Below are 41,591 nucleotides of genomic sequence, written 5' to 3'. Positions count from 1 at the left end.
CAGACGGCGTGGGAGCGCTCCCACGCCGTCTGCCCGAGACACTATGGGAGCGCTCCCACGGTGTCAAGGGCACCGGGCCGGCGTCACGCCGGGTCGAGGCCCTTCTCGCGGCGACGACGCGCGAGCTCGGCGCGCAGCGCCGCCTCGCGCTCCTCGCACTCGAGGTCCGCGAGCTGCTGCTCGGTCGAGCGGGGCTCGCCCGGCAGGACGGGCGTGGCCATGTGCTCGGGGAAGCGCGTGGAGGTGACGCGGGGTGAAGCCGGCTCGCGCCCGAGCGCCCACCACAGCACGCTGCCGATCAGCGGGATGAGGATCACGACGAACACCCACGCCACCTTCGGCAGCAGGCGCACGCCCGTCTCGTCCCGCCGCAGCACGTCGATGAGCGTCACGACGAAAAGCGCCAACACGGCCAGGCCCACGACGGCGTACATGAAGCGCATGGTATCGGCACCCGTAGAATCGTGGGGTACCCCGCCCTCGACCCCTAAGGCTCGAACATGCCCACCATCGTCGTCGACGTCATGCCCAAGGCCGAGCTGCTGGATCCGCAGGGCAAGGCGGTCACCGGATCGCTCGCCCGCCTCGGGCACGGCGCGTTCCAGAACGTCCGCATCGGCAAGCGCATCGAGCTGACCGTGGAGGGCGAGGTCACCGACGAGGTGCTCGCCGAGGCGCGTCAGGTCGCCGACGAGATCCTGTCGAACGCGGTCATCGAGGACGTCGTGAGCGTGAAGGTCGCCGAATGACCGCGCGGATCGGCGTCATCACCTTCCCCGGCTCGCTCGACGACGGCGACGCCCGGCGCGCAGTGCGCGTCGCCGGCGCCGAGCCCGTCGCGCTCTGGCACGGATCGCACGACCTCGACGGCGTCGACGCCGTGATCCTGCCGGGCGGCTTCTCGTACGGCGACTACCTGCGCGCCGGCGCCATCGCGGCCCACGCGCCGATCATGGCCGAGGTCAAGGACGCCGCCGCGAAGGGCATGCCCGTGCTCGGCATCTGCAACGGCTTCCAGATGCTCGTCGAGGCGCACCTGCTGCCCGGCGGCCTCATCCGCAACGCCCACCAGCAGTTCATCCGCCGCGACCAGCGCCTGCGGGTGGAGAACGCCGACACGGCGTGGACGAGCGCGTTCCAGGCCGGCCAGGAGATCGTCATCCCGCTCAAGAACGCCGACGGCGGCTACATCGCCGACGCCGAGACGCTGAAGCGGATCGAGGGCGAGGGCCGCGTGGCCTTCCGCTACCTGGGCGTGAACCCCAACGGATCGCTCAACGACATCGCGGGCGTGACGAACGAGGCCGGGAACGTCGTGGGCCTCATGCCGCACCCCGAGCACGCGGTCGAGCCGGGCTTCGGCCCCGGCACCCCCGCCGCCATGCGCTCGGGCGTCGACGGCCTGGGGTTCTTCGCCAGCGCCGTCGCCGCGACGGTCGCCGCCGCGGCCTGACGCCGGTCGGCCGCGGTAGCGTGGATCGGGTGACCGCTCTCACCGTCTCCGTGCCGACCGAACGCCTCGCCGACGACGTGCGGGCGCTGCTGGATCCGTCCCTCGAGATCGAGGTCGTCGTCTGGAAGGACGACGCGTCGGTCCCCGACGGGCCCGTCGACATCGTCGTGCCGCCGTACATGCGCCAGGGCGCCACCCTGCGCGCGCTGAGCGAGCTGCGGCCGCGCCTCGTGCAGGGGCAGGCGATCGGGTACGACGGCGTGGCCGACGTGCTGCCCGAGGGGCTCGTCTACGCCAACGCCTCTGGCGTGCACGAGACCGCGACCGCGGAGCTCACCCTCGGCCTCATCCTCATGGCCCAGCGCGGCCTGGCCGACTACGTGCGCGCGCAGGACCGCGGCGAGTGGGCGCCCTCGACGACCATCGGCCTCGCCGACCGCCGCGTGCTGCTGCTCGGCTACGGCGGCGTCGGCAAGGCCATCGCGGCGCGCATCGCGGCCTTCGAGGCCGAGGTGGTGCCCGTCGCGTCGCGCGCCCGCGACGAGGACGGCGTGCACGTGCACGGCATCGACGAGCTGCCCGAGCTCGCCGGCACGGCCGACATCCTCGTGAACGCCCTGCCCGGCGGCCCGCAGACGCACCGCCTCATCGGCGACGAGGTACTCTCCGCCCTCCCCCACGGCGCGCTCGTCGTGAACATCGGCCGCGGCCCGACCGTCGACACCGACGCGCTCGTGGCGCACCTGCGCCGCGGCCGGCTGCGCATGGCCAGCGACGTGTTCGACCCCGAGCCGCTGCCCGCCGACCACCCGCTGTGGTCGCTGCCCGGCGCGATCATCGCGCCCCACGTGGGCGGCCGCTCCGCCGCCATGGATCCGCGGATCGCGCGGCTCGTCGCGACGCAGGCCGAGCGCCTGGCGCGCGGCGAGGAGCCGATCAACGTCGTCATCCGCTCCTGAGAACGCCGAGGCCCCCGCCCCTGAACGGGAGCGAGGGCCTCGAGAGCGCGGGATCAGACGGCCGTGTAGCCGCCGTCGATCAGGTAGTACGCGCCCGTGACGAACGAGGCGTCGTCCGAGAGCAGGAAGCGCACGACCTTGGCGATCTCGTCGGCGCGGCCGAGGCGCCCGAGCGGGTGCTTCGCCACGAGGCCCTCCTTGACCTCGGCCGGGGCGCCGGCCAGCAGCGGCGTGTCGATGTAGCCGGGGCCCACCGCGTTGATGCGCAGGCCCGCGGGGCCGTACTCCGCGGCGGCGTTCTTGGTGAGGCCCACGACGGCGTGCTTCGTGGCGGTGTAGGCCGAGTTGCCGAGCGCCGCGACGGTGCCGTGGATCGACGCCATGTTCACGATGGCGCCCTCGCCCGCGCCCGCCTCGAGGATCGCCGGGATCTGGTAGCGCAGTCCGTAGGCGACGCCGCTCAGGTTGATGCCCACCACGGTGTCCCAGCCGTCGAGGTCGAGCTCGCCGGTCGGGGCCGAGGGCCCGCCGATGCCGGCGTTGTTGAACGCGTAGTTGAGCTTGCCGTAGGTCTCCACGGCGAACTCGACGGCCTTGCGGCTGTCGTCGGCCTTCGCCGTGTCGCCCTGGATCGCCGCGGCCTCGCCGCCGGCCTGGGCGATCTCGTCGACCACGCGCTGGGCGGCCTCGAGCTTGATGTCGGTGACGACGACCTTCACGCCGAGGCCCGCGAGCTCCTTCGCGGTCGCCTCTCCGATACCCGAACCGCCGCCCGTGACGATCGCGACCTTGCCTTCGAATCCCATTCGATACTCCTCTGCGTCGGTCCATCGGGCCGCCGGCGCTTCGGATCGCGCTGCTGTATTCACCCGAATGGATCGGATGCCTCCAGCCTACGCCCGTCCGCGCCTCTGCGGGCCGGGGTGGACACCGCGGGCGTGAAAGGATATCGCTCATGGCGAACGACACTTCGACGGCGACGCGCGCGGGGGCCCCGCGGAGCGCGCTCGACCGCTTCTTCAAGATCACCGAGCGCGGCTCCACCATCGGCACCGAGGTGCGCGGCGGCCTCGTGACCTTCTTCGCGATGTGCTACATCGTGTTCCTGAACCCGCTCATCCTCGGCACCGTCCCCGACGGCACCGGCCAGATGCTCGGCGGCGGCGACGCCCCGAACATCGGCATGATCGCGTCCACGACCGCGCTCGTGGCGGGCGTCATGACGATCCTCATGGGCGTCGTCGCCAACTACCCCATGGCGCTCGCCGCCGGCCTCGGCCTGAACGCCGTCGTCGCGTTCTCGATCGCCGGCCTGCCGAACGTGACCTGGGCCGACGCGATGGGCCTCGTGGTGATCGAGGGCGTGATCATCCTCGTCCTCGTGCTCACGGGCTTCCGAGAGGCCGTCTTCAACGCCGTGCCGCGCGAGCTGAAGGTCGCCATCGGCGTGGGCATCGGCCTGTTCATCACGCTCATCGGCCTCACGAACGCCGGCTTCGTCGAGACCGGTGCGACGATCGTGCAGCTCGGCAACCTCGGCACCTGGCCGATCCTCGTCTTCGTCGTCGGCCTCGTCCTGGCGATCGTGCTGTGGGTCCGCAAGGTGCGCGGCGCGCTGCTCATCTCGATCCTCGTCGCGACCGTGCTCGCGGTGATCCTCGAGAACACTCTGAACATCGGCGCGGCCGACCCCGCCGAGAACCCGGGCGGCTGGAACCACGCGCCCACCTTCACCGGCGTCGCGAGCGTGCCCGACTTCTCGCTGCTCGGGCAGTTCGACATCCTCGGGTCGTGGGAGCGGATCGGCATCGTCACCGCCGTCCTGCTCATCTTCACGCTGCTGCTGGCCGACTTCTTCGACACCATGGGCACCATGGTCGCCGTCGGCGCCGAGGCGAAGCTGCTCGACGCCAAGGGCAACCCGCCCCACACCCGCCGCATCCTCATCGTCGACTCGATCGCCGCGATGGCCGGAGGCATGGGATCCGTCTCGTCGAACACCTCGTACGTCGAGTCGACCTCCGGTGTCGCGGAGGGCGCGCGCACGGGTCTGGCGTCGGTCGTCACGGGCATCGCGTTCCTGCTGGCGACGTTCCTGTCGCCGCTCGTGGAGCTCGTGCCCTACGAGGCCGCCGCGCCCGCGCTCGTGATCGTCGGCTTCCTGATGATGACGCAGATCTCCGGCATCGACTGGACGAGGATGGAGATCGCGATCCCCGCGTTCCTCACCATCGCCATCATGCCGTTCACCTACTCGATCGCCGACGGCATCGGAGCGGGCTTCATCGCCTACGTCATCGTGAAGCTCGCGCAGGGCAAGGTGCGCGATATCCACTGGCTCATGTGGGTGTCGTCGCTGCTGTTCGTCGTGTACTTCACGATCGATCCGATCCGCGCCGCGCTCGGCGTCTGACCGCCGCCACGCAGAACGGGCCGGCTCCCGCGAGGGAGGCCGGCCCGTTCCGCGTGCGATGCCGCGTCAGGCGGTGAAGACGGTGTGCACCTCGCCGGCGTGCGCGCGCCCGTTCAGGCCCTCGAGCTCCAGGATCACGGCCGACCCGGCGACGACGGCGCCGAGATCGCGCACGAGCTCCTGCGCCGCGGTGAGCGTGCCGCCCGTGGCGAGCACGTCGTCGAGCAGCAGCACGCGGGCGCCGGGGGCGAGCACGTCGGGGCCCTCGATCGTGGCGGTGCCGTACTCGAGCGCGTACGAGACGGCGGCCGCCGGACGGGGCAGCTTGCCCGCCTTGCGGATCGGCAGCATCCCGACGCCCGTGAGGGCCGACACGTACCCGGCGAGCAGGAACCCGCGGGCCTCGATGCCGCCGACGATGTCGAACGTGCCGGCGAACGGCCGGATCAGCTCGTCCGCCACGGCGCGCATCGCCGCGCCGTCGGCGAGCAGCGGGGAGATGTCGCGGAACATCACGCCGGGCTCGGGGTAGTCGGGGGTCACGGCGATCAGGGACTCGGCGCGCGCCAGTTCGGGGTTGGTCACCGCTCAAGCGTATCGGCGCCCCCTGCGCGCTCACCGCGATCGAGAATCCAACCCCGCGCCGAGAATGCATGCGCACCAGGATTGTCGGCGCGGGCGTGGATTCTCGCGGATCCGCCACGGGGGCCCGCCCCACGGCGCCCGCGGAGGCGGCGACCGTAGGCTGAGGGCATGCGTCTCACCGCGACAGCCGACGACCGCCTCTGGGTCCCCGTCACGGGCAGCATGGGCCTGCGCGGGCGCCGCCATCGCAAGGCCGCGATCCGTATGCTCGTCGACACCTCGCGCCGCCAGCTCGGCCTCGAGACCCCCTCCGGCCGGGTCGGCCCCTGGCTGATGAGCCAGTTCGTGCCCGTGATCATGCGCCGCATGGAGGGCCGGATGCTCGCATGGGTGTGGCGCGAGGACCCCGAGCTGCTCGTCGCGACGGCGCAGCTGCAGGAGCTGACGCCCCAGGTGCGCGCGGCCAGGGCCATGATGCCCATGGAGTACGACGACGGCGAGCCGTTCCACAGCCCGCACCTGGGCGCGGGCGAGCGACTCGTGCTCGACCTGCCGCAGAGCGAGAACGCGCCGCCGACCGTCACCTACACGTGGGACACCGGCACGCACCTCGTCACGCTCACGGCGATGAGCCCCGACCGCTCGCGCTTCGGCATCGTGCTCGGCGCCGTCGACGATCTCGCCCGCTCGCTGCGGCTGGTCGACGACGTGCAGCTGGGCGAGTCGAACGTGCTGCGCCTCGACCCGGCCTGAGTCGCCCGCGCCGAGCCCGCCCTGGCCCGCGCGCCCTGCGCGCCCGCGAAATGGCGAAGCCTCACAGCGTTTGTCAAGCCTCTCGTGGCGTTCCGCGCGCACCCCTAGCGTGAAGGCATCGGGCAACCCTGCCCGCACGAAAGGAGCTGACACATGAGCTTCATCGCTTTCATCATCCTCGGTCTCATCGCCGGTGCCATCGCGAAGGCGATCCTGCCCGGCGAGCAGGGCGGCGGATGGATCATGACGCTGATCCTCGGTGTCGTCGGCGCGCTCGTCGGCGGCTGGATCGGCACCGCCATCTTCGGCGTCGGACTCGAGGAGTTCTGGAGCCTGGAGAGCTGGCTGCTCGCGATCGGCGGTTCCATCGTGGTCCTGCTGATCTGGGGCCTCATCACCGGGAACCGGAGCAGGTCGCGCTCCTGACCCCCACGCGCGAGAGCGGGCCGTCGCACATCCTCGGATGGCGGCGGCCCTTTCTCGTGCGCCGGTTCGATGCGGGCGCACACCCGACGCGGATCAGCCCGCTCAGCCGGCGAACCGGAACCACACGGTCCCGAGCGGCGGCAGCGCCAGCTCGGTCTCGCCCCCCTCCGGCGCCTCGATGCGCCCGAGGTTGCCGACGCCCGATCCGCCGTAGACCCCGGCGTCGGTGTTGAGCACCTCGTCCCACGCGCCCGCCTCGGGCAGGCGCAGGCGGTAGCGCTCGTGCGGCGCGGCCGAGAAGTTGCTCGCGCACACGAGGAGCGATCCGTCGCCGTCCCGGCGGGCGAAGGCGAGCACGTTGGCCGCCGCGTCGTCGGCGACGAGCCACTCGAAGCCCGCGGGATCCGCGTCGCGCGCCCACAGCGCCGGCGTCTCGCGGTAGCGGGCGTTGAGGTCGCGCACCGTCTGCCGCACGCCGGCGTGGTCGGGCAGGTCGAGCAGCCACCAGTCGAGTTCGCGCGACTCGGCCCACTCCGACTCCTGCCCGAACTCGCCGCCCATGAACAGCAGCTGCTTGCCGGGGTGGGCCCACATGAAGGCCAGGTACGCGCGCAGCGTGGCCAGTTCGCGCCACCGGTCCCCCGGCGCCTTGCGCAGCAGCGATCCCTTGCCGTGCACGACCTCGTCGTGCGAGAGCGGCAGCACGTAGTTCTCGCTCCACGCGTAGGCGAGCGAGAACGTGATGTCGTGATGGTGGTGCACGCGGTGCACGGGATCGCGCCCGATGTAGGCGAGCGTGTCGTGCATCCATCCCATGTTCCACTTGAAGCCGAAGCCCAGCCCGCCCGTCGAGGTCGGCTTCGTCACCCCCGGCCACGCGGTGGACTCCTCGGCGATGGTCACGACGCCGGGCACGCGGCGGTAGACCGTGGCGTTCATCTCCTGCAGGAACTGCACGGCCTCGAGGTTCTCGCGACCGCCGTGCACGTTGGGCGTCCACTGCCCCGGCTCGCGCGCGTAGTCGAGGTAGAGCATCGACGCGACGCCGTCCACGCGCAGGCCGTCGGCGTGGAACTCCTCCAGCCAGTACACGGCGTTGGCGTAGAGGAAGTTGCGCACGGGCGGGTTGCCGAAGTCGAAGATGTGCGAGCCCCACTGCTGGTGCCAGCCGCGCTGCGGATTCGGATCCTCGTACAGCGGCGCGCCGTCGAAGCGCGCGAGGGCCCACTCGTCGGTCGCGAAGTGGCCGGGAACCCAGTCCAGGATGACCCCCACGCCGGCCTGGTGCAGGCGGTCGATCAGCAGGCGCAGCCCGTCCGGATCGCCCAGGCGGCTGTCGGGCGCGTAGTAGCCGGTCACGTGATAGCCCCACGATCCGCCGAACGGATGCTGCATCACGGGCATGAGCTCCACGTGGGTGAAGGCGAGATCGGTGACGTAGGCGACGAGCTCGTCGGCGAGCTGCGCGTAGGTGCGCTCGCGCCGCCACGACGCGAGGTGCACCTCGTAGATCGACATCGGGCGGTCGGTGTGGCCGCGGCCCGCCTCGGCCGCGCGGCGCGCGATCCAGTCGGCATCGCCCCATTCGTACGACGAGTCGAAGACGACCGACGCCGTCAGCGGCGGCACCTCGGCGAACGACGCCATGGGATCGGCCTTCTCGTGCCAGCGGCCGTCGGCGCCGAGGATCTCGTACTTGTAGCGGGTGCCGGCGCCCACACCCGGCACGAACAGCTCCCAGATGCCGCTGGAGCCGAGCCGGCGCATCGGGTGCGCGCGGCCGTCCCAGTCGTTGAAGTCGGCCTTCACCCGCACGGCGCCGGCCCGCGGCGCCCACACGGCAAAAGCGGTGCCGGTCACATCGGGCGCCGCGCCCAGGCCGTCGAACGTGCGCACGTGCGCGCCGAGCACATCCCACAGCCGCTCGTGGCGCCCCTCGCCGATGAGGTGGATGTCGACCTCGCCGAGCGTGGGCAGGAAGCGGTACGGATCGTCCCGCTCGTGCACGGCGGCATCCGGCCCCTCGCCGTAGGTGGCGACGACCGTGTACGGCGGCACGTCGCCCTCGGCCACCCCCGGCTCGCCCGGGATGACGCCCACCCACACCCCGCCCCACTCGTGCTGCAGCTCGATCTCGTGGCGGCCGTCGGGGAACCGGCGTGTGGGCAGGGCGCGGTAGCGCACGGTGACGGCGGAGGCGAGCGGCCGCAGCACGCGCACCGTCACGCCGCCCTCATGGGGGTGCGGCCCGAGCACGGCGTGCGGGTCGGGGTGCTCGCCGGCGGCGACGGCCGCGAGCACGTCCGTGTCGACCGGCAGGATCTCGGGCTCGGTCACGGCGCGGGCCTCACCGTGAGGATGTGCGCGACGTCGCCCGCGGGGTCGAGGCGCACGTAGGCGTCCGCTCCCCATACCCACTCCGATCCGGTCAGCTCGTCGTGCACGACGAAGCGCTCGGGCAGGCCGGCCGCGGCCAGGTCGAGGTGCACGGTCGTCTCGCGCGCGCCGTGCGGGTCGAGGTTGAGCACGACGATCACCGTGTCGTCCCCGTGCGTCTTCGAGAAGCACAGGACGTGGTCGTCGTCCGTGGCATGCACGACGAGGTTGCGCAGCAGCTGCAGCGCGGGGTGCGCGCGGCGCAGCTCGTTCAGCCGCGCGATGTACGGCGCGAGCGTGCGGCCCGAGGCCTCGGCGCCCGCCCAGTCGCGGATGCGGATCTGGTACTTCTCGCTGTCGAGGTACTCCTCGCTGCCGGGCCGCACGGCCACGTGCTCGAACAGCTCGTACCCGGCGTACATGCCCCACGACGGCGTCGCCATGGCGGCGAGCGTCGCGCGGATGGCGAACATCGCCGGCCCGCCGTACTGCAGCGTCTCGTGCAGGATGTCGGGGGTGTTCACCCAGAAGCTCGGGCGCATGAGGTGGTCGGTCTCGCGCGAGACCTCGCGCAGGTAGTCCTCGATCTCGTCCTTCGCGACGCGCCACGTGAAGTACGTGTACGACTGGTGGAAGCCGACGGCGCCGAGCGTGCGCATCATGGCGGGGCGCGTGAACGCCTCGCTGAGGAAGATCACGTCCGGATCCGTCTCGCGGATGCGTCCCAGCAGCCGCTCCCAGAACACGACGGGCTTGGTGTGGGGGTTGTCGACGCGGAAGATCCGCACCCCGTGATCCATCCAGACCCGCAGCACTCGCTCCACCTCGGCGAGCACGCCCTCGAAATCGTCGTCGAAGTACAGCGGGTAGATGTCCTGGTACTTCTTCGGCGGGTTCTCGGCGTACGCGATCGAGCCGTCGGCGCGGTGCCGGAAGAACTGCGGATGCGTCGTCACCCACGGGTGGTCGGGCGCGGCCTGCAGCGCGAGGTCGAGGGCGACCTCGATCCCCAGCCGCTTCGCGCGCCTCACGAAGTGGTCGAAGTCGGCGAAGGTGCCGAGGTCCGGGTGGATCGCGTCGTGCCCGCCGTGGCGCGACCCGATCGCCCACGGCGAGCCCGGGTCGTCCGGGCCGGGCGTGAGGGTGTTGTTCGGCCCCTTGCGGTTGACCTCGCCGATCAGGTGGATCGGCGGGAGGTAGAGCACGTCGAACCCCATGGCCGCGACCCGGTCGAGGCTCTTGGCGGCCGTGCGGAACGTGCCGCTGACGACCTTCTTCGTCTTCCGGTCGACACGGGCGCCCTCGGAGCGCGGGAAGAACTCGTACCACGCGCCCGTGAGCGCCCGGCGCCGATCGGCGTAGAGCGGGTACGGGCCCTCGACCGTGACGAGGTCGCGCAGCGGGTGGTCCTCGAACAGCGCCCGCGTCTCGGGCCCGGTCAGCACCGCGAGCCGCGCCTCGGCCGGCCGGTCGGCGTCGGTCGCGGCGGCGAGCGCGGCCTTCAGCGCGGCGCGATCGGCCGGCGAGAGCCGCCCCTCGGCGCGGATGCGCTCGAGCAGCAGCCGCGCCTCGAGGAACATGAGGTCGACGTCGACGCCGGCGGGGATCTTCAGCGCCGCGTCGTGCGTCCAGGTGGCCAGCGGATCGGAGAACGCCCGCACCTCGAAGGACCACTCGCCCTGCTCGTCCGGGGTCAGCCAGGCCTCGTAGCGGTCGGTGCCCGTCGCGATCTCGCGCATGCGCACGGGCGCCCGCCGCGCGCCGTCCGGCCCGATGAGCAGCGCCTCGGCGCCGAGCTGGTCGTGCCCCTCGCGGAACACGGTGGCGCGCACGGGGAGCGGCTCCCCCACCGCCGCCTTCGCGGGCCGCGCGCCCCCGTGGACGACCGGATGGACCTCGATCACGGGGATGCGTCCGACCATGGCACCAACTTCCCACATCGGTTCCGCGGCGGCCACCCTCCCCTCCCGCGCGTCCCCTTCCGCGCGTCCCCGACCGCCGAGAATCCATCCGCGCGCCGACAATCCAGTCATCCGTGGATTCTCAGCGCACCGTTGGATTCTCGCCGTTCACCACGGGGCAACCCACCGGCATCGCCGCGGGGCTACGGTGGGCGCATGCGCGCGATCCGCCGATTCACCGTCCGGCCCGTCCTGCCCGAGCCGCTTGCCGCGCTGGGCGAGCTGGCGGGCAACCTGCGCTGGTGCTGGCACGTCGAGACGCAGGACGTGTTCGCGCACGTCGACGCCGAGCTGTGGGGCCGCACGCAGGATCCGGTGGAGGTGCTCGGGGGCGTCGATCCCGCCCGGCTGGAGCAGCTGGCGCATGACGACGGGTTCCTGGAGCGGCTCGCCCGCGTGCGGGACGACCTGCGCGCCTACCTGGCGGACGACCACTGGTATCAGCGAGACCTCGGCGACGGCCCGCGCGCGATCGCGTACTTCTCGCCCGAGTTCGGCATCGCCGCGGCGCTCCCGCAGTACTCGGGCGGCCTCGGGATCCTCGCGGGCGACCACCTGAAGGCGGCGAGCGACCTGGGCGTGCCGATCATCGGCGTCGGGCTGCTGTACCGGCACGGCTACTTCACGCAGGCGCTCTCGCGCGAGGGGTGGCAGCAGGAGTCGTATCCGCTGCTCGATCCGGACGAGCTGCCGATCAGCCCCCTGCGGGAGGCGGACGGCTCGATCGCCACGGTCTCGCTCGCCATGCCCGGCGGGCCCGACCTGCGCGCGCGGATCTGGGTCGCCCGGGTCGGACGGGTGCCGCTGCTGATGCTCGACACCGACGTCGACGGCAACCCGCAGAACTACGCCGACATCACGGACCGGCTGTACGGCGGGGGCGGCGAGCACCGGCTGCGGCAGGAGCTGCTGCTCGGCGTCGGCGGCGTGCGGGCACTCCGCGCCTACTGCCGGATCACGGGCGCCGCGGAGCCCGAGGTCTATCACACCAACGAGGGCCACGCCGGGTTCCAGGGCCTCGAGCGGATCCGCGAGCTGACGGTGGGGGACGGCGCCCCGGGCCTCGCGTTCGACGACGCGCTGGAGATGTCGCGCGCGTCGACGGTGTTCACGACCCACACGCCGGTGCCCGCGGGCATCGATCGGTTCCCCCGCTCGCTCATCGAGCAGTACTTCGCCACCGACGGCGGCGTGCTCCCGGGCGTGCCGACGGATCGGGTGCTCGCACTCGGCGCCGAGGACTACGAGGGCGGCGACCCCGGCGTCTTCAACATGGCCGTCATGGGCTTCCGGCTCGGCCAGCGCGCCAACGGGGTCTCGACCCTGCACGGCCACGTCAGCCGCGAGATGTTCAACGGCCTGTGGCCGGACTTCGACGAGGCCGAGGTGCCGATCGGGTCGATCACGAACGGCGTCCACGCGCGCACGTGGGTGGCGCGCGAGTTCCTCGACATGTTCGACGAGTCCGGCGCCGACCTCGATGGCGAGGAGGGCGCGCTCACGCGGGCGTTCAACGAGATCGGCTTCGAGCGCATCTGGGCGGCCAAGCACCGCATGCGCGAGCGCCTCGTGATCGACGCGCGGCAGCGGCTGCGCGCGTCGTGGCTGCACCGCGGCGCTGTCGACGCCGAGCTCACCTGGATCGACGACGCCCTCTCGCCCGACGTGCTCACGATCGGCTTCGCCCGGCGAGTCCCCTCGTACAAGCGCCTGACGCTCATGCTGCGCGACCCCGAGCGGCTGAAGGCCCTGCTGCTCGACCCGGAGCGGCCGATCCAGCTCGTCATCGCGGGCAAGTCCCACCCGGCCGACGACGGCGGCAAGGCCCTCATCCAGCAGCTGGTGCGCTTCGCCGACGACCCCGAGGTGCGCCACCGCATCGTCTTCCTGCCGGACTACGAGATCCAGATGGCACAGGCGCTGTACCCCGGCTGCGACGTATGGCTGAACAATCCGCTGCGCCCCTACGAGGCCTGCGGCACGAGCGGCATGAAGGCGGCCCTGAACGGCGGCCTGAACCTGTCGATCCTCGACGGCTGGTGGGACGAGTGGTTCGACGGCGAGAACGGCTGGGCGATCCCCTCGGCCGACGGCGTGGACGACCCCAATCACCGCGACGACCTCGAGGCGGCCGCGCTGTACGAGCTGCTCGAGCGCGAGATCACCCCGAGGTTCTACGACCGCGACGGCGCCGGCATCCCCGTGCGGTGGATGGAGATGATGCGGCACACCCTCGAGTCGCTCGGCCCCAAGGTGCTCGCCTCGCGGATGGTGCGTGACTACGTCAACGCGCTCTACACCCCGGCCGCGCGCAATGCGCGGGCGCTCGGCGCAGACTACGCGGGCGCGATCGAGCTCGCGGCGTGGAAGGGCCGCGTCCGTGCGGCCTGGCCGGGCGTGCGCGTGGAGCACGTGGAGTCCAGCGGCGTCGACGAGGTGGCCGAGGTGGGCGCCACCCTGCGCGTGCGCGCCGACGTCGCGCTGGGCGATCTCACCCCCGACGACGTGCAGGTCCAGCTCATCCACGGCCGGGCCGAGGGCGACGATCAGCTGACGTCGCTGCGGGTGGTTCCGCTCACGCTCGGCGAGCGCTTCGAGGGCTCCCGCGCGGCATTCACGGGCGAGGTCGTGCTGGACCGTGCGGGCCCGTTCGGCTACACCGTGCGGATCGTGCCGGTCCACCCGCTCCTCGCCACGACGACCGAGCTGGGGCTCGCGGCGCTCGCGTAGGGGGCGTGCTCGGTCCGCGACGCGGGCCGGGGGCTCAGTCCGAGCCGTCCTCGAGCGACTGCATCACGACGATCGAACGCGGGCCGACGGGGATCGCCTCGCCGGCGTGGCACACCGTGCCCTCGGCGACCTCCGGATCGGTGGAGAGCACCACCCGGAAGGCCGGCTCCCACTGCTGCGGCATGATGCGCGCATCGATCGCCTCGGCGCCGGAGTTGAACCAGATCAGGAACGACGCGTCGGTGAGCTGCTCGCCGTGCGGCCCGGGCTCGCGCAGCGGCCGGCCCGAGACGTACATGCCGATCGCCCGCTGCGCTCCGTTCCCCCAGTCCTCGTCGGTCATCACGCGCCCGTCGGGGTGCGACCAGGCGAGATCCAGCGGTCCGCCGACGATCGTGGGCTGGCCCTCGAACCAGTGCCGCTGCCGCAGCGCGGGGTGCTCGCGGCGCAGGCGCAGCGCGGCCTTGGTGAACTCGTAGACGTCGAGCCACGCGTTGTCGGCGCTCCAGTCCACCCACGAGATCTCGTTGTCCTGGCAGTAGGCGTTGTTGTTCCCGCCCTGCGTGCGCCCTCGCTCGTCGCCCGCCGTGATCATCGGCACGCCGTTCGACAGGCAGAGCGTGAGCATGAGGTTCGCCGCCTGCCGCCGCCGCAGCGCGACGATCTCGGCGTCATCCGTCTCGCCCTCGACGCCGTAGTTGTGCGAGCGGTTGTTGTCGGTGCCGTCCCGGTTGTCCTCGCCGTTGGCCTCGTTGTGCTTGTGCTCGTACGTGACGAGGTCGCGCACCGTGAAGCCGTCGTGGGCCGTGATGAAGTTGACCGAGTTCGACGCCGAGCGGCCGTCGTCCGCGTACAGGTCGCTCGATCCGGCCAGCCGCGTGGCCACGTTGCGGATCGTGCCCTGCCCGCGCCACCAGTCCCGGATCGTGTCGCGGTACTGGTCGTTCCACTCCGCCCACGGCGACGGCATCTGCCCCACCAGGTAGCCGTCCATCGACACGTCCCACGGCTCGGCGATGAGCTTGACGTGCCGCAGAATCGGATCCTGATCGATCGCGATGAGCAGCGCGCACGCGAAGTCGACGTCGTAGCCCGTGCGGGTGAGCGCGCTCATGAGGTCGAAGCGGAAGCCGTCGACGTGCATCTCGGTGACCCAGTAGCGCAGCGAGTCGAGGATGAGTCGCAGCGCGAGCGGGTTCCACGCGTCGACCGTGTTGCCGCAGCCGGTGACGTCCCAGTAGGTGTCGTCGAAGGCGCCCTCCTCCTCGGGGATGACGCGCTTGTAGAAGCCTCGGTCGTCCAGGCCGCGGAACGACAGCGTCGGGCCGTCCGGCCCCGCCTCGGCGGTGTGGTTGTAGACGACGTCGAGGATGACCTCGATGCCGGCCCGGTGCAGCTCCTTGACCATGCCCTTGAACTCGGTCACCTGGCCGCCGCGGTCCCCCGCCGAGCTGTACGACGCGTCGGGCGCGAAGTACGAGATCGTGTTGTAGCCCCAGTAGTTGCTCAGGCCGCGCTCGAGCAGCGCGGGCTCGGAGAAGAACTGCTGCACGGGCAACAGCTCGACGGCGGTCACGCCGAGGTCGCGCAGGTACTCGATGACGGCCGGCTGCGCGAGGCCCGCGTACGTGCCCCGCAGCGGCTCGGGCACGCGGTCGTGCAGCTTCGTGAAGCCCTTCACGTGCAGCTCGTAGACGACCGTCTCGCGCCACCGGGTGCCGAGCAGCTCGTCGCCCTCCCAGTCGAACGACGGATCGACGACGACGCTGCGGGCCGTGTAGGCCGACGAGTCGGTGTCGTCGCGCGCGGCCGGATCGTCCTCGCGGGCGCCGAAGATCGGCTGCTCGGCGAGGATCGTGCCGCTCGTGGCGAGCCCGTACGGGTCGAGCAGCAGCTTGTGCGGGTTGAAGCGGTACCCGTTCTCCGGATCCCACGGCCCGTCCACGCGGTAGCCGTACCGCTGCCCCGGCGCGATGTCGGGCAGCGCCCCGTGCCAGATGCCGAGGGTCTGCTCGGTGAGCTCGTGCCGCGTCTCGCGGTCGGCGTCGTCGAACAGGCACAGGTCGACGCGCGTGGCGTTGGGCGCGTAGACGGCGAAGTTCGTGCTCTCGGGCGTCCACGTGGCCCCGAGCGGCCATTCCCGCCCCGGCCAGACGGCGGCGGTCTCTCCGAGGCGTGTCCACAGCTGGGGGCTCATGCCCCCCATGATGCCCCGGCTCAGCGGATTGCCGCGCAGGTGCCCGGGGCGGGTCGGCACCGGGCGCGCTACTGCGGCGGGGGCGGCGTCCAGAGCATGAGCTCGGCGCGGCGGCGCACGCGCGTGCCGGCCTTCACCGTGATGACCGATCCGCCCGGCGCCGCCGCGAACACGCGCGCGCCGGGGCGCGAGGCCAGCTCGGCCTCCAGCCGGTCCTCGAGGTCGCGCACGCGGCGGCGCAGGTCGCGCACCTCGTCCTCGAGGTCGAGCACGCGGGCGATCGCGGCGAGGCTCATCCCCTCGCCCGCGAGCCGGGCGACCTCGCGCAGCTGCGCGATGTCGCGCGCCGAGTAGCGCCGCGATCCGCCCCGCGTGCGCCCCGGCACCACCAGGCCGATGCGGTCGTACTGCCGCAGCGTCTGCGGGTGCATGCCGGCCAGCTCGGCGGCGACGGCGATGGCGAAGACCGGCGCGTCCTCGTCGATGTCGTACGCGTCGCTCATCCGTCCCCCTCCTCGCTCTTCCTGCCGCCCTCATCCCCGATCCATCGTCAGCCCCGTGCCCGCGCGAGCAGATCGTCGCGCGGGTTCTCGCGCGGGCCGACCTCGTGGAAGCGCTCGAGCGCCTCGCGCTGCGCCTCGGAGAGGTGCCCGGGAACGACCACCTGCACCTCGGCCAGCAGGTCGCCCGTGCCCTTCTTCGACGCGATGCCCCGGCCCTTCACCCGCAGCACGCGGCCCGACGGCGTGCCCGGCGTGACGCGCAGCCGCACGGCGTCGCCCTCGAGGGTGGGCACCTCGATCGTGGCGCCGAGCGCCGCCTCCGTGAAGGTGATGGGAACGGTCACCCGCAGGTTCAGGCCCTCGCGCGTGAAGACCGGATGCGGGCGCACCGCGACCTCCACGACGATGTCGCCGTTCTCGCCGCCGTCCGGCGACGGGCGGCCGCGGCCGCGCAGGCGGATCTTCTGCCCGTCGGCCACGCCGGCGGGGATCTTGATCTTGAACGGCTTGCCGTCCTCGCTCTGCAGCGTCACGGTCTCGCCCTTCGCCGCCGTGACGAAGTCGATCGTCGTGCGGGCGCGCAGATCCTGCCCCTTGGTGGGGCCGCCGAATCCCTGGAAGCCGCCGGTCGGCTGGCCGAAGCGGCCGGAGCCGAAGCCGGTGCCGCGGCCCTGGTTGAACATCGTGAAGATGTCGTCGAAGTCGGCCGCCGATCCGCGATTCGTCGTGAACCGGCTGAAGACGTCCTCGAAGCCGCCCGCACCCGATCCGCCCGCCGTGAAGCGCGCGCCGGATCCCATGGCGCGGATCTCGTCGTACTCGCGGCGCTGCTCCGCGTCGGAGAGCACCGAGTACGCCTCGCTGATCTCCTTGAACTTCGCCTCGGCCGCCGCGTCGCCCGGATTGGAGTCCGGGTGGTACTGGCGCGCGAGCTTGCGGTACGTCTTCTTGAGCTCGGCGTCGGAGACGTCCTTCGAGACCCCCAGGACCTTGTAGAAGTCCTTGTCGAACCAGTCCTGACTGGCCACGCGCGCCTCCTACTCCGCCGGCACGGCGACCACGACCTTCGCCGGCCGCAGCTCCACGTCGCCCAGGCGGTAGCCCACCTCGACCACCTCGAGGATGGTCGACTCGGTCGTGCCCGGCACGGGCTGCTGGAACACGGCCTCGTGCTGCTGCGGGTCGAACGCGTCACCCGCCGCGCCGTAGGTCACCAGCCCCATGCGCTCGGCGACGGAGCGCAGCTTCTCGGCCACGAGCGCAAACGCGCTGCCCTCCTCGAGGTCGCCGTGCTTGGCGGCGCGGTCGAGGTCGTCGAGCACGGGGAGCAGACTCTTGGCGACCCAGCCCTTGGCCCGGTCGATCTCGAGCTGGCGCTGCTCCTCCGTGCGGCGACGGTAGTTGGCGTACTCTGCCTGCAGGCGCTTGAGGTCGTGCTGCAGCTGCGTCTCGTAGTCGCTGCGCTCGGCCTCGGCCGCCTCGTCGGTCTGCTCGGCGCCGAGGATGTCGTCCACCGTCAGCGACTCGTCTCCCTCGGCGGGCTCGCCCGTCGGGGCGCCCTGGTCCGCAGGGGCACCCTCGGCGCTCTGGTCCGCCTGCGCGTCGGGGCCGGAAGCGCTCGCCTCCGGCCCCTCGGCGCCAGGCTGGACCTCGTCGTTCTCGTCGAAGTCCTTGTCCGCCATGGTTACTTCTTCTCGTCCTCGTCGTCGACGACCTCGGCGTCGATGACGTCCTCGTCCGACTCGCCGCCGGCCTGCTCGCCGGCCGGCGCGCCCTCCGAGGACGCCGCGGCGGCATCCGCCTGCGACTGCGCGTAGATCGCCTCGCCCAGCTTGGCCTGGCTCTCGTTGAGCTTGTCGAACGCGGTCTTCACGGCGTCGTCGTCCTCACCGGCGAGAGCCGCCTTGAGGGCGTCGACGTCGGCCTGCACCGACTCCTTGACGTCGGCGGGCAGCTTGTCGGCGTTCTCCTGGATGAGCTTCTCGATCGAGTACGAGAGCGTCTCGGCCTGGTTGCGGACCTCGGCGGCCTCGCGGCGCTTCTTGTCCTCCGCCGCGTGCTCCTCGGCCTCGCGCACCATGCGCTCGATGTCCTCCTTGGGCAGCGACGAGCCGCCCGTGATGGTCATCGACTGCTCCTTGCCGGTGCCCTTGTCCTTCGCGGACACGTGCACGATGCCGTTGGCGTCGATGTCGAACGTGACCTCGATCTGCGGCACGCCGCGCGGGGCCGGTGCGATGCCGGTGAGCTCGAAGGTGCCCAGCGGCTTGTTGTCGCGGGTGAACTCGCGCTCGCCCTGGAAGACCTGGATCGCCACGGACGGCTGGTTGTCGTCGGCCGTGGTGAAGGTCTCGCTGCGCTTGGTCGGGATGGCGGTGTTGCGCTCGATGAGCTTGGTCATGATGCCGCCCTTGGTCTCGATGCCGAGCGACAGCGGGGTCACGTCGATGAGCAGCACGTCCTTGCGCTCACCCTTGAGGACACCGGCCTGCAGGGCCGCGCCGACGGCGACGACCTCGTCCGGGTTCACGCTCTTGTTGGGCTCCTTGCCGGTCTCGCGCTTGACGAGCTCGCTGACCGCGGGCATGCGGGTCGAGCCGCCGACGAGCACGACGTGGGCGATGTCCGACACCTTGATGCCGGCCTCGCGGATGACGTCGTCGAACGGCTTCTTCGTGCGCTCGAGGAGGTCCTTCGTGAGATCCTCGAACTTCGCACGCGTGATCGTCTCCGACAGCGAGACGGGGCCGTTCTCGGTGAGCGAGAGATAGGGCAGGTTGATGCTCGTCGAGGTCGAGCTCGAGAGCTCCTTCTTCGCCTGCTCCGCGGCCTCCTTGAGGCGCTGCAGCGCGATCTTGTCGCCCGAGACGTCGACGCCGGTCGAGTCCTTGAACTGCTTGATCAGGAAGTCGACGATGCGCTGGTCCCAGTCGTCGCCACCGAGGCGGTTGTCACCGGCCGTGGCGCGCACCTGGATGGTCGAGAAGTCGTCGTCCTTGCCCACCTCGAGCAGCGAGACGTCGAAGGTGCCGCCACCGAGGTCGAAGACGAGGATGAGCTCGTCCTCCTTGCCCTTGTCGAGGCCGTAGGCCAGGGCGGCGGCGGTGGGCTCGTTGATGATGCGGAGCACGTTGAGGCCCGCGATCTCGCCGGCCTCCTTCGTGGCCTGGCGCTCGGCGTCGTTGAAGTACGCGGGAACGGTGATGACGGCATCCGTCACCGTGTCGCCCAGGTACTGCTCGGCGTCGCGCTTGAGCTTCATGAGGATGCGCGCGCTGATCTCCTGCGGCGTGTACGCCTTGCCGTCGATCGCCTGCGTCTTCCAGTCGGTGCCCATGTGGCGCTTGACCGACGCGATGGTGCGGTCGACGTTGGTGACGGCCTGGCGCTTGGCGGTCTCACCGACCAGCACCTCGCCGTCCTTCGTGAACGCGACCACCGAGGGGGTGGTGCGGAAGCCCTCGGCGTTGGCGATGACCTTCGGCTCGCCACCCTCGAGGACCGCGACGACCGAGTTGGTCGTTCCGAGGTCGATGCCCACAGCGCGTGCCATGTTGTCTCCTTTGTGTTGCCGCCTTGAGGAAGTCCTCGCACGGATCTGAGTCGTGCTGACTCAAGGATAGATCGGCGCCACGAGGGGCGTCAAATGAAGTTGATATGAATCAGCTCAACTTTTGCGAGCGGGCAGGATGGGACGGTGACGTCGATCCTCCACCCGCCCGTCGGCACCGCGCTGCAGATCGTCGCGGCCCTGCGGGAGCGAGGGCTCCCGGTCGCGGTCGGCGGATCCGCACTGCTGGCCTCGCTGGGCCTCGTGGATCGCGTGCGCGACTGGGACATCACATGCGAGGGCGACGCGGACGAGATCGCGGGCATCCTCGACGCGCTCGGCCTCGCGTGGTCGGCGCCGCCGAGCGCAGGCCGCCCATTCGCCACGCGCGCCCGCTTCGTCGTCGACGCGGGCGACCACGAGCTCGACGTGCTCGTGGGCTTCGCGGCGTGGGACGGCGACACACTCGTCCCCTTCCCCGTGCGCCGGACCGGCGAATGGCTGGGCCTGCCCATCGCCGACCCGCAGGTGTGGGCCCAGGCGTACCGCCTCATCGGCCGCCCCGAGCGCGCGGCGCTGCTGGCCGGGCCATCCTCCGCCGAACCCGCACCCGCTCCACCAACCCGCGCGCGATCCGGCGCGGGCTCGGCGAACGAGGGCGGGTTCGCGGGCTGACCCCCGGGGGTCACGCGGCGCTAGGGTGAGCGCCATGCGCACGGCACCAACCGTTCACCTGACGTCCCTACGGTCGCTCGCATGAGCGACCCGACAACGCGCCCCGACGACCTGCCCGCCACCGCCGACAGCGGCGCGATCGGCGTGATGGGCCTCGACCTGCGCGAGGGCAAGACGGCTCCGAAGAGGCAGATCTACTCGTGGGCGCTGTGGGACTGGGCGACGCAGCCCTTCAACACCGTCGTGCTCACGTTCATCTTCGCGTCGATGTATCTGACCACCGACGTGTTCCTGCCCGCCGACGTCCAGGCGCTGGCCGAGAACGATCCGGTCCGCGAGCGCGCGGTCGACGGCCTCGCATCGGGCTTCGGCCTCGCCGGCACGATCGCCGGCCTGCTCATCCTCGCGATCGCGCCGGTGCTCGGCCAGCGCGCCGATGCGGCCGGGCGGCAGAAGCTGTGGCTCGGCATCGGCACGGGTGCGCTCGTGGCCTGCATGCTCGGCCTCTGGTTCGTCGAGCCGACGCCGGCCCTGTTCTGGCTCGGGGTGGCGCTCATCGCCGCCGGGCAGGTCTTCGGCGAGATCGCGGCCGTGAGCTCCAACGCGATGCTCATCGGCATCGCGAACCAGAAGACGATCGGCCGCGTCTCGGGCCTGGGGTGGGGCTTCGGCTACCTCGGCGGCATCGTCGCGCTCGTGCTCGTCATCGTCTTCTACATGTCCGACTGGTTCGGACTGCCGGAGGACACGGGGCTGCCGTTCCGGATCATCGCCGTCGGCTGCGCCGTGTGGGCCATCGTGTTCTCGATCCCGATCTTCCGCAACGTGCCGGAGCCGTCGCTCGGCCGCCCCGAGCGCAAGGTCGGGTTCTTCGCGTCGTACAAGCTGCTCGTGCACGACATCGCCGGCCTCTTCCGCAACCCCGAGACCCGCCACACGGGATGGTTCCTGCTCTCCAGCGCCGTCTTCCGCGACGGCCTGGGCGGCGTCTTCGCCTTCGGGGCGATCATCGGCCAGGTCGTGTTCGGCTTCGAGTTCCTGCAGATGGTGATCTTCGGCGTCGCCGCCAACCTCATTGCCGGCGTCTCGACGATCCTCGCCGGTCCGCTCGACGACCGCTTCGGCGCCAAGCGCGTCATCATCGCGGCGCTCGGGTCCATGACGGTCGCAGGCCTGGCCGTGTTCTTCCTCGTGGATCTGGGGCCGGTGGTGTTCTGGATCGGCGGCCTCGCGCTCTGCGCGTTCGTGGGCCCGGCGCAGGCCGCGTCGCGCTCGTTCCTCGCGCGCGTGACGCCCGCGGGGCGCGAGGGCGAGATCTTCGGCCTCTACGCGACGACGGGCCGCGCCTCGAGCTGGATGGCCGCGGGCGCGTGGACGGTCGTCGTCGCCGCCTTCGGATCGACCTACGGCATCCTCGCGATCGTCGGCGTCATCCTCGTCGGCCTGCTGCTGCTCCTGCCGGTCAAGCAGCTGCGCTGACCCGGGGCCTTCTTCCCGAACCAGGGCGGGGCCGGATCAGCGGCCGGGGCGGGGCCAGGCGTCGGCGAGGCGGGTGAGCAGCTCGGCGAGCTGGGCGCGCTCCGCCGGGGTGAAGCCCTCGAGGGCCTGCTGCACGGCGTCGGCGCGGGCACCGCGGGCCTCGGCGACGGCGTGCGCGCCGTGCTCGGTGAGGGCGATGAGGGTGCGGCGCGCGTCGCGGGGGTCGGCCTCGCGGCGGGCCAGGCCCAGGTGCACGGCGGTCTGGATGACGCGGCTCGCGCGCGGCTGATCGATGTGCAGCCGGTCGGCAAGGTCGCCGACCGAGAGCGGCGTGCCCGCGTCCGAGAGCGCCTCGAGCATGCGCACGCGCGTGGCCGAGCGGCCGAGGCCCCCGGGACCGGGACCCTCGGGGCGCGTGCCGCGGCGGCGGGCGAGCTCCTCGCGCAGGTCGCCCAGGTCGTCGGGCGTCACGGCGCCCCACGACATCGGGCCGCGCCGGCGCCCGTGCCCGTGCGGCCCGTGCGACGCACCGTCGGGGCCGGGGCGGCCGGCGACGGGACGCAGCCCACGCAGGCGCGCGAGCGCGGCGGCGATCTGGTCAGCGGGATCGGGCGCAGTCACGTCTCCACGATACATGCCACTTGACATGCACTGAAACGCATGTCATAGTGCATGCATATGCCACGTGACATGAAACTCCCAACCTGATCCCGGAAGGATCTGCCATGAGCACCCACGACACGCACACCCCCGACCACCCCGACCGTCCGCTGGCCTTCTGGCTCAAGGCGGTCGATCGCCTCGTCTCGCGCGAGATCGACGCCGCCTTCGCCGACGAGCCCATCGACCGCCGGCACTGGCGCATCCTGAACCGCATCGACGGATCGGCGCGCGTTCCGGCGATCGACGACCACCCCGAGCTCTTCGCGCACCTGGCGGGGCTGGGCTGGATCGCCCTCGACGACGGCGGCTGGTCCCTCACCGGGGCCGGCCGAGCCGCCAAAGAGCACCTCGCCGAGAAGGTCGCCGCCGTCCGCGCCCGCGTCGCCGGCGCGGCGCCGGCCGAGGACCTCGACACGACCCTGCGCACGCTCGAGGCCATCGCCCGCGAGCTCGGCTGGAGCGAGGAGGACGGGATGCCCGAGCGCCCGCATCGCCACCACCGCGAGCACGAGCACGACCACCGCCACGACCAGGGCCACGGCCACGGCGGCCGGCGCCCGCACCCGCGCTGGGGCCGCCACCTCGGCGCACCCGACGCGCCCGACGCACCGGAGCACCCCTTTCGGCGCGGACGGATGATGGCGCACCGCGCCTTCGAGCGCGGCTTCCTCGCCGGCTTCGACCGCGGCCGCGCCGCCTGACGCGCGAGCCCGCACCGCCGGCGATGCCCCGGACCCTCCCGGCCCGGGGCATCGCCGTACGCTGGATCGGTGAGCTTCGCGCGCGCCTGCCCCTGCGGATCCGGCGATCCCTACCCGTCCTGCTGCGGGGCGCTGCACACCGGGGCGCGGCATGCGCAGACGCCCGAGCAGCTCATGCGCTCGCGGTACAGCGCCTTCGCCGTGGGTGACGCCGACTACCTGCTGCGCACGTGGCACCCGCGCACGCGCCCGGCCGCGCTCGACCTCGACGACGGCACGGAATGGACGGGGCTCGAGGTCCACGAAGCCGCGGGCGACGAGGTGCTCTTCACCGCCCGCTATCGCACACCGCACGGCACGGGCGCGATGACCGAGCGCAGCCGCTTCGCGCAGCGCGGCGGGCGCTGGGTCTACGTCGACGGCGACACCGCCTGACGCTCGACCCCGCGCCGCCAAACCGCCCCGCGCCACCCGATCCGCCCGGGAGTATCCTCGAAGCAGGCCGACCAGGGGGGGGTTTCCGCATGACCACCGTCGCAGAGAACATCGTCGCCAGCCTCCGCGCCAACGGCGTGGAGCGCGTGTACGGCATCCCGGGCGATTCGCTCAACGGATTCACCGACGCGCTGCGCCGGGACGGCACGATCCGGTGGATGCATGTGCGCCACGAGGAGTCAGCGGCCTTCGCCGCCGCCGCCGACGCGGCGCTGACGGGCGAACTGGCCGTCGTGGCCGGATCGTGCGGGCCCGGCAACCTGCACCTCATCAACGGTCTCTTCGACGCCCACCGCTCGCGCGTGCCGGTGCTCGCGATCGCGGCGCACATCCCGACGTCCGAGATCGGCACGAACTACTTTCAGGAGACGCACCCGCAGGAGCTGTTCCGCGAGTGCAGCTCGTACGTGGAGTACGTGGCCGACCCCGCCCAGATGCCGCGCGTGCTCGAGATCGCGATGCGCACGGCCGTCGAGGAGCAGGGCGTCGCCGTCGTCGTGATCCCCGGCGACGTCGCCCTCGCCGACGCCGTGTCGAACCGCACCTCCGTCATCCGGCGCGCGAACCCCACCGTCGTCCCGAGCGACGCCGAACTCGATCGGGCCGCCGAGCTGCTGAACGCCGCCAAGCGCGTCACGATCCTCGCCGGCGCCGGCGCGGCAGGCAGCCACGACGAGGTCATCGCGCTCGCGGATCGCCTGAACGCGCCGATCGTGCACGCCCTGCGCGGCAAGGAGCACATCGAGTACGACAACCCCTTCGACGTGGGCATGACGGGCCTGCTCGGCTTCGCCTCGGGCTACCGCGCCATGGACGCCTCCGACGCCGTGCTCATGCTCGGCACCGACTTCCCGTACCCGCAGTTCTATCCGGATCACGCCAAGACGATCCAGGTCGACATCCGCGGCTCGCAGCTGGGCAGGCGCCACCCGCTCGATCTCGGGCTCGTGGGCGATGTCGGCGCGACCGCCGCCGCGCTCGTGCCGCGCCTGGCCGAGGGCCGCGATCGCTCGCACCTCGACGACGCGCGCGACCACTACCTGCGCACGCGGGCCAAGCTCGACGAGCTGGCCGTGCCGCGGCGCGGATCGGAGCCGATCCACCCGCAGTACCTCACGCGGCTGATCGACGAGGCCGCCGCGGACGACGCCGTCTTCACCGCCGATGTGGGATCGCCCACCGTGTGGGCGGCCCGCTACCTCACGATGAACGGCCGGCGCCGCCTCATCGGATCGTTCAGCCACGGCTCGATGGCCAACGCGCTGATGCACGGCATCGGCGCGCAGACGGCGGCGCCGGGCCGCCAGGTGGTCGCGCTCGCGGGCGACGGCGGGCTCGCGATGATGCTCGGCGAGCTCATCACGCTCACGCAGAACGAGCTGCCGGTGAAGACCGTCGTCTACAACAACGCGTCGCTCAACTTCGTCGAGCTCGAGATGAAGGCGGCGGGCTTCGTCACCTACGGCACCGGGCTGAGCAACCCCAACTTCGCCGACGTGGCCGCGGCGCTCGGCATCCGAGGCATCCGCGTGGAGCGCTCGGACGAGCTGCCGGATGCCGTGGCCGAGTTCCTCGCCCACGACGGCCCCGCCGTGCTCGACGTCGTCACCGAGCGCCAGGAGCTGTCGATGCCGCCGAACGTCACGGCCAAGCAGGTGGGCGGCTTCGCCCTGTATGCGCTGCGCACCGTGATGTCGGGCCGCGGCGACGAGCTGCTCGACCTCGCGCGGGCGAACTGGCGCCAGCTGCTCTGACGCGCGTCAGTCGTGGGCGCCGAGCGAGACGTCGGTGCGGTGGAACGACTGGAACGAGCGCGACGCGGTGGGGCCGCGCTGCCCCTGGTAGCGGTTGCCGTAGGGGCCGGAGCCGTAGGGGTTCTCGGCGGGCGAGGTGAGCCGGAAGAAGCACAGCTGCCCGATCTTCATGCCCGGCCACAGCTTGATCGGCAGCGTCGCGACGTTCGACAGCTCGAGCGTGACGTGACCGGAGAAGCCCGGATCGATGAAGCCCGCGGTCGAGTGCGTCAGCAGGCCCAGGCGGCCGAGTGACGACTTGCCCTCCAGCCGCGCCGCGATGTCGTCGGGCAGCGTGACGGTCTCGAAGGTCGAGCCGAGCACGAACTCCCCCGGGTGCAGCACGAACGGCTCGTCCGCCGCGACCTCCACGAGGCGCGTGAGGTCGGGCTGGTCCTCGGCCGGATCGATGAACGGGTACTTATGGTTGTCGAAGAGCCGGAAGAACCGGTCGATCCGCACATCCACGCTCGACGGCTGGACCATCGCGAGATCCAGCGGATCCAGCCCGATCCGGCCCGAGTCGAGTTCGGCCTTGATATCGCGATCCGAGAGCAGCACGGCACCAGCCTAGACGGCACGTCCGCGCGCGCCCGTTGACACATCCGGCGTGCGGCGTCAAGCGGGAGGCGCCGGGCGCCGCAAGCGCGTTACATCGGTCGTCGAGCGCCGATCGTTCGAGAGGAGACGCACATGTCGCAGGAGCAGAACCCGACGAGCACCCCGGGAGCGAAGAAGACGCCGAGCACGGTGGACGCCGCGAAGGAGGCGGCCGCCGAGGTCGCCGGCGCCGCGAGCGCCGAGGCCGCCGCCGCGTCGGAGGACGCCGCGGCGAAGGTCGAGGAGGTCAAGGCGCAGGCGAGCGAAACCGCCGCCAAGGCCGAGGCCGGCATGAAGGACCAGGCCGCCACCGGCCAGCACAGGGTGGCCGAGGGCCTGCGCGCGGCCGGCGACAAGGTCGGCTCGCTCGCCGAGGGCGAGGGCGTCGTGAGCGGCGTGGTCGGCAAGGCGTCGCAGGGCCTGAAGCAGGCGTCGGAGTGGGTGTCGAACCGCGACCCCGACACGATGCTCACCCAGGCGAAGTCCTTCGCCCGCCGCAAGCCGTGGGTCGTCGCGGGCATCGGCGCCGCGGCCCTGCTCGTGCTGAACACGCTGCGCAAGGCGGTGTCGGGCAAGCGCTGATCGCCGCGAGGGCCGGCGCCTTCGCGGGCGCCGGCCCTCGGCGTGCGCCCTGCGACCGGCCGGGCGGACGCTGTTATGCTGGCTGACACGCGCTCCGGCGCGTGCGGGGCTGTAGTTCAATGGCAGAACTTCTGCTTCCCAAGCAGACAGCGCGGGTTCGATTCCCGTCAGCCCCTCCACTTCTCAGACGCGATGTCCGGCGGGTCACCTCCGCTGCCTCACTCGCAGCCGATGCCGTCGCCGTCTCGGTCGAGCTTGCGCGAGTAGCCGGGATCGCCCGCGTGGATCGGTGCCGCGCCCGCCGCGCGCACGGCGTCGCAGTTGGCGTAGGAGACCTCGACCGGCGGGGCCGGTGCGGGCGGGGCGGGCTCCGGAGCCGGCGGGGCCGGCGCAGGCACGGGAGCCGGAGGAGCGGGCGCGGGGGCTGGAGGAGCCGGAGCAGGCTCGACGACGGGCTCGGGTGCCGGCGCCGGCGGCTGGGCCGCGTATGCCGACGTGAGCGCAGGCTCGTCCGGGCAGTCGGCGAGAACCCGCGCGATGGCGTCGTGTTCCGCCTGCGTCACCCACAGGCCGTACGTCGCCTTCACCGACACCTGGCGCGCGACGTAGGCGCAGCGGAACGCCCTGTTCTTCGGCAGCCAGGTCGCCGCGTCGCCGTCGCCCTTCTGGGCATTGGCCGCGCCGTCCACGGCGAGCAGGTTCAAGGGGTCGTTCGCGAACGACGCACGCTGATCCGGCGTCAGCTGCTGGGCGCCCTTCTGCCACGCGTCCGAGAGCGACACGACGTGGTCGATCTGCACCAGCGACGACGTGTCCTGCCCGCGGACGAACGCGATGGTCGAGCCGGTGAACGGATCGGCGAGCACGCCCGACATCACCTTGCACGGCCCCGACCGCACGACGTCCGCGAGGTCCCTCGCCAGAACGTCGTTGCGGGTGTCGCACCCGTTGCGGTCGACATCCAGCCAGCGCTGCCCGAACTGATCGCGGTCGAAACCGGTCTTCGGCGCGCGCCCCTTCACCTCGAGCGTCGCCAGCACCGCGAGGGCCGTCTGATCCGCGGTCGCCCCGGCGTCGGCGGGCGTCGAGGTCTCACCCTCGAACGCCACATCGGTGATCTCCTCGTCCACCGGCTCCGCCGTGACAGTCGGAGTCGGCGTCGGAAGCGGAGTGGGCGTGGAGGACGGCGGGGCGTCCTCGGCCGCCACGGGCTCCGGATCGCTCGGATAGATCGTCGTCGCGACCGTCCCCGTGACCACGAACATCGCCGCCGCGGCCGCGGTCACGGCCAGTGCCGCGCGCCGGGAGCGCAGCCGCAGCCACGTCGGCGTGCCCCTCACCAGCCCGACGATCGCGGTGATCATCACCGCGATCGAGATGAGGGTGAACAGCGGCGACAGCACGATCCCGATCGCCACGCCGACGAGTCCGATGACGACCCACAGCCACACCGGCACGCGGCGGGTTCGCGTCTCGGGCTGCACCGCGGGCGGCGGCATCATCCCGACGGCAGGCGGCGGCGTGACCTCCTCGGTCCATCGGGCGCCATCCCAGAAGCGGCTCCGGTCAGGATCCTGCGGGTCCGGGTACCACCCGGCGGGAGGGTCGAACCCCATCGTCTTTCGCCTTTCGCGCCGATTGCCAGAAAGCCCTATCGGCGGCCCGCGCCAGGGCGTAAGGCGTATCCGCCCGCGCCCACCCCGCGCGGGAGTACCGTGGCGCGCATGGCGGACTTCAACCAGCGGATCATCGACGAGTTCCGGGCGAACGGCGGCAACGTCGCGACCATGGGATTCGGCAGGGGGCTCGTGCTGCTGCACCACATCGGCGCGAAGAGCGGCACGGAGCGCGTCGCGCCCCTCGCGGCGCGGCGGCACGCGCCGGACGTGTGGCACGTCGTCGGATCGAAGGGCGGGGCGCCCGAGCACCCGGCCTGGTACCACAACCTGCTCGCGCACCCCGATGTGGAGATCGAGACGCCCGACGAGGGCGTCGTGCCCGTGCGGGCGCGGGATCTGCCGCGCGAGGAGCGTGACGAGGCGTGGCGGCAGCTCACAGAGATGAACTCGGGCTTCGCCGAGTACGAGCGCCGCACCGACCGCGTCATCCCCGTCGTCGAGCTGCGCCGCCGCTGACGCGGTCGTCGGATCGCCCGCGCCCTCGCCGGAGCCCGGCGCGCTCGGATGACGCATCCGACCCTCGTGGCCACACCCGGCCCAGCGATCCGACGACTGGGCACCGGGATCCGACGACCGAGCAGCACGCGGATCTGCCGGCAACCGCGAACCCGGCCGCGAATGGTAGCGATCACCCGGCCCGCGCGAAAGCGCATGGGCACCCGCGCGCCCGCGGCGTAGCGTCGGGCTCATGGCGGACAACGAGATCACGGCACTCGCACTGAACTGCACCCTCAAGCCGTCGCCGGCGGAGTCGAGCACGCACGTCATGGCGCGCCAGCTGCTCGAGCGGCTCGCGGCGCACGGCATCGACGGGCACGAGCTGCGCCTCGTCGACCACGACATCGCGCCCGGTGTGCAGGCCGACATGGGCGAGGGCGACGCGTGGCCCGAGATCCGGCAGCAGGTGCTCGATGCCGACGTCCTCGTCTTCGTGACGCCGACGTGGCTCGGTCAGCACTCGAGCGTGGCGCAGCGGGCGCTCGAGCGGCTGGACGCCGAGCTGTCGGCGACGGACGAGCAGGGGCGGCCGATCCTGTGGGACAAGGTCGCGATCGCCGGCGTCGTGGGCAACGAGGACGGCGCCCACCACATCTCGGCGATCCTGTTCCAGGCGCTGGGCGACATCGGCTTCACGATCCCCGCCCAGGCGGCCGTGTACTGGAACGGCGAGGCGATGAGCACCACCGACTACAAGGACCTGCCCGAGACGCCGCCGTCGGTGGCCTCCACGATGGACGGCGCGGCCAGCAACGCCGCCCACCTCGCCCGCCTGCTGCGCTCCCGCGCGTACCCCGCGGCTTCCTGACCGGCCAGAGGCGAGGAGGATCGGATGAGCACCCCCGGCGGTCCCGACGACCCCACGCTCATGCGCAACCAGCCGGTGCTGCAGTCGCCCAGGCGCCGCTGGTGGCTGATCCCCGGCCTGCTGCTGGCCGCCGCCGGCATCGCGTCGCTCGCGGCCGCGCTGCCGCTCGGCCCGGCGCTGGCCGGCACGGGGATCGGCATCGTCGCGGCGGCGGCGATCGCCATGGTCGTCGTCGCCTTCGCGGTGCGCCGGCCGGTGGTGCGCAACCGCGTGCTGGCCGCACTCATGGCGCTCGCGGCGCTCGTGTCGATCGTGCTGCTCGTCATCCTGCTCGGCGCCACCCGCGTCTGAGCACGGGCTCAGACGAGCGGCATCAGGCCCGCGTAGGCGCGGCGCGAGTCGTGCGTGCCCGCGCCGTCGAACACGCGCGCGACGTCGCCGTCCGACCACCGCCGCCAGTCGACGCGACCCTCGCGGATGAACGACAGCGCCGCCCCGTGGTACGCCCGCGCCAGCGACTCCGGCGGGTTCGGCCCCGCCACCCGATCCACCTGCGGCGCACCGAGCACGTCGAAGAAGAACGGCACGTCGAGGCAGTGCATCGCCCAGTGCCGCGTGGGCGAGACCCACGAGAACGCGTAGACCCACGTGTCGGGCGACGCCGCTCGCGCCCGCGCGGCGCGCACGACGTCGCGGCGCATCGTGGTGTCGCTCACGAACCGGCCGAGCAGCCGCCGCGGGCCGCGGGCGCGCAGCTCGGCGTTTGCCGCCAGGTACGCGCGGCGCCGCTCGCCCCGCAGCCCGAGCACGCGCAGCAGCAGCGGCAGCGGCACGAGCCGCACCGCCCGCGGCAGGTCGTCGGCGATCATCGAGAACTCGTCGTCCATCCCGCCGACGACGAGCGGCTTGTCCGACCCCGTGCCCGCGGCGAGCGACGCGATCGTGGGCCGCACGATCAGCTCGCCGTCGACCGAGGGGCCGATGTTCGGGATCCCGCCGTCCAGCGCGCGGCCCAGCGCGCCCAGCCCGCCGCTGAGGGGATTCGGCAGCAGATCGTGCAGCCGCTCGGGCGGCACGGCGGCGAACGCGGCCGCGGTGGGGCCGGCGACGCCCGCCGCGGCCGCGACCGCGCGCGAGACCGACTGCGCCGCCTCCTCGGGGATCGTCACGGCGGTGGGCGACATGCTCCAGGCGTGGCGGAAGAGGTGCTGCGCGGCGGGCATGCCCAGCAGCGTGAGCACCGCGCCGCCGCCCGCCGACTGCCCCGCGAGCGTCACCCGATCCGGGTCGCCCCCGAACGCCGCGATGTTGCGCTGCACCCACTCCAGCGCCAGCAGCCAGTCGCGCACGCCGCGGTTGGTCGCGCCGTCGCTCACCCAACCGAAGCCGTCGAAGCCGATCCGGTACGAGATCGCCACCGTCACGACGCCGTCGCGAGCGAACGGCGCGCCGTCGTACCAGGGCGAGGCGGGCGAGCCCGACACGTATCCCCCGCCGTGGATGTACACGAGCACCGGAAGCCGCGCGTCCGGCCCCGGCGACGGCGTGAAGACGTTGAGGTTGAGGATGTCGTCGCCGGGGATCGACGGCTCGGGGATGAGCGTCACACCGGTGTCGCCGCGCTGCGGGGTGGCGCCGGGCCGCGTCGCGTCGCGCACGCCGTCCCAGGCCTCGGCCGGCTCGGGCGCCGCGAACCGCCGCTCCCCCACCGGCGGGCGCCCGTACGGCACGCCGAGGAACACCGCGCACTCGCCGCGCCAGGCCCCGCGCAGACGCCCCATGTCGACGCGCACCTCGGGCGCGCTGCGCTCGGTCGTGGTCCGCGTCGCGTCGTCGGTGTGGGATCCCGTCACACCGCGACGCTACGGGGCGCGGCGACGCCGCCGCAAGGCGGGCGTCAGGCCACCGGCTCCACCGTGGGCGCGCGATCGTCCCTCGCGCGCGCCGCCCACACCGCGCCGGCGCTCGCGACGACGACGAGCGCGATGCCGGCGATCTCGAGCCACTCCAGTCGCTGGCCCAGGATGAGGAAGCCGGCGAGCGCGGCGGTGGCCGGGCCGAGGCTCATGAGCACGCCGAACGCCGACTCGCTGAGGCGCCGCAGCGCCGCCAGCTCGGCCGCGTACGGGATGGTGGACGACAGCAGCGCGACGGCGGCGCCCAGCGCCAGCAGCGAGGGATCGAGCAGCGCGGCGCCCGCATCGACGATGCCGAAGGGCAGGGCGAGCACCGCGCCGACCGCCATCGCGAGCGCGAGCCCGTCGAGCCGCGGGAAAGCGCGGCCCACGGCGGCGCTGCCGCGGATGTAGCCCGCCCAGCTCACGGCCGCCACGAGCGCGAAGGCCACGCCGACCGGGTCGAGCTCGCCCCACCCGCCGGCGCCGAGCGCCGCCACGCCGGCGAGCGCGAGCCCCGCCCACAGCCAGGCCGCGCGGCCGCGGGCCAGCGCGACCGAGAGCGCGAGCGGCCCGAGCACCTCGATCGTGACCGTCACGCCCAGATCCAGGCGCTCGAGCGCGAGGTAGAACGTGCCGTTCATGAGGGCGAGCACGGCGCCGAAGCGCACGACCGCGGCCCAGTCCGCGCGCGAACGGCCGCGCAGCGACGGCCGCGCGATGGCGAGCAGGACGAGCGCCGAGAACACCAGGCGCAGCATCACGATGCCGAGCGGGCCGGCGTGCGGGAACAGCAGCACGGCGATCGACGCGCCGATCTCCTGGCAGGCCAGCCCGAGCACGACGAGGCCGAGGGCGACGGGGGCGCCCTGCCGCGCCGCGGCGCCCCCGTCGTGGTGCACTGGCGGCGCGGCCACTAGCCGATCGGGCAGATCGCGCTGGCGGCGACCGCCTCGTGCATCGACTCCGCCGTCCACGGCAACCCGAACTCCGGCTGCGTCTGGCCGGAGGCGGCCGGCGCCTTCGAGGCGATGGCCGCCAGCTCGCGACCGAGCAGGCCGACGATCCCGCCCTCCGAGGCCGAGTTGTTCAGCACGACCGCCACCGCCATCCCCGTGGCCGGATCGGCCCACACGCTCGCGGCGTAGCCGGGGATGGACCCCTGCTGCCCGAGGAGCGTGCCGGCCTGGAAGGCGCCCCCGCCGTACTGGAACCAGGTGTCGGCGTCGGGGTTGACGGGGAGGTTGTGGTCGAAGCGGCCGTTGTCCTTCTCCGCGAGCGAGTTCGCGGCCAGGATCTGGCCGTAGCGCCCGAGGTCGCCGATGGTCGAGACGACGCCCGAGTCGGTGAAGCCCACGCTCGCCGAGAGCTCGCTGTAGTCGGCGGGCGCCACGCATCCGGCGTCGCGGTCGGCCTGGGACGAGACATAGCCCGGCAGATGACGGGACGTCGTCGACGGCACGGCGGCTGCATCGCCCGGCAGCGCCGTCTGCCGCAGTCCGCCCGGCTCGAACACGTACTGGTTCATCAGCGTGGACGCGCGGTGGCCCGAGGCGTTCTCCAGCGCCTGGCCGAGCAGCAGGTAGGCCACATCCGAGTCGCGGTACGCCGCGCCCGGCACGCCGCGCTCCTGGGCGAGGCCGTAGGAGGCGAGCTCGCGGGGGTTCCACTCCCGGGCGGGGGTGGTGTAGACGGCGTCGGCGGCCGTGCTCCACGACTCACCCAGCCCGCTCGTGCCGTCGCACAGCTGCTGCAGCGTGATGTCGCCCGGATCCTCCGCGGCCAGGTCGGGGACGCTGGGCACGTGCTCGGCGATCGAGTCGCCGAGGTCGAGCGTGCCCTCCTTCGCCAGGTCGTACAGCACGTCGCACGTCATCGCCCGCGTGACGTCGCCGATCCGGAACGACATGTCGGTCGTCACCTCGGATCCGGCGCCCTCCGGCTCGGTCGTGCCCACGCCGGCCACCCACGTGCCGCTCCACGGCACCCAGACGCCGACGATCGCGCCGGTCGCGCCCGAGGCCTGCACGGCCTGGTCGACGGCCCCGCGCAGCTGGTCGACGGTCTCGCCCGGCAGCTCGGCCTCGACCTGCGACGGCAGCGCGACGTCCGCGGCCCGGGACTCCGAGCACGCCGTCAGCGCCAGACCGATCGCCATCAGCGCCGAGAGCGCGGCCGCGCCGCGCCGTGCCTTGCTCCGCATTCCACTCCCTCGGTCCAGAAACTCGAGTCTAAGCCGTGGCGGCCGCCCCTCCCCGCGAACCCGCCCTCGATCCGCGAACCCGCCCCGGATCGGGCGCGGGCTCGGCGAGCGGGCGCGGGCTCGGCGTCAGCTCACGCGCATCTGGGCGCCCTGGCGCTCCCACACGCCGCGCATGAAGCGGCGGACGTCCTCGTCGACGCGGATGTCGCTCGGCCGCAACGGGCGGGTCAGGTAGAGGCCGTCGAGCGAGGTGAGCCGGCTGAGCGCCACATAGGTCTGGCCGGGGGCGAAGGCGCCGGCGCCGAGGTCGACGATGGCGCGATCGTAGGTCTTGCCCTGCGACTTGTGGATCGTCACCGCCCACGCCAGGCGCAGCGGGAACTGGGTGAACTCGGCCACGACCTCGCGCGTGAGCTTGCGGGTGTGCGGGTCGTACGCGTAGCGGTACTTCTCCCACACCGAGGGCTCCACCTCGAACTCCTCGTGGTCCACCTCCACCCGCACCGTGTCGCCCACGATCTTCGTGACGGTGCCGATGGTGCCGTTCACCCAGCGCGGCGGCTCGCCCTTGGCGCCCGCGTCGTTGCGCAGGAACATCACCTGCGCCCCGACCTTCAGCTTCAGCTCCTCGTCGGCCGGGTACGCGTCGCCGCGGCCGAAGTCGCCGCTGATGTCGGCCCGCGCCTTCTGCTCGCGCCCCGGCAGCTGGGCCAGGTGCTTGGCGTTGATCGCGTTCACGCGGTCGTTGCGCGTGGCGAGCGTGATGACCGGATCGTGCGGATCGTCCGGCGGCGTGCGCGCGCCCGTGGCGTTCAGGACGTCGGCGATCTCCTTCGTCACCCGCCCATAGCGCACGGCGTTCAGCATCGCCTTGAATCCGTCGTCCGACTGGCGGTGGATATGGGTGAGCTCGCGGATGTGCAGATCGGCCCCGTGCCTGCCGAGGTCGATCAGCCCGTCGGACGCCGGCGCCTGCCCCGCCCACACGTGCGCGTCGAAGAACCAGAACGAGCGGTAGTGGTCGGCGATGTACCGCGCCTCGTCGCCGCGCGGCGGCACGGGCGCCAGCTGGTACGGGTCGCCGAACATCACGATCTGCACGCCGCCGAACGGCTCCGCCCGCCGCCCCCGCGCCTGCCGCAGGGCCCGGTCGATCCCGTCCATGAGATCCGCGTTCACCATCGAGATCTCGTCGATCACGAGCGTGTCGATCGCGTTCAGGATCTTGCGGGTGGCCTCGTTCTGATCCAGGTCGCTGTCGGCGATCAGGCCGATCGGCAGGCGGAAGAGCGAGTGGATCGTCTGCCCCTCCACGTTGAGCGCGGCCACGCCGGTGGGCGCGCAGATCGCGATCTGCTTGCTCGTGTTCCACGTGAGATGGCGCAGGAGGGTGGACTTGCCGGTGCCGGCGCGACCCGTGATGAAGACGTGCTCGCGCGTGTCCTCGATGAGGCGGAACAGGGCTTCCTGCTCCGCGGACAGGACGGGCGCGCTCACCCGTCCATGCTAGGGCGCGCGGGCGGCGCATCTCGGTCGCATATCGACCGGGGCGATGCCCAGGCGTCGCGCAAGCGGCGTTCATAGACTGTCGCCATGCAGCAGGGGGAGCGGGGCGAGACGGCACTGGCCGACCCGCCGGCGGGCGCCGTCGCCGCCCCCGCGGCACCGTCACCCCGCAGGTGGACGGGCCTGGAGATCGCGATGACGGTCGTGATCGGCGCGCTGCTGATCGCGGCGATCGCCGCCGGGTTCGCCTCGCTGTACCGCGGCTTCTGGGGCCCGAGCGCGTTCGCCGAGCGATACGTGCAGCTGATCGCCGAGGGCCGGGCGGCCGACGCGCTGGCCGTCGACGGCGTGGCCGTCGACACCGCCGAGCTCGAGGCGGCGGGCCTGCCCGCCTCCGCGCACGACGCCCTGCTGCGCTCCACCGCGCTCGGCTACGACCTCACCGACATCCACGCGGTCGAGGAGCGACAGGTCGACGGCGACACCGAGGTCACGGTCGCGTACCGGATCGACGGCACGACGGCCGAGTCCACCTTCCGGATCTCCCCGTCCGGCTGGAGCGGCCTCGTGCCGGCGTGGAGCTTCGCCCGCAGCCCCCTCGCCGTCGTGCAGGTGGGGGTGCACGGCTCCATGAGCTTCGCCGTGAACGGGTTCGAGATCGACAAGCGCCAGGTCTCCCCCGACGGCGTCGACGCGGATCCGCTCGCGCCCGTGTCGCTGCTCGCCTTCGCGCCGGGCATCTACGAGGTCTCCGTCGACACGCCCACCACCGCGGCCGAGCCGCAGCGCGCCCTGGTGGACGAGCCGCTCACGGCGACCGCCTTCGACCTGCAGGCCGCGCCGACGCCCGAGTTCCTCGACGTCGTCGCGGAGCAGGTGAGCAGCTTCCTCACCGGGCAGTGCGCCTCGCAGCAGGTGCTGCAGCCGGCCGGGTGCCCCTTCTGGGTGTCGCTGGAGAACCGCCTGGCCGCCGGCACCCTGCCCACCTGGTCGGTCGTGCAGGAGCCGCCGATCGAGCTGGTCCCGGACGGCGCGTACTGGCGCATCGCCGAGGCGAGCGGCCTCGCCCACATCGAGATGGACGTGCAGTCCATCGCCACCGGCCGCATCACCCACGTCTCAGAGGACGTGCCGTTCACGATCGACGGCACCGTCGAGATCCTCGCCGACGGCACGGCGCAGATCCGGATCGGCGCCCCGCTGCTCGAGGGCTGACGCCCCACGCCCGGCCCGGGGCGTCGCGGCTGGATGCCCGCGGCTAGATGCCCGCGCGCTGGTCGCGCTCCGCGAGCGCCGCGAGCCGGGCGTTGTACGCCTCGAGCTCGGCGTCGCCCGTGCGGTCGGCGTGACGGTCGCCGCGCCGCTGCTGCCGCTCGTCGCTCCGGCTCCACTGGATCGCGACCGTGATCGCCGTGATGAGCGTGGGGATCTCACCCACCGACCACGCGATCCCACCGCCGATGTACTGGTCCTCCAGCGGCGAGGGGCCCCAGGTGCGGCCCATCGAGCCGTACCACTCCGCCACCATCAGGCCGCTCTGGCTCATGATCGCGATGCCGAAGAAGGCGTGCATCGCCATGACGACGATGAGCGTGACGAGCCGGCCGGCGTAGGGCAGGCGGTACGGCACGGGATCGATGCCGACGAGCGACAGCACGAACAGGTAGCCGGAGATGAGGAAGTGCGTGACCATCCACTCGTGGCCGAGGTGGTCGTACAGGCTCCACCGGAACAGCTCGCTGAAGTAGAACAGCCACAGCGATCCGATGAAGATGCCGGCCGCGACGAACGGGTGCGTCAGCACGCGCGCGAGCGGGTTGTGCACGGCCCACAGGATCCACTCGCGCGCACCACGCGATCCGTCCTCGCGACGATGGATGGCGCGGGCCGCGAGCGTGACGGGCGCGCCGGGCACGAGCAGCAGCGGGATCGCCATGCTCAGCAGCATGTGCAGCAGCATGTGCGCGCTGAACAGGTAGTGGCCGTACGCGTTGAGCGGCCCGTTGGTCACCCAGATGAGCAGCAGCATGCCCAGCACCCACAGCGCCGTGCGGTACAGCGACCACGCGTCGCCGCGGCGGCGCAGCCGCCACACGCCGGCCAGGTAGAACGCGATGCCGAAGACGCCCACGAGCAGCCACAGCGGGTCGAGCTCCCACTCGGTGAGCAGCCGCGCGGGGGTGAGCTCGGGGGGCAGCGGCGCCTCGGAGAGGATCTCGGCGGGCGTCTGCGCGAGCGGCGCGTCCTCGCCGACGGGCGGGGCGGATCGGGCGAGCGCGGCGGCGGCGCCCGAGGCGATGCCCATGAGCGCGAGCTCGAGGGCGATCACCCACCAGAACGCGCCGCGGCGCTCGCGGGCGATGAGCCGCGCGCGGTACCAGGCGCCGAGCGCGCCCATCGCGAGCAGCGCGACGATCTTGACGCTCATGACGATGCCGTAGGGCGTCGTGACCAGCTGGGTCGGCGAGGTGAGCGCGGCGAACGAGCGGATGACGCCGCTGGCCGCGACGAGCAGGAACGCCACGAGCGCGATCGAGGAATAGCGCTCCAGCACGGTGCGCACGCGGTCGGCCTCGAGGAGCGGCCGCACCACGACGAGCAGCAGCAGGCCCCCGAGCCATGCCGCGGCGCCGAGGATGTGGATCGCCATGGTCGTGACGACGAGCCCGTGCGTGGCGAGGTCGCCCGAGTGCCCCTGGGTGGCCATCGGCAGGAGCGAGACCGCGGCCAGCGCGGCCGTGAGGAGGGTGGGGATCCAGCCCCGCACCGCGAAGGCGAGGACCGTGACGAGCGCGGCGACGACCGTCGTGATCAGCCACGTGCGGCCGAGCTCGGTGTCGACGAGGAACCGGCCCAGCTGCGCGCCGAACTCCGGACCGGCGCTCAGCTGCGCGTTGAACACGTCGAGGAAGGTGAGGAAGGCCACCGTGCCCGACGCCACGGTGAACACGGCGGCGCCGATCGAGGCGGTGTCGAGCGAGGCGTCGAACTCCCGCTCGCCCTGACGCATGGCGAACAGCGCCAGCACGAGCGAGCCGAGCATCGCCGCGGCCGAGAGGTTCACGAGCAGCTTGGCCACCGGCAGGCCCCACCGCACGAGGGGCCCGGCGTCGCCGATCGCCAGGGGATCCGCCCCGCCCGCGAAGGCGAGCGCCCACGCGACGGCCGCGACGGCGGCGAGGAGCAGGATCGCCGGGCCGGCGACGCGCAGGAGGCGGGGAGTCACCCGATCAGCCTATTTCGCGCCGCCTGAACGAAGACGCGAAAAGGGCCGCCCCGGAGGGCGGCCCTGGGAACGCGGTCTTACTTGACGGCGCTCTTCAGCTTCGAGCCGGCGGTCACCTTGACGCGCTTGCCGGCCGGGATCTTGATCTCGGCGCCGGTCTGCGGGTTGCGGCCGGTGCGAGCGGCGGTCTCGACCTGCTCGAAGGCGATCCAGCCGGGGATCGAGACCTTCGAGCCCTTGGCGACGGCCTCGGACACGGTCGTGAAGAGCGCGTCGAGCACGCTCGAGACGGCGGCCTGGCTCTGACCGGTCGCGCTCGCGATGCTCGCAACGAGCTCGGTCTTGGTGATGTTCTTGTCGGCCATGTCATCCTCCAGCGGCGAAGGACGCCGCAGAACGTGGTGTTATCGGCCGGGAGCGGTTGCCCCCGGGTGGTCGTTCGACCGCCTTGAATGTATCAACGAGCCCCGGCATTCCGCGGATTTTCGCGGCTTTTGCCGCAATCCGGGCGGCGTGTCGCCCCCGCGGCGTGACGGATGTGACGGATGAGGCCGCCCGTCAGTCGTGCAGCAGACGCAGCGCGGCCACGACGTCGCGATGCCAGCGGCGCGCGGCGGGCAGCACCCCGGCGTACACCGCGGCGTCGTGCGGCACGCCCAGGTACTGCACCGCGCTGGCCTCGACGCCGGCCTCGCGCAGCGCCGCCGCGTACGCCGCGCCGTCGCCGCGCAGCGGGTCGTACTCGGCGGTGAAGACCACGGCGGGCGGCAGCCCGGCCAACGACGCGGCCCGCATCGGCGAGGCCAGCGGGTTCTTCGCGTCGCGCCGGTGCGGCAGGTACGTGCGCGCGACGGAGAGGAGCTCGCGCGCCATGATGATGGTCGGGATGCCGAGCGCGCGCGTGGCGGCGAAGTCGATGTGGCGGCCGGTGAGGTCGACCACCGGCACCTCGAGCAGCTGGCCGCGCAGCGGCAGGGCGTCCCTGTCGCGGTTGGCCAGGGCCACGGCGGCGGCGATGTTGCCACCGGCCGACGTGCCCTGCAGGGCGACACGGCCCGCGTCGAACCCGAGCTCGTCGGCGCGCTCGAAGAGCCAGCGCAGCGCGGCGAGCCCCTGCTCCACCTGGGTGGGGAACTTCTGCTCGGGAGCGAGCACGTAATCGACCGCCACCATCGCCACGCGGGCCTCGGCCGCGCGCCGCCGGTTCACCGCGTCGGTCGTCGGGAAGTCGATCCCGCCGATCCGGAACGCGCCGCCGAAGAACGTCAGGCAGGCGGGGATCGGCCCCTCGGCGGCGATGTCCCAGTCGGCGGCCGGGTAGTAGACGCGCACCCGCACGTCGGGGTAGCCCTCGACCGGCACGACGTGCTCGGCCGTGCGCACCTCCGGGCCCGGCACGCCGGACTTCGCGAGCTCCTTGCGATCCCAGTTCCTCGCCTGGCGCCGGTGCGCGGCGCGCCGTTGCGAGGCGTGCGGGCGGTGCTCCCTGATCGCCTTCTGCGTCTCGGCGCGGGCGGCACGGCGCGCGACGTCCTTCTCGGCGGGGCTGGCCGCCTCCACGCCCTGCTCGGCGGTCGGCCGCATGAACCAGGGCCACCCGAGCCGCGTCTTCAGGCGGCGCAGCGCCTGGGAGACCCAGTACTTGCGCTCGCGTCTCAGTCGCTCGGCGAAGAGCGGATCCAGCTGCATACGCCGATGCTATCGGCGCGGCACCGGGGCCGCCGACGCGAAAGGGCGGGACCTCCCGGAGGAGATCCCGCCCTTGTCGCGGCTCTGGTGCTTACCAGGACGACAGTGCTGTCAAAGTCGAACTGATTACCAGCTCGACTTGGTGACGCCGGGCAGCTCGCCACGGTGCGCCATGTCGCGGAAGCGCACACGCGAGATGCCGAACTTCGTCAGCACACCGCGGGGGCGGCCGTCGATGGCGTCACGCGAACGCACGCGCACCGGCGAGGCGTTGCGGGGCAGCTTCTGCAGGCCGACGCGGGCGGCCTCGCGCTCGTCGTCCGACGCGTTCGGGTCGACGAGCGTCTTCTTCAGCTGCGCGCGCTGCTCGGCGTAGCGGGCCACGATGACCTTGCGCTGCTCATTACGCGCGATCTTGCTCTTCTTGGCCATGGATCAACGCTCCTCTCGGAACTCGACGTGCTTGCGGACGACCGGGTCGTACTTCTTCAGCACGAGGCGATCGGGGTTGTTGCGGCGGTTCTTCTTGGTCACGTAGGTGTAGCCCGTGCCCGCGGTCGAACGCAGCTTGATGATCGGACGGATGTCCTGAGCCTTCTTGGCCATTAGAGCTTCACACCCTTCGCGATCAGGTCCTTGACGACCGACTCGATGCCGCGGGCGTCGATGACCTTGATGCCCTTGGCCGAGACGTTCAGCGTGACCTTACGGCCGAGCGACGGAACGTAGTACGTCTTCTTCTGCACGTTCGGGTCGAAGCGACGCTTCGTCCGTCGGTGCGAGTGCGAAATGTTGTGACCGAATCCAGGCGTGGCGCCGGTCACCTGGCACACAGCAGCCATGGTTCACTCTCCTTCAATACCGTGACCCCGGACGGGACCACCCAAGATCTCTTGTCTGCACATGCCGCACCCGCCCTCGCGGGCTGTGTTCAGGTGGGGAATGCACGAACTACGCGCAGGAGTGCGCGCAGACAGTGTTCTACACTACCAGAACTCTCGCCCTCGTCGGGCCCCGCTTCGCGGGGCCGCTCCTCAGGCGCGGGCTGTCGCGGGCCCGCGACAGCCGTGCACGCGTGGCTCGCCCGCTGCGCGCACGCCTTCGGCGTGCACTTGCGGGCTCGGGCCGTCGCGTCGCGACGGCCGCGCGTGGGGCGGGCGCAATGGCGCCCGCACGCTCGGGCCCCGCCTCGC

Annotated in this window: 40 protein-coding genes and 1 tRNA gene; 18 read left to right on the top strand and 23 right to left on the bottom strand. The window is 72.3% G+C overall.

Translation table 11 applies throughout. The annotated features are described in order from the left end of the window. Window positions 1-83: 83 nt before the first annotated feature. Entirely contained in the window at window positions 84-434 is a 351-nt protein-coding gene (locus ACODR5_RS09060; protein WP_488983401.1) for a PLD nuclease N-terminal domain-containing protein, read from the bottom strand. A 66-nt stretch (window positions 435-500) separates the two neighbouring features. Between ACODR5_RS09060 and purS the strand changes: the two genes are divergently transcribed. From purS to ACODR5_RS09045, 3 genes are read left to right on the top strand one after another with little or no spacing between them, the layout of a single operon-like run. Continuing rightward, on the top strand, window positions 501-749 hold the full coding sequence (gene purS / locus ACODR5_RS09055) for a phosphoribosylformylglycinamidine synthase subunit PurS (RefSeq protein ID WP_449855044.1): 249 nt from the start codon (window positions 501-503) through the stop codon (window positions 747-749). Then, entirely contained in the window at window positions 746-1,453 is a 708-nt protein-coding gene (purQ, locus tag ACODR5_RS09050) for a phosphoribosylformylglycinamidine synthase subunit PurQ (RefSeq protein WP_488983400.1), read from the top strand. The genes purS and purQ overlap by 4 nt, the downstream gene beginning before the upstream one ends. Window positions 1,454-1,482: 29 nt before the next feature. Further along, on the top strand, window positions 1,483-2,412 hold the full coding sequence (locus ACODR5_RS09045; RefSeq protein ID WP_449855046.1) for a 2-hydroxyacid dehydrogenase: 930 nt from the start codon (window positions 1,483-1,485) through the stop codon (window positions 2,410-2,412). A gap of 53 nt (window positions 2,413-2,465) precedes the next feature. Here ACODR5_RS09045 and ACODR5_RS09040 read toward each other — a convergent pair whose 3' ends face one another. Next, the gene (locus tag ACODR5_RS09040; protein WP_488983399.1) at window positions 2,466-3,218 is read right to left on the bottom strand and encodes an SDR family NAD(P)-dependent oxidoreductase; all 753 of its coding nucleotides are present in this window, start codon (window positions 3,216-3,218) and stop codon (window positions 2,466-2,468) included. Window positions 3,219-3,367: 149 nt separating this feature from the next. On the opposite strand from ACODR5_RS09040, the gene ACODR5_RS09035 reads away from it, so the two are divergent. Next, window positions 3,368-4,825, top strand: coding sequence for an NCS2 family permease (locus ACODR5_RS09035; RefSeq protein ID WP_488983398.1), 1,458 nt, complete (start codon window positions 3,368-3,370; stop codon window positions 4,823-4,825). A gap of 66 nt (window positions 4,826-4,891) precedes the next feature. Here ACODR5_RS09035 and ACODR5_RS09030 read toward each other — a convergent pair whose 3' ends face one another. Beyond that, window positions 4,892-5,410, bottom strand: a complete 519-nt coding sequence (locus ACODR5_RS09030; RefSeq protein WP_488983397.1) for an adenine phosphoribosyltransferase — start codon at window positions 5,408-5,410, stop codon at window positions 4,892-4,894. A 168-nt stretch (window positions 5,411-5,578) separates the two neighbouring features. On the opposite strand from ACODR5_RS09030, the gene ACODR5_RS09025 reads away from it, so the two are divergent. Further along, window positions 5,579-6,163, top strand: coding sequence for a hypothetical protein (locus ACODR5_RS09025; RefSeq protein ID WP_488983396.1), 585 nt, complete (start codon window positions 5,579-5,581; stop codon window positions 6,161-6,163). Window positions 6,164-6,316: 153 nt separating this feature from the next. Next, a complete protein-coding gene (locus ACODR5_RS09020) occupies window positions 6,317-6,589 on the top strand; it encodes a GlsB/YeaQ/YmgE family stress response membrane protein (RefSeq protein ID WP_261166854.1) in 273 nt (90 codons plus the stop codon). Between the two features lie 102 nt (window positions 6,590-6,691). Here ACODR5_RS09020 and glgB read toward each other — a convergent pair whose 3' ends face one another. Beyond that, complete coding sequence (gene glgB, locus ACODR5_RS09015; protein WP_488983395.1) at window positions 6,692-8,926, bottom strand: 1,4-alpha-glucan branching protein GlgB; 2,235 nt, start codon at window positions 8,924-8,926, stop codon at window positions 6,692-6,694. Continuing rightward, entirely contained in the window at window positions 8,923-10,887 is a 1,965-nt protein-coding gene (locus ACODR5_RS09010; protein ID WP_488983394.1) for an alpha-1,4-glucan--maltose-1-phosphate maltosyltransferase, read from the bottom strand. The genes glgB and ACODR5_RS09010 overlap by 4 nt, the downstream gene beginning before the upstream one ends. A 195-nt stretch (window positions 10,888-11,082) precedes the next feature. Between ACODR5_RS09010 and glgP the strand changes: the two genes are divergently transcribed. Then, window positions 11,083-13,656: an alpha-glucan family phosphorylase gene (gene glgP, locus ACODR5_RS09005; protein WP_460815673.1), complete on the top strand. Its 2,574-nt coding sequence runs from the start codon at window positions 11,083-11,085 to the stop codon at window positions 13,654-13,656. 34 nt (window positions 13,657-13,690) lie between these two features. On the opposite strand, the gene glgX is transcribed toward glgP, so the two are convergent. The 5 genes from glgX to dnaK form a co-directional block, all read right to left on the bottom strand. Next, window positions 13,691-15,853 (bottom strand): glycogen debranching protein GlgX, encoded by a 2,163-nt coding sequence (gene glgX, locus ACODR5_RS09000; RefSeq protein ID WP_488983393.1) that lies wholly within the window; start codon window positions 15,851-15,853, stop codon window positions 13,691-13,693. 68 nt (window positions 15,854-15,921) lie between these two features. Then, a complete protein-coding gene (locus tag ACODR5_RS08995) occupies window positions 15,922-16,356 on the bottom strand; it encodes a heat shock protein transcriptional repressor HspR (protein ID WP_488983392.1) in 435 nt (144 codons plus the stop codon). A 47-nt stretch (window positions 16,357-16,403) separates the two neighbouring features. Beyond that, window positions 16,404-17,384: a DnaJ C-terminal domain-containing protein gene (locus ACODR5_RS08990; RefSeq protein ID WP_449855055.1), complete on the bottom strand. Its 981-nt coding sequence runs from the start codon at window positions 17,382-17,384 to the stop codon at window positions 16,404-16,406. Window positions 17,385-17,393: 9 nt separating this feature from the next. Then, the gene (locus tag ACODR5_RS08985; RefSeq protein ID WP_488983391.1) at window positions 17,394-18,038 is read right to left on the bottom strand and encodes a nucleotide exchange factor GrpE; all 645 of its coding nucleotides are present in this window, start codon (window positions 18,036-18,038) and stop codon (window positions 17,394-17,396) included. 2 nt (window positions 18,039-18,040) lie between these two features. After that, window positions 18,041-19,909, bottom strand: coding sequence for a molecular chaperone DnaK (gene dnaK / locus ACODR5_RS08980; protein WP_488983390.1), 1,869 nt, complete (start codon window positions 19,907-19,909; stop codon window positions 18,041-18,043). A 144-nt stretch (window positions 19,910-20,053) separates the two neighbouring features. Here dnaK and ACODR5_RS08975 point away from each other — a divergent pair, with 144 nt between their 5' ends. Then, a complete protein-coding gene (locus ACODR5_RS08975; RefSeq protein ID WP_488983389.1) occupies window positions 20,054-20,581 on the top strand; it encodes a hypothetical protein in 528 nt (175 codons plus the stop codon). 81 nt (window positions 20,582-20,662) lie between these two features. Next, window positions 20,663-22,060 carry an MFS transporter gene (locus ACODR5_RS08970; RefSeq protein ID WP_488983388.1) on the top strand — a complete coding sequence of 466 codons (1,398 nt, stop codon included), beginning with the start codon at window positions 20,663-20,665 and terminating at the stop codon, window positions 22,058-22,060. A gap of 36 nt (window positions 22,061-22,096) precedes the next feature. Here the strand turns inward: ACODR5_RS08970 and ACODR5_RS08965 are convergent, their stop codons facing one another. Further along, window positions 22,097-22,681 (bottom strand): MarR family winged helix-turn-helix transcriptional regulator, encoded by a 585-nt coding sequence (locus ACODR5_RS08965; protein WP_488983387.1) that lies wholly within the window; start codon window positions 22,679-22,681, stop codon window positions 22,097-22,099. Between the two features lie 104 nt (window positions 22,682-22,785). On the opposite strand from ACODR5_RS08965, the gene ACODR5_RS08960 reads away from it, so the two are divergent. From ACODR5_RS08960 to poxB, 3 genes are all read left to right on the top strand, one after another. Further along, the gene (locus ACODR5_RS08960; RefSeq protein WP_488983386.1) at window positions 22,786-23,424 is read left to right on the top strand and encodes a hypothetical protein; all 639 of its coding nucleotides are present in this window, start codon (window positions 22,786-22,788) and stop codon (window positions 23,422-23,424) included. Window positions 23,425-23,493: 69 nt separating this feature from the next. Continuing rightward, on the top strand, window positions 23,494-23,859 hold the full coding sequence (locus ACODR5_RS08955; RefSeq protein ID WP_230809588.1) for a YchJ family protein: 366 nt from the start codon (window positions 23,494-23,496) through the stop codon (window positions 23,857-23,859). A gap of 89 nt (window positions 23,860-23,948) precedes the next feature. Continuing rightward, window positions 23,949-25,673: a ubiquinone-dependent pyruvate dehydrogenase gene (poxB, locus tag ACODR5_RS08950; protein WP_488983385.1), complete on the top strand. Its 1,725-nt coding sequence runs from the start codon at window positions 23,949-23,951 to the stop codon at window positions 25,671-25,673. 6 nt (window positions 25,674-25,679) lie between these two features. Here poxB and dcd read toward each other — a convergent pair whose 3' ends face one another. Then, window positions 25,680-26,273, bottom strand: coding sequence for a dCTP deaminase (gene dcd, locus ACODR5_RS08945; RefSeq protein WP_449853112.1), 594 nt, complete (start codon window positions 26,271-26,273; stop codon window positions 25,680-25,682). Between the two features lie 132 nt (window positions 26,274-26,405). Between dcd and ACODR5_RS08940 the strand changes: the two genes are divergently transcribed. Further along, window positions 26,406-26,894, top strand: a complete 489-nt coding sequence (locus tag ACODR5_RS08940) for a hypothetical protein (RefSeq protein ID WP_488983384.1) — start codon at window positions 26,406-26,408, stop codon at window positions 26,892-26,894. Between the two features lie 105 nt (window positions 26,895-26,999). After that, window positions 27,000-27,073 (top strand) — tRNA-Gly (locus tag ACODR5_RS08935). 39 nt (window positions 27,074-27,112) lie between these two features. Here the strand turns inward: ACODR5_RS08935 and ACODR5_RS08930 are convergent. Then, window positions 27,113-28,510, bottom strand: a complete 1,398-nt coding sequence (locus tag ACODR5_RS08930; RefSeq protein WP_488983383.1) for a GmrSD restriction endonuclease domain-containing protein — start codon at window positions 28,508-28,510, stop codon at window positions 27,113-27,115. Between the two features lie 108 nt (window positions 28,511-28,618). Here ACODR5_RS08930 and ACODR5_RS08925 point away from each other — a divergent pair, with 108 nt between their 5' ends. The 3 genes from ACODR5_RS08925 (at window position 28,619) to ACODR5_RS08915 (ending at window position 30,230) form a co-directional block, all read left to right on the top strand. Beyond that, window positions 28,619-29,029, top strand: coding sequence for a nitroreductase/quinone reductase family protein (locus ACODR5_RS08925; protein WP_449853109.1), 411 nt, complete (start codon window positions 28,619-28,621; stop codon window positions 29,027-29,029). A 232-nt stretch (window positions 29,030-29,261) separates the two neighbouring features. Beyond that, window positions 29,262-29,879, top strand: a complete 618-nt coding sequence (locus ACODR5_RS08920; RefSeq protein ID WP_460815648.1) for a flavodoxin family protein — start codon at window positions 29,262-29,264, stop codon at window positions 29,877-29,879. Window positions 29,880-29,903: 24 nt separating this feature from the next. Continuing rightward, on the top strand, window positions 29,904-30,230 hold the full coding sequence (locus tag ACODR5_RS08915; RefSeq protein ID WP_449853107.1) for a hypothetical protein: 327 nt from the start codon (window positions 29,904-29,906) through the stop codon (window positions 30,228-30,230). 8 nt (window positions 30,231-30,238) lie between these two features. Here the strand turns inward: ACODR5_RS08915 and ACODR5_RS08910 are convergent, their stop codons facing one another. The 4 genes from ACODR5_RS08910 to ACODR5_RS08895 all read right to left on the bottom strand — a co-directional run bounded on the left by ACODR5_RS08910 (window position 30,239) and on the right by ACODR5_RS08895 (window position 35,474). Then, entirely contained in the window at window positions 30,239-31,732 is a 1,494-nt protein-coding gene (locus ACODR5_RS08910) for a carboxylesterase/lipase family protein (protein ID WP_488983382.1), read from the bottom strand. Between the two features lie 44 nt (window positions 31,733-31,776). After that, window positions 31,777-32,691: an EamA family transporter gene (locus ACODR5_RS08905; protein WP_488983381.1), complete on the bottom strand. Its 915-nt coding sequence runs from the start codon at window positions 32,689-32,691 to the stop codon at window positions 31,777-31,779. Further along, entirely contained in the window at window positions 32,691-33,977 is a 1,287-nt protein-coding gene (locus ACODR5_RS08900; protein WP_488983380.1) for a serine hydrolase domain-containing protein, read from the bottom strand. The genes ACODR5_RS08905 and ACODR5_RS08900 overlap by 1 nt, the downstream gene beginning before the upstream one ends. A gap of 126 nt (window positions 33,978-34,103) precedes the next feature. After that, window positions 34,104-35,474, bottom strand: a complete 1,371-nt coding sequence (locus ACODR5_RS08895) for an ATP-dependent DNA helicase (RefSeq protein ID WP_449853103.1) — start codon at window positions 35,472-35,474, stop codon at window positions 34,104-34,106. 96 nt (window positions 35,475-35,570) lie between these two features. On the opposite strand from ACODR5_RS08895, the gene ACODR5_RS08890 reads away from it, so the two are divergent. Continuing rightward, window positions 35,571-36,698: a hypothetical protein gene (locus ACODR5_RS08890; RefSeq protein WP_488983379.1), complete on the top strand. Its 1,128-nt coding sequence runs from the start codon at window positions 35,571-35,573 to the stop codon at window positions 36,696-36,698. A gap of 43 nt (window positions 36,699-36,741) precedes the next feature. On the opposite strand, the gene ACODR5_RS08885 is transcribed toward ACODR5_RS08890, so the two are convergent. The 6 genes from ACODR5_RS08885 to rpmB all read right to left on the bottom strand — a co-directional run bounded on the left by ACODR5_RS08885 (window position 36,742) and on the right by rpmB (window position 41,240). After that, window positions 36,742-38,709 carry a bifunctional copper resistance protein CopD/cytochrome c oxidase assembly protein gene (locus tag ACODR5_RS08885; protein ID WP_488983378.1) on the bottom strand — a complete coding sequence of 656 codons (1,968 nt, stop codon included), beginning with the start codon at window positions 38,707-38,709 and terminating at the stop codon, window positions 36,742-36,744. Window positions 38,710-38,786: 77 nt separating this feature from the next. Then, window positions 38,787-39,074: an HU family DNA-binding protein gene (locus ACODR5_RS08880; protein ID WP_460815639.1), complete on the bottom strand. Its 288-nt coding sequence runs from the start codon at window positions 39,072-39,074 to the stop codon at window positions 38,787-38,789. A 193-nt stretch (window positions 39,075-39,267) separates the two neighbouring features. Beyond that, complete coding sequence (locus ACODR5_RS08875; protein WP_488983377.1) at window positions 39,268-40,398, bottom strand: alpha/beta hydrolase; 1,131 nt, start codon at window positions 40,396-40,398, stop codon at window positions 39,268-39,270. 126 nt (window positions 40,399-40,524) lie between these two features. Then, the gene (gene rpsN, locus ACODR5_RS08870; RefSeq protein WP_449853099.1) at window positions 40,525-40,830 is read right to left on the bottom strand and encodes a 30S ribosomal protein S14; all 306 of its coding nucleotides are present in this window, start codon (window positions 40,828-40,830) and stop codon (window positions 40,525-40,527) included. A gap of 3 nt (window positions 40,831-40,833) precedes the next feature. Then, complete coding sequence (gene rpmG / locus ACODR5_RS08865) at window positions 40,834-41,004, bottom strand: 50S ribosomal protein L33 (RefSeq protein ID WP_067026508.1); 171 nt, start codon at window positions 41,002-41,004, stop codon at window positions 40,834-40,836. Then, window positions 41,004-41,240 carry a 50S ribosomal protein L28 gene (gene rpmB, locus ACODR5_RS08860; RefSeq protein ID WP_261166782.1) on the bottom strand — a complete coding sequence of 79 codons (237 nt, stop codon included), beginning with the start codon at window positions 41,238-41,240 and terminating at the stop codon, window positions 41,004-41,006. The genes rpmG and rpmB overlap by 1 nt, the downstream gene beginning before the upstream one ends. Between the last annotated feature and the right edge of the window lie 351 nt (window positions 41,241-41,591).

The sequence above is a fragment of the Microbacterium sp. FG3 genome (assembly GCF_057809335.1).
This window is presented reverse-complemented; position numbering and strand designations above follow the sequence as displayed.

Excerpts from the sequence above, each read along its gene's own strand:
- ACODR5_RS09060 (WP_488983401.1), bottom strand. The coding sequence starts at position 434 with ATGTACGCCGTCGTGGGCCTGGCCGTGTTGGCGCTTTTCGTCGTGACG.
- purS (WP_449855044.1), top strand. The coding sequence starts at position 501 with ATGCCCACCATCGTCGTCGACGTCATGCCCAAGGCCGAGCTGCTGGAT.
- purQ (WP_488983400.1), top strand. The coding sequence starts at position 746 with ATGACCGCGCGGATCGGCGTCATCACCTTCCCCGGCTCGCTCGACGAC.
- ACODR5_RS09040 (WP_488983399.1), bottom strand. The coding sequence starts at position 3,218 with ATGGGATTCGAAGGCAAGGTCGCGATCGTCACGGGCGGCGGTTCGGGT.
- ACODR5_RS09035 (WP_488983398.1), top strand. The coding sequence starts at position 3,368 with ATGGCGAACGACACTTCGACGGCGACGCGCGCGGGGGCCCCGCGGAGC.
- ACODR5_RS09025 (WP_488983396.1), top strand. The coding sequence starts at position 5,579 with ATGCGTCTCACCGCGACAGCCGACGACCGCCTCTGGGTCCCCGTCACG.
- ACODR5_RS09020 (WP_261166854.1), top strand. The coding sequence starts at position 6,317 with ATGAGCTTCATCGCTTTCATCATCCTCGGTCTCATCGCCGGTGCCATC.
- ACODR5_RS09010 (WP_488983394.1), bottom strand. The coding sequence starts at position 10,887 with ATGGTCGGACGCATCCCCGTGATCGAGGTCCATCCGGTCGTCCACGGG.
- glgP (WP_460815673.1), top strand. The coding sequence starts at position 11,083 with ATGCGCGCGATCCGCCGATTCACCGTCCGGCCCGTCCTGCCCGAGCCG.
- glgX (WP_488983393.1), bottom strand. The coding sequence starts at position 15,853 with ATGAGCCCCCAGCTGTGGACACGCCTCGGAGAGACCGCCGCCGTCTGG.
- ACODR5_RS08995 (WP_488983392.1), bottom strand. The coding sequence starts at position 16,356 with ATGAGCGACGCGTACGACATCGACGAGGACGCGCCGGTCTTCGCCATC.
- ACODR5_RS08985 (WP_488983391.1), bottom strand. The coding sequence starts at position 18,038 with ATGGCGGACAAGGACTTCGACGAGAACGACGAGGTCCAGCCTGGCGCC.
- dnaK (WP_488983390.1), bottom strand. The coding sequence starts at position 19,909 with ATGGCACGCGCTGTGGGCATCGACCTCGGAACGACCAACTCGGTCGTC.
- ACODR5_RS08970 (WP_488983388.1), top strand. The coding sequence starts at position 20,663 with ATGAGCGACCCGACAACGCGCCCCGACGACCTGCCCGCCACCGCCGAC.
- ACODR5_RS08960 (WP_488983386.1), top strand. The coding sequence starts at position 22,786 with ATGAGCACCCACGACACGCACACCCCCGACCACCCCGACCGTCCGCTG.
- poxB (WP_488983385.1), top strand. The coding sequence starts at position 23,949 with ATGACCACCGTCGCAGAGAACATCGTCGCCAGCCTCCGCGCCAACGGC.
- ACODR5_RS08940 (WP_488983384.1), top strand. The coding sequence starts at position 26,406 with ATGTCGCAGGAGCAGAACCCGACGAGCACCCCGGGAGCGAAGAAGACG.
- ACODR5_RS08930 (WP_488983383.1), bottom strand. The coding sequence starts at position 28,510 with ATGGGGTTCGACCCTCCCGCCGGGTGGTACCCGGACCCGCAGGATCCT.
- ACODR5_RS08925 (WP_449853109.1), top strand. The coding sequence starts at position 28,619 with ATGGCGGACTTCAACCAGCGGATCATCGACGAGTTCCGGGCGAACGGC.
- ACODR5_RS08920 (WP_460815648.1), top strand. The coding sequence starts at position 29,262 with ATGGCGGACAACGAGATCACGGCACTCGCACTGAACTGCACCCTCAAG.
- ACODR5_RS08915 (WP_449853107.1), top strand. The coding sequence starts at position 29,904 with ATGAGCACCCCCGGCGGTCCCGACGACCCCACGCTCATGCGCAACCAG.
- ACODR5_RS08900 (WP_488983380.1), bottom strand. The coding sequence starts at position 33,977 with ATGCGGAGCAAGGCACGGCGCGGCGCGGCCGCGCTCTCGGCGCTGATG.
- ACODR5_RS08890 (WP_488983379.1), top strand. The coding sequence starts at position 35,571 with ATGCAGCAGGGGGAGCGGGGCGAGACGGCACTGGCCGACCCGCCGGCG.
- ACODR5_RS08880 (WP_460815639.1), bottom strand. The coding sequence starts at position 39,074 with ATGGCCGACAAGAACATCACCAAGACCGAGCTCGTTGCGAGCATCGCG.
- ACODR5_RS08875 (WP_488983377.1), bottom strand. The coding sequence starts at position 40,398 with ATGCAGCTGGATCCGCTCTTCGCCGAGCGACTGAGACGCGAGCGCAAG.
- rpsN (WP_449853099.1), bottom strand. The coding sequence starts at position 40,830 with ATGGCCAAGAAGAGCAAGATCGCGCGTAATGAGCAGCGCAAGGTCATC.
- rpmG (WP_067026508.1), bottom strand. The coding sequence starts at position 41,004 with ATGGCCAAGAAGGCTCAGGACATCCGTCCGATCATCAAGCTGCGTTCG.
- rpmB (WP_261166782.1), bottom strand. The coding sequence starts at position 41,240 with ATGGCTGCTGTGTGCCAGGTGACCGGCGCCACGCCTGGATTCGGTCAC.